Origin of the sequence: Paenibacillus sp. FSL W7-1287, from assembly GCF_038004245.1 — a bacterium.
Taxonomy (GTDB): Bacteria; Bacillota; Bacilli; order Paenibacillales; family Paenibacillaceae; genus Pristimantibacillus; species Pristimantibacillus camelliae.
In genome coordinates this window covers 916,200-965,000 of record NZ_JBBORD010000001.1, presented here as the reverse complement: position 1 = coordinate 965,000, position 48,801 = coordinate 916,200, and the positions used below count along the sequence as shown (strand labels likewise).

Here is a 48,801-nt window from a genome sequence, read left to right as displayed (position 1 = left end):
ATCCATCGCTCTAGCTTTATTCAATAACATCCGATACCTCTGCTCAGCGGCCATTTGCCTTAAAATCGCCCATTCGACTTCGTCATCTCCAACAGCAAACTGAAACATAATTTCTGTAGCCCGTTTATCTTCTAATGCTTGCTTAATTTCAGCTCGTAGCTTGTCCATTTCTCGCTGCTTCTCACGCGTAATTGAACGTGACTCCTCTACTTGTCCCGCTTCACGTTGCATCATATATCGTTTAAGCATTTGTTCCGCCTCCTTACTTACTACATATGTATGAGCAAGCAAAAGAATTAGAACTTACAATTGAAAAGGGTCCGCTAAGATATATTCTCAGCAGACCCTTAATTATTATTGTAGTAATATTTCGATAAAAATTTATAAGTTCGGACTTCAGGACCGAGAAGCTTGGACGCTAGTAGAAAATGAAGAGCGCAGCGTACGCTTTTGGTACATGAGCACTGGAATTTTCGCTAGCGTTCAAGATTTGACGTCGAATAAACTTCCACGAATCCACATCGTCATCAAGTTCATGCTTATTAAACTACATCTTCCAAGTTCAAAAAGCTTGGCTTTCAGGACCAAGAAGATGGGACGATACTAGAAACTAAGGAGCGCAGCGTACGCGTTTGGTACGTGAGCACCACAGGTTTCGGTAGCGTCACATATTCGATGTCGAGCTCACCACAATGTACGGCATCGTCATCAAAGTCAAGCTTTTTGAACCACCTTATAACAGCTCACGTCTTCCTTCCAGAGCCTTGGATAGCGTTACTTCATCTGCATACTCCAAATCGCCTCCTACAGGAAGACCGTGTGCGATGCGTGTCACCTTTATACCGAAAGGTTTCACAAGCCTCGAAATATACATCGCTGTTGCTTCACCCTCGATATTTGGATTGGTAGCGAGGATAAGCTCCTGCACCGTATCGTCTCCAAGCCGCTTTAATAACTCAGCAATCCGAATTTGGTCAGGACCTATCCCTTCCATAGGAGATATTGCGCCCTGTAACACATGATAGTATCCATCAAATTCCTTTGTTCGCTCCATGGCAATCAAATCCTTTGATTCTTGAACAACACATATCACTTCTGCATTTCTACTCTTGTCCTGACATACTCTGCACGGATCTGTATCCGTAATGTTACAGCATATCGAGCAATAAAAAAGATTACGCTTTACACTGACTAGCGCTTTAGCAAAGTCAATGACGTCATCTTCCTTCATTCGTAGCACATGGAAGGCAAGTCGTGCAGCCGTTTTCGGTCCAATCCCAGGTAAACGAGTAAAGGAATCAATAAGTTTAGCAATAGGTTCTGGGTAATGCACGTTGTAGGTACAGCTCCTTTCGAATAGCTAGAGCTATCCTATCTTTCCATGTATCATTATTAGAATAAGCCTGGAATTTTCATACCACCAGTGAATTTACCCATATCTGAGTTAGCAACCTCTTCAGCCTTAGTAAGTGCGTCATTAATAGCTGTTAGTACAAGATCTTGAAGCATCTCGATATCATCTGGATCTACTGCCTCTGGCTTAATGTCTACGCTCAGTACCTTTTTATGACCATTAACAGTAACAGTAACTACGCCACCTGCAGTACCTTCAAATGTTTTGTGTTCTAGCTCTTCCTGAGCTTTTAGCATTTGTGCCTGCATTTTTTTCACTTGCTTCATCATTTGATTCATATTATTCATACTATACACCTCATCCTTTATTCTTTTACGACGACAAGCTCTTCACCGAATAGCTTTACTGCTTCTTCGACCCATTCTGGCTGCTTGCTACCGCCTTGTTGTGTAGATATATTCTCAGGCTCTAGCTCCAGTGACTCGACGACTTTTTCTTCATTTCCATCGAGTGCAGCCTGCCAGTCCTTGAGCATAACAGTTACGATAGTATACGGCTGATTCATTACTTCAGCTGAAACTTGCTCGATAATTTCACGATGCGATGGTCGCTCTGTCATTTCACGATGCATATCGTTTCTAAAGGTTAAGAGCATCTGACCATCAACTGCGGCTACCAGCTCACTATCCTTCAACCAAGCCTGGACGGTAACCTTTCGTTCCTTTACGAGCATCATAATATCGCCCCACTTCATACGTGCAGCTTGCGTTTCTTGACTATTCAAAGAAGCGAGAAACGGATCAAGCTTGACCTTTGGGCGATTTGCGCCGCTAGCCGCAAAGTTTCTGCGGGCTGGTTGACGCTCATTACTTTGCGCTGATGGAGCTGATGCCGAAACGCCCTGCTTCATTAGCTTCGTTAATTGTGACTCTAAGCTTTGAATCTGTTGTCGCAGTGAAGCAATCTCCTGCGAGCTTGCTGTCGATGCTTGCTGCGTGCTAGAAGCTTGAGTTGAACAAAGCTTCAGCAGAGCCACTTCAAGCAAGGTTTGAGGCTGAGCTGCAGTTTTTAGCTCCTGCTGGTAATGATTGAGTATTTCAATCATACGGAACAGCTCCTCAGCTGTATAAGCGGAAGCCATAGCTTCAAACTGCTCAACTTCAACGATGCGCTCTGTTGCCGCTCGTCCGTTAGGCGCAAGCTTTAAGACAAGCAGATCGCGGAAATAGTAAATGAGATTTTCCATGCATTTGTCGGGACTTTTCCCTGCTTGCATGAGCTGTTCAACGAGAGAAAGCATTAAAGCAGCGTTTTTCTGTTGTATGGCTTCAGCAAGCTTATAAAATTGCTCTGCAGCGATACCGCCTGTAACGTCAACTGCTGCCTCAAGTGTAATCTGTCGATCGGAAAATGCAGCTGTTTGTTCAAGCAATCCAATCGCATCACGCATACCGCCTTCAGATAGCCGAGCGATATAGGCTAACGCTTCTTCAGTCGCTTGGATGCCTTCCTCTCTGCAAATCTCATCAAGTCTTGTGACCTGTTCTGCAGTAGATACCTGCCTAAAGTCAAAACGTTGACAGCGTGAAATAATCGTTGCTGGCAGCTTATGAGGCTCCGTGGTTGCCAATATAAAGATAACATGCGCTGGAGGCTCTTCCAATGTTTTTAGCAGCGCGTTGAACGCCTCTGCTGTTAGCATATGAACCTCGTCGATAATATACACTTTGTATCGCACTTCCGTCGGAGCATAGCGTACTTTTTCACGAATATCGCGAATTTCATCAATCCCGCGATTCGATGCAGCGTCAATTTCTACTACATCCATAATATGTCCTTCTGTAATGCCAATGCAAGTATCACATACATTACACGGCTCAACAGCGGGACCATGAACACAGTTAACCGCCTTGGCTAACACTTTAGCCGTCGTTGTTTTCCCTGTTCCTCGCGGGCCGTTAAACAAATACGCATGAGATACACGCTGTTCACGTATCGCATTTTGTAGCGTCTGTATAATATGCTGTTGTCCGACCATATCCTTGAACATCTGCGGACGCCAAGAACGATATAGAGCTATATGTGACACGTTATGATCTCCCTTGCAACTTGTTCAATAGCAAGTGCTATTGCGCCATCTTATTATACTACAATAGAAAGCTTTACAACATCTTAAACTGGATGAAAAACAAAAAACCTGGTAATGAACGAGATTTTACTCATTCATTACCAGGTCTTAGATGATCATTAATATCAATAGATAGAACCGTGCACCTATCGTCGATAGAAGCGATCCGAGTGACTTTCTTGCTACATAGCTCGAGCAAGGCACTCCTTCGGCACATGAACTAACTCACTTATGGCTGCTTCCTTCCGGACCTGACCAGGTTCATAAGCGTCCATTGCGAAGGACCCCGCCGTCAACACTACTTGCAAGCGTCAAACCTCACATCGACAACACCTAAGATAGGAATTCAACCTCGCTATAGCGGATTGCGAGTTACAGGGCACCGCTACCTCCCCATCTAGCACGGCAAGGAACAGTATATTACAAACTAGACAAAAGTGCAACCTTATCATACGGTTTAACACAAATTGGCTAAAGGTATGCGGATTGTAAGCAATCGAGTAGGAGGGGGCGGCTAGCCCCCGTCCTCTCACACCACCGTGCATACCGTTCGGTACACGGCGGTTCATGTCATATTCCGCAAGTGATTATATCTGTCCGTTAAACTTCTCAGTCCAAGAGATGACCAATATTGGTTGTCTAGTGACCGATGAAGAATCGGGCTACATGCAATTCTCCAGTATTTCTTCCTCGAATTTCCCCATTCGTGTGCCTTTTGTTTCGAAACGCCTAACGACAGCAGTTTTCTGACCTTTGTCTTCGGCTGCTTCCATTCTTTCCATATACACATTCGAAGCCTTCTTCTTATCCATTCGTCCAACGCTTGGAACACACTTTTCGTATCGGCTAATGCATAATAACCGCACCAGCCTGTAAGATATTGATTGAGTTCCTTTATTCGTAGTTCGATCGGGATCGGCTCACTCCGAGAGGTGATCGCTTTAATCTTTGCTTTCACTCGATCTAGTGATGGCTTTGCGATCTTTATTCGCGGATTTTTCTTCTCCCAGCTGAACGTGAACCCTAGAAACTTGCGCTTCCATGGACGGGCAACCGCACTTTTCTCTCGGTTAACCTTCAATTTCAGTTTTCCTTCGATGAATGCAGTAATGGAGCTCATCACTCGTTGTCCTGCCTTCCACGTTTTCACGTAGATGTTGCAGTCGTCGGCATATCTCACGAAACGGAGGTTCCTCTTTTCCAGTTCCTTATCCAGCTCGTCTAGGACGATATTCGATAATAACGGACTAAGTGGACCTCCTTGCGGGGCTCCTTCCGTTGTCGATTGAACGAGACCACCTTCCATTACTCCCGCTTGCAGATAGCCGCGAATAAGTTTCAGCACCATTTTGTCTGTCACTCGTTCCGCCAGCTTTGCCATTAAGCGGTCGTGATGGATTCGGTCGAAGAATTTCTCCATGTCAATGTCTACCACAATGCGGTATCCCTCTTCCATGTAGCTTCGTGCTTTCCTTACCGCATCATGCCCTCGCCGTTGTGGGCGAAATCCATAACTTTGCTCGGAAAACGTTGGGTCAAATACAGGCGTTAATACTTGGATGATTGCTTGCTGAATGAGGCGATCTGTCACCGTAGGTATGCCTAAGAGCCGAGTTCCACCGTTCGGTTTCGGGATTTCGACCCGACGGACTGGACTCGGTTCATAGGCTCCTTTCTTTATGCTTTCACGAATGGTTTGCCAATGTTGTACGAGGTGTCTGCGTAAATCTTTTACCGACATGCCATCTACGCCGTGGCTTCCTTTATTCGCTTCGACCCTCGCTAGCGCCGATAGCATATTTTCTCGTGACAGTATTTCTTCGATCATCCTTAGATACAACTCCCTTGCGTGAATGATTCTTTCTCTTTGTGCCGCTGATGAGCTCTGCCCTTCCGAGTACCCTCGCGTATTCACCGCTACTTTCCTCAGATAAGTCCTTTCGGATTGTCTGCTTTCATCGCCCATCCTCGAACGCCAAGATTCTTCATTCCTATTCCATGTTCGGTCCTTCCGCTAGCTGTTGCAACAGCCTGCGTACTATGACCTCTGCTGACTTCTGTACGTTCAGCTCGCCCTCGTGGGCAAGGTTACGAAGTTCACTTCGCATTCCGCACAGATCTCCCCAGGTAAGAACGCTATCTTCCTCTCCATCTATCTGCTTCATTTACTCTCGTACGCCTTCGGCAGTATGGACTTCAGTTTGTGCGGCAACTTCATCCAACGTACGCTAGCCTTGTATGAAGTTCGTGTCCCTCAGACCGGAGATTTGCCGCTGGCTTCCTTCAGATTCCATCTCGCGATGGACACCCTTGCCTTAAGCTATGGCTACTACTGCCTTCACCATTCGGGACTTGAACCCTAGAGATAGCGCCCATGCTGGGCACACCACAAAAAGCCTTTAGCACTTAATAGCACTAAAGGCTTCGATATGCCGCCTTGTTCAGGCACACAATTTACATACCGTATTTCTTTTTGAAACGATCTACACGGCCACCAGCGTCTAGGAACTTTTGCTTACCAGTGAAAAATGGATGACATGCGGAACAAACCTCAACTTTAATGTTCTGTTTAATAGAACCAGTCTCGAATGTGTTACCACAAGCGCAAGTTGCTGTAACGGTGTGGTATGTCGGATGAATACCTTGTTTCATCTCGTTCACCTCTTTCTGCCCTGGATCTCAGACGGACCAGAGTTATATGCACATAAAAAGATTTTAACAGATGGATGTTTCAATTGCAATGGAAAAGATATCGGCTAATTCTCCAAAAAATACCGATGTTTCACAGCTTACTTATTGGTAGATGAGTTGCTTGTCGTCGTTTTCGCAACAGGCTTTCTTACCGTAGCTGATGTCGTTCTTTTTACTGGCGCTGAATCTGTCTTTTTAAGACTTTCAATTGTAGCCCCATCAGAAGCTATGTCAAGCGACATCAGAAACTGCTCATTATTCTCTGAATTCTTCATTTTTTTGAGGAATTGATCTACAAATTCGAAGGAATCATTCATACTTTTACGAATAGCCCACACTTTATCAAGCTCTTCCTGCGTTAACAGCATCTCCTCACGTCTTGTTCCAGAACGACGGATATCAATTGCAGGAAAGATGCGGCGTTCAGCAAGCTTGCGATCGAGATGCAGCTCCATATTACCCGTACCTTTAAACTCCTCATAAATAATATCATCCATACGCGAGCCAGTCTCGATTAAGGCCGTCGCTAGAATCGTCAAGCTGCCACCCTCTTCCACATTACGTGCAGAGCCAAAGAAGCGCTTTGGACGGTGGAACGCAGCAGGATCGATCCCTCCACTTAATGTACGACCAGACGGCGGTACATGCAAGTTAAATGCACGTGCAAGCCTTGTAATGCTGTCGAGGAGGATGACAACATCCTTCTTATGCTCGACAAGACGAAGAGCACGCTCAAGCACAAGCTCAGCAACCTTGATATGATTTTCTGGAAGTTCATCGAAGGTAGAAGCTACAACTTCACCTTTAACAGAACGTTGCATATCCGTTACTTCTTCTGGTCGCTCATCAATGAGCAGTATGAACAACTCGATATCAGGATGGTTTGTAGAAATGCTGTTGGCAATTTCTTTTAAGAGTAGAGTTTTACCTGCCTTAGGAGGAGCTACGATGAGACCACGTTGGCCGAGGCCTACAGGGGCAAGCAAATCCATAATGCGCGTGGAAAGATTACTTTGCTTTGTTTCTAGCACCAGCTTTTTCTCAGGGTAGAGAGGCGTAAGTGCAGGGAAGTGTAACCGTTCTGCCGCAGTTTCAGGACTTTCTCCGTTTACTGCATTAACTTGAAGCAATCCATAATAACGCTCTGATTCTTTGGGTAATCTACATTTTCCTGAAACGAGATCCCCATTGCGCAGATCAAACTTTTTAATTTGAGAGGCTGAGATATAAATATCTTCTTTACTTGGCAAATAATTGATTGGACGCAGGAAGCCATAGCCGTCAGGCAGTACCTCCAATATCCCTTCCATAAATAAAAATCCGCTTTTTTCCGCTTGAGCTCTAAGAATCGCAAAGATTAATTCTTTTTTCTTCAATTGACCGTAATAAGGAATTTGATATTGCTTTGCAAGCTTATATAGCTCTGTTAATTTCATGTTCTCCAAATGTGCAATTTGAAGATCTGACATGCTCTCACCACTTTATAATAAAATATAAACCTTGCTAATATTTAAACAGCATTGCCCGAATCTATGAAAACTATTCGAGCAATACTGCTTCAAACTAGATTAATTGTTTTCTCGCCATACATCTGCACCAAGATTGCGCAGATTTTCAACAAGGTGATCATACCCGCGATCAATATACTCTACATTCGATATTTCGGTAACCTCATTCTCTACCGTTAACGCCGCTACAACAAGCGCAGCTCCAGCACGCAAGTCAGCGGCCTTCACTTTCGCTGCAGATAGCTTGCCGCCTTCAATAATCGCAGTACGACCTTCCACGCGCATGTTGGCACCCATTAAGATTAGCTCTGGGACATGCTTGAAGCGTGTACCGTAGACATAATCTGTAAGTAAACTTGTGCCTTTCGCACAAGCAAGCAACGATGTCATCGGCGACTGAAGATCCGTCGGAAAGCCAGGATAGACTAGCGCTTTAACATCTACTGCATTATAGGAAGGCTTACCTATAATACGAATAGCTTCATCGTACTCCTCTACTTCGACACCCATCTCTTCTAGCTTTGCTGTTAAAGCTTCAAGATGCTTCGGGATAACATTGTCGACCAATACATTACCTCTAGTTGCAGCAGCCATAATCATATAGGTCCCTGCTTGAATACGATCCGAAATAATAGAATGGCGGCAACCCTTCATCTCCGTTACCCCTTCAATTCGAATCGTTTCAGTGCCTGCACCTTTAATTTTAGCTCCCATAGCGGTCAGCAAAGTGGCTACATCAACAATTTCTGGCTCCTTCGCGGCGTTTTCAATAACCGTAACACCAGTGGCACGAGAAGCTGCCAGCATAATATTTATGGTCGCACCAACACTTGCAACGTCTAGATAGATTTTTGCACCTTTGAGCTCTTTTGCTTTAATATGCAGTGCGCCTTGTTCATTCGTAACAACTGCACCCAGTGCCTCAAATCCTTTAATATGCTGATCGATTGGACGTGGTTCAAAATTACAGCCACCCGGCATACCAATAGTCGCTTCACCGAAACGACCGAGCAATGCACCCATTAAATAATAAGAAGCACGCAGCTTTTTCACTTTACCGTTTGGCATTGGTTTAGATACTAAGTTGGCGGGGTTGATGCGAATTTCATCACGTTCACGCTGAACAATAGCACCTAACTCCTCTAAAATTTCACTATAAATCGCGACATCACTAATCTGAGGTAAATTATCAAGGATAACCTCTGTATCAGCTAATATTGCAGCTGGTAATAATGCAATCGCGCTGTTTTTTGCTCCGCTAATGGTTACTGTTCCATGTAGCGGTTTTCCACCGCGTATCATTAATTTCTCCATGAATCTAATGGTCCTCCCGTTTACCTGGAAGTCAACATAGTAAAAACCGCCATAAAGCGTGCTCCACGGTCAACTAGACGTATGAGGCGCGCGCTGACAATAGGCGGTTTTACATGTATCCCTTGTCCCTGTTTCTATTACACATATACCTATAATAAAACGAAAGTACGTTCCATTCATAAAATGTGTATCCTAGTAATTGTATTGTTTTAGTAGCTATTGTTGAATCTAATATGCGGACAACTTCCATTACTCCATTACATCATACAAAAACAAGTTGTCCGTAGATATTCAACGATATTATAGCATAGTGCGTCGCGATTTCCTACCGCTTGTAGTCCTAAAATAACGGAAGCATCGCTACAGGGTGTAGCGATGCTTCCGCTTAAAATCACTTCTTAATTTAAGAATTCAGCTTACTTCGCGTCTTGAGTTGATAATTCACTTCAATACGGAGCTCATCAATGTCAAATGGCTTAGTGAAATGCTTTACAGCTCCGAGTTCGGTCGCTTGATTGATCATATCCAGCTCTCCATACGCTGTCATCATAATAACAGTAATCGTTGGGTCAATCGCCTTGATATGCTTGAGAATTTCTAGACCGTCCATACCTGGAATCTTCATATCCAGCAACACAAGATCAGGCCGCTCGCTGCGAACAATTTCTAGTGCAACTTTACCATTGGATGCTTGGGTTGTATGGTAGCCTTCACTATTAAAAACTTCCATCAGCAGAAGTCTTATTCCATTTTGATCATCAACTATGAGTACTTTTTGCTTATCCAAACAAATTCTACCCCCTAACATCACATAGCACATATTACTTACTATCAACTAGTATATGAGTATTCGATATTAGGAGGTAGAATCCTTCTTTTTTGGTTAAGTTTAACTATGCTGTTTTATTAATTATTGTTGTTGTTTTAATGAAGCCTCCACGAAACCACTAAATAATGGCTGTGGACGATTCGGTCTTGAAGTGAACTCAGGATGGAATTGTACAGCAAGGAACCAAGGATGCTCCTTCACTTCCACCATCTCTACAAGGCGACCGTCAGGTGATGTCCCAGAGATGACAAGTCCCGCTTCCTCAAGTGCTTCTCTGTATTCATTATTAAACTCATAACGATGACGATGACGCTCGTACACTAGCTCGTCATTGTAGGCCACGTGCGCATTCGTTCCTTCAACTACTTTACATGGATAAAGTCCTAGGCGCATAGTACCACCCATGTCAGCAATATCTTTTTGATCTGGCAGCAAATCAATGACTGGATATGGTGTTGATGCATTAATTTCCGAGCTGTTGGCATTAACAAGACCAAGAACGTTGCGTGCATATTCGATTACCGCAACTTGCATACCTAGGCAAATACCAAAGAATGGTACTTTATTCTCGCGTGCATAACGGATAGCCGTAATTTTTCCTTCAATCCCACGATCGCCAAAGCCACCTGGAACAAGAATACCGTGAACACCTTGCAACGATTGTGCAACATTAGCTTCATTAACCTCTTCAGCATCTACCCAGCGAATCGTTACATCAGAATCATGCATAATGCCTGCATGGCGCAAAGCCTCAGCAATACTTAGATAAGCGTCATGAAGCGCAACGTATTTACCAACGATTGCAATTTCTACATTGTTTTTCAATGATTTAACACGTTCAACTAAGGCGGTCCATTCTGTCATATTAGCCTGTGGAGCATCGATTTTCAGGTGGTTCAATACAATTTGATCAAGCCCCTGTGCCTGAAGCATTAATGGCACCTCATATAGCGTCGATGCATCTAGACATTCAACAACCGCATTCGCATCGATATCGCAGAACAAACCGATTTTACGCTTCAAATCTTCAGCAAGCGGATATTCTGAACGACAAACGATAACATTTGGTTGAATACCAATGGAGCGAAGCTCTTTCACGCTATGCTGAGTCGGCTTCGTTTTCACTTCACCTGCTGCTTTAATATATGGAATCAGTGTGACATGGACGTACATGACATTGTCACGACCGATATCACTTTTAATTTGACGAATTGCTTCTAGGAAAGGCAAGCTCTCGATGTCACCTACAGTGCCGCCAATTTCTGTAATCACGACATCTGCACCAGTTTCTTTGCCAGCACGGAAGACACGCTCTTTAATTTCATTCGTAATGTGTGGAATAACCTGAACCGTTCCACCCAAATAATCACCACGACGTTCCTTAGTGATAACATTAGAATAGATTTTACCTGTCGTTACATTGCTGTTTTTTGATAAATTAATATCAATAAAGCGCTCATAGTGACCGAGATCTAGATCCGTTTCCGCACCATCATCTGTTACGAAAACTTCACCATGCTGGTATGGACTCATTGTTCCTGGATCAACGTTAATGTAAGGATCGAATTTTTGGATTGTAACCTTAAGTCCTCTGTTTTTAAGTAATCTTCCTAGGGAAGCTGCCGTAATCCCTTTACCTAATGATGAAACTACTCCGCCTGTAACAAAAATATATTTGGTCACTGTGATAATACCCTCCATGCTTTCATTATGTTTTAGCTTTCCCAAATGCAAAAAAATCAAGCCTTGCCCACAAAAAACAATGTGAAACACGGCTTATATATTACCTCTACAAACAAAAAAAGTGACACCCGTAGCACGGGGGCACTTTTCTCATTCTGGTATATAAATAATACATAGATATGTTAAGCTGTTTGTTTAGCCCATAGGATAGTTTACCTTCCCGTATAGGCTCGTGTCAAGCAATTCTGAAGGCTAGACACAAATTCGCAACGTTTGAATCAGCTTATAATAGGAAGCCCTGAAATTACTTATCCTCTTCCTCAAAATCTTCGAATTCTTCTTCCTCTTCTTCCTCTTCTTCAAGAGACATATCTTCGTCCTCTACTTCGTCAAGCTCAACATCTTCTTCGACTTCCTCATCCGATTCGCTGAACTCATCCTCTTCCTCATCATAGGAGTCAAAGCCGTCCTCTTCGGATTCGAATGCATCCTCTTCGATATACTCATCTTCTTCATCAAGATCATCGTCATCATTAATAATACGTGTACGTTTCGTATTTCCAACTGGATCTTCTGCACGCTCAACTGGATACCAGCGCTTTAAACCCCATATATTGTTACCAACACAAGCAAAACGTCCATCAATATTGATTTCTGTGTAAACCTGAGCAATAAATTGGTTAATATCCTCATCAGTAATACCACGCAGCTTCGCTACCTCCATGATGAGGTCTCGATAATAGTGTGGAGTATTCGCTACTTTTAATACCTCAAACGCTAAATCAACCAACGGCATCTCGCGAATACGCTCTGGGTCAATCTTCAATGTGATTCCGCTCATCTTAACACATCCTCTCTTGCTATCTGAATAAGTTGAATAGGTCCCTCTCAATTAACAATAGTCAAACTATAGTAAACATTATTTCCTTTAAAAATGCAAGTTGTAACATGGACGTGATATTTATTTTTTTTGGAGCGTATGTAAAGGCAAAAAAGCGACAGGATTTCTCCTGTCGCAATTGACTGTATCCTTCTGCCGATCCTCCAGCTTGGATCGGCAGAATAGATGAGCATAAAGCTCTTTCTATATGTTATGAGCCAGCATTAAAATTGACACGGTAATAAGCCTAAACTTTATAAAAAAAGGCGGATGCATAAACACCCTCATGTAGCTTCTCATACAATATTGAACATTGTTTATTGAGGAGGATGCTTTGCCATGAATTCAAAGAAGTATGACGATGCAATCATTCAGCTTCATACCTCCGCTACTCGAAAATTAGTGAATAACGGTATTCCATGGGGAGTTGATAAAATAAAAGCACCCCAGGCATGGACATTTTCCACAGGTAGAAACATAAAAATCGGCGTCATCGACACAGGCATAGATTACCACCACCCTGCCCTGCGAGGCTCTATATTACCTGGCATCAATTTAGTCGAGTCTAATCGGCCGCCCGTCGATGATAATGGTCATGGCACCCATATCGCAGGAACTATCGCTGCAGCTAATGCTGCTCACGGTATGATTGGTGTAGCTCCTCATGCACTAATCGCCCCGGTGAAGGCCTTTGACCAGTACGGGAGCGCATATGTATCTGATATCGTGCAGGCGATTGATTGGTGTGTGCGCAATAAGATGAACATCATCAACATGAGCTTTGGTATGCGCACAAAGAGCAGATCGATGTTAAATGCCGTTAATCGTGCGTATCAAAAAGGTGTCATTATCATCGCCTCCTCAGGAAACGACAGTAAACGCAAGTCTATCGATTATCCCGCACGTTACCTCCACACGGTTGCCGTCGGTGCGACCAATGCCAATCGCAAGGTAGCTCCATTTTCTAATCGTGGCGAATATATTGATATTTATGCACCTGGCGATCGAATCGTATCTGCTTGGCTTAATAATGAATATCATGAAATGAACGGAACAAGCATGGCTACGTCACATGTAAGCGGAGCTGTTGCACTATTACTCGAGTTATATCCACAGCTACGTCCAGGTGATATTAAAGCAGTACTCAAACGTTCCATGCAGCCATTAAAGTATACAAAATCCCGTAAAGCAGGCGAGCTTGACGTTATGAAGATGCTTAACGCTGCGAAAGAATTATATGGTTAACGAATGGAATATATAAAAACTGCCGAATCAATTCGACTGATTCGGCAGCTCTGTTCTAAGCTATTAGCTTTAAGCTTTACATATCGTCTTCAGCAGCATCCTCAGCTTGACGATGCATTTGCTCTGGGGCTGATACACCAATTAGCTTAAGTGCATTAACAAGCGTTACCTTTACTGCTTGCAGTAGCACTAAACGAGCATTCGTCACCTCTACATTGTCCGTTAAAACTTTCTCTGCACGATAATAGCTGTGGAAAATCGATGCAAGATCATATACATAACGAACGATTCGATGCGGTGCGAAGCTGCTAGCCGCTTCACTAATTTCCTGCGGGAACTCTCCAAGCTTACGAAGCAGCTCATATTCATGTGCAGATGTTAGCACATCTAGCTTTACAGATTGCAGCTCTGGTATCGCTACGTTTTGCTCTGCGGCTTGACGCAGCACACTGCAAATACGCGCATGCGCATATTGAACGTAGAATACTGGATTTTCATTGGAGGTTGCAACAGCAAGATCCATATCAAAATCAAGATGAGAGTCCATGCTGCGCGATGTGAAATTATAACGAATCGCATCAACGCCTACTTCGTCCATTAGATCCTGCATCGTTACTGCTTTACCCGTACGTTTCGACATCTTAACCTTTTCCCCGTTTTGGAACAAGCTAACCATTTGTGCAATGAGCACAGTAAGCTTCTCAGGATCGTTGCCTAATGCCGCCATCGCTGCCTTCATACGCGGGATATAACCATGATGGTCAGCCCCCCAAATATTAATCATGCGATCATAGCCACGGCTATACTTGTCGAGATGGTAGGCGATATCCGGAGTTAGGTAAGTGTAAGAGCCGTCATTCTTAATAAGCACGCGGTTCTTATCATCGCCGAACGTCGTTGTGTTCAGCCATGTTGCACCTTCCTCTTCATATACATGACCAGATTCCTTCAGCTGCTGAAGGGCTTCAGTCACCTTCCCATCCTCATATAACGATGTTTCACTGTACCAGATATCAAATTCAACGCGGAATCTTGCTAGGTCTCGCTTAATTTTATCTAGCTCTCGCTCCAAACCGTAGCCGCGATAGAAATCATATTTTTCCTTGCCTTCCAGCTGAAGCAGTGATTCACCCTTCTCCTCGACAAGCGCTTTTGCAAATCCGATAATATCATCACCGTGGTAGCCATCCTCAGGCATCACCGCGTCCTTACCTAATTGCTGTAGATATCTAGCCTCGATGGATAGTGCTAGATTCTCTATTTGCTTACCAGCATCATTAATATAGTATTCACGTGTAACCTCGTAGCCGGCAAAATCAAGCACGTTGCAAAGCGCATCACCAACAGCAGCTCCGCGCGCATGTCCTAGATGCAGATTACCAGTAGGATTGGCACTTACAAATTCGACCTCAACGCGCTGTCCACTACCATCACCCACACGACCGTAGCGCTCGCTTGCTGTTAATACTTCACCGATTACTTCATATAGATAGCGATTGTCCATCCGGAAATTAATAAAGCCTGGTCCAGCGATCTCAGCACTTTGAATAGACGCCGCTTCAAGATCCAAATGCTTAATAATCTCTTCTGCAATGACACGCGGATTTTTTTTAGCCAGCTTTGTTAGCTGCATAGCCGCATTTGTCGCTAAATCCCCATGCGCCTTATCCTTTGGAACCTCTAGCACAAACGCTGGCAGCTGATCAGCTTCTACCAATTCCGCCTTCACTACAGCATCGGCAATGGCTTCCTTTACCGTTGCATATAATCGATCTAATACATAAGTTGTCATATTGCTGTTGCCTCCTTCAATAATAAACGCAATTTAAACCTTCCAGTTGATTGTTCTCCAACATAAAGCTCATAATCCCATACTAAAGAAAATGGAAGCCGCTTAGGCAAACCTAAAACGATATGCTCCATTGCATCTTTAATGATGAGCTGATAGGTATAAGCTGCTGTCTCCAGATTGATCATCCCATTGCTGTAGAAGCCTTCTCGACGTTCATGTATTCGGTACACTTGCTCAGCGTCTACCGCGCCTTTTCGAGATACCTTTAATTCATTAGACTCATAGCGCAATAAATGTCTAACCTCTCCAGCATCCGTCTGCTCCGTGTACTTTATGTAAAACGCTTTATCCTTCAAATACCATTCACCAAGCATTTGCTGTGTGACGACTTCATTGTCCTGCTCACTTTCGAGCTGTATCCATATCTTTTGTTTATAGTTCATACCGAACGCTCCATATGCCTTACGTTATATCTTATTACTATAAACAGTAACGAAGCGAATTTCAATAATTACTGCGGTTAGCAGCAACTAAAATAAAAAGCTTGCCTGCACAGACATGCCAGCGGCAGTCTATACAGACAAGCTTTACTTTGTTACTTATTTTACGAGATCTTCAACAAATTTTGGCAGGATGAAGGCAGCCTTATGCAAGCGCGGGCTGTAATATTTTGTGTCCAGCTCCGGCAGTGCAGAAGTGTCCACCTCAAGTGGATCATACTTTTTACTTCCCATTGTAAAGGTCCATAGTCCGCTTGGATACGTTGGAATATTAGCTCCGTATACACGTACAATCGGGAATACTTCCTTCACATCACGATTTACTGTTTTAATAAGATCAGCTTTAAACCAAGGATTATCTGTTTGTGCAACGAAGATTCCATCTTCTTTTAACGCTTCATAGATTCCTTGATAGAAGCCGCGTGTGAACAGATTAGCTGCAGGTCCAACTGGCTCAGTTGAATCAACCATGATGACATCATACGTATTTTTATGATCATGAATATGCATAAAACCATCATTAACGATTACCTCAACGCGAGGATTGTCTAGCTCACCTGCAATCGTTGGCAAATACTTTTTGGAGTATTCAATAACTTTACCATCAATATCAACAAGCACCGCTTTTTTAACCTTTGGGTGCTTCATAATTTCACGAATAACACCACCATCACCACCGCCTACTACGAGCACATGCTCTGGATTCGGATGTGTGAACAAGATGGGATGAGCAACCATTTCATGGTATACGAACTCATCCTTAACTGTAGTCATAACCATACCGTCAAGAACAAGCATGGTCCCAAATTCTTCAGTTTCAATCATATCTAGCTGTTGGAATTCTGTTTGCTCATTAACATAAGTTTTCGTAATCTTCGCAGTAATACCGAAGCTTTCAGTTTGTTTCTCTGTATACCATAATTCCATGTCCAATACCCTCTTTCTCTCAGTGGTTCAAAAAGTAATTATAGAGTAACAGATCAAAAAATCAACATAAATTTGTAAATCTGAAGAAATAAATATTTATGCCTATATCCAGATACTGTGAATATCAAACAAGCTAACGCTCCATACTACTGATATAGCTAGTTATTGCCAGTTAACGAGGTGAGACAGATGTCTAATCAATCCAAGCAACCAAAGAGACCACGCTTTCCGCTATTAGCAGAGCGTTATCTTTTTCATATCATTCGTTTTAACCGCTGGCTGCGCAGAGGCATCATCGCGCTCGCTGTCGTGATGGGACTAACACTTGGCGGCTTGTATTACTTGAAGCAGCAGGATCTGCCTGCCTCCAGCATCAGCCAAGCAAGTCAGCTTGTTGATCGTAACGGTGAACTAATCAGCTATTTCCATACGGGAGTCAATCGGCGTGCAGTATCGCTCTCTGAGATGTCCCCCTATGTTATTCAAGCAACACTCGCCATAGAGGATCAACGCTTCTATTCGCATTTCGGATTCGATATTAAGGGGCTAGCTCGCGCGGTTATTGTTAATGTCAGTTCATTGTCGGCAAAGCAAGGAGCTAGCACGTTAACACAGCAGCTTGCTCGTAATCTGTATCTTACACATGAGAAAACATTCGAACGTAAAATAAAAGAAGCGATTTATACTGCGCAGCTTGAGATGAAATATTCCAAGGATGAAATTCTGGAGATGTATCTCAATCAAATTTACTATGGCCATGGCGCTTACGGCATTGAAGCGGCAGCCAGATATTTTTTTAACAAGCCTGCTAGTGAGCTTAATTTGGCAGAAAGTACGATGTTAGCTGGTATTCCCAAAGGCCCGACATACTATTCGCCGCTAAATGATATGCACAACGCTAAACGCAGACAATCGCTCATATTACAGGCGATGGTGGAAAATGGCTACATTAATGAAGAGCAAAAAGAGGAAGCCTATCTACAAGTTTTAAGCTTTACGGCAACTGAGGATGAAAACTTAGTTCATGAAACTGATGCTTCTTATTTTAAAGATTACGTCATTCAAACAGCGATTCACGAGCTTGGAATCGATGAGCAGCTGCTTTATGAGGGTGGAGTAACGATATATACGACGCTAGACAATGAGATGCAGCGCATTGCCGAGCAACAGATTATTAATGGATTGCCAGCAAGCAGCGAGCAGCAGGCTGCACTTGTGGCGATTGATCCGCGTAATGGGCATATTAAAGCGATGGTTGGTGGAAGAAGCTACGAAAACAATCAGTACAATCGAGCGATCGCTACAACTAGACAGCCAGGCTCTACGTTTAAGCCGTTTTTATATATTACGGCACTCAGGCAGCACGAGCTGACCGTTCGCTCAGCCTTCAAAAGTGAGCCTACCGTCTTTACTTACGATGATGGAAGGAAAACATATGAGCCGCAAAACTACGGTGATAAGTACGTCAATGACTATATTACTTTACGCAAGGCGATTGCGAGCTCTGATAATATATATGCGGTAAGCACGATGATGCAGGTCGGAATAGAAGCGGTCATCGAAACAACAAGAAAGCTTGGTATCCGCTCGCCACTAGAGGCAGTACCTTCACTTGCTCTAGGCACGTCTCCAATCAGTCCACTTGAGCTTGCATCAGCCTACGGTGTGTTTGCCAATCAAGGTGTATACAACAAGCCGATCTCTATTCTAAAGGTTGTCAATAAAAGTGGTAAGACGATATACGAGGCTAACTACGAGCCAACGGTTGCGATAAGTGAAGAGGAAGCCTTTTTAATGACCTCTTTATTAGAGGATGTTTTTGAGCCTGGAGGGACCGCACACCGCGTTCAGTCTATCCTTCATCGACCAGTCGCTGGAAAAAGCGGAACGACCCCAGTTGATGCATGGATGATTGGCTATACGCCAGAGCTGAGCACTGCTGTCTGGGTCGGATATGATAAGGATCGTTACTTAACGGTAGCAGAGTCTCATCGAGCTGCACCAATATTCGCGAATTTCATGGAGAACGCGCTACATTCGATTCCTCCAAAAATGTTTCCGATTCCAGAAAATATCGTTTCGGTATATATAGATGAAGAAACAGGATTATTAGCATCTGAGGCTTGTCCTTCGGACACATTAGAATACTTTCTTGCAGGCACAGAACCAACCCAATATTGCGAATCAGCTGATGAGGAGCTGACTAGCGATGAGGAAGCTGCTCCACAGCCTTCTATAGAAATGAATGAACACAAAAGCTACCGCAATTGGTGGGAACAAGTTAAAAAATGGTGGATGCGCTAATCAAAACTAAATGTTTGTCCAAATTTTGATTAAAATGTGAAAAGTATTTGAACATTGTGACGACTTTGTGATATATTAAGACTAAGTAAACCTTTACATCCTTACTAAGGAGTGTGATTGGTATGAATTCCAACACAAAATCAATGAATATACGTAACGTAATGACAGAACAACCTGATGCATCGAAGCTCGTCAAAATTATGACGATCATTGCCTGGCTCGTATTAGGCATTGGTGTTGTATTGTGTTTGGCTAATATTACAGAGTTTAATGATCGCAATTGGGGGCTAATGATCGGTATTGGTTTCCTAGTAGGCAGCGTTCACATTTACGTAATAGGCACTGCAATCGCCCTTGTGCACAAGCGTGCCTCACATCAAGCATCGCAAAGTGATATAAAATCCAACTAATTCATTTCGTAACCTTTAAATAAGGAAGCAACGCGTCTTCGGTAGTCGAGGATGCTTTGCTTCCTTATTTTTTTGGCCTTTTACCACTGTTTTACAAAGATAAGTATATGTTATGTCGATCAAGTGAAAGATCTTTGACGAATATAAGACGAATTATTTACGGAATCGCAAACCATAGAGTCTTTTTATCGATTATTTGTTATCTTAAGACGTAAGTTAAATAATTCAAGGAGTGAAACTTTCATGAGACCTGTTTTTCGAAAGCTGTCGGCTATGCTAAGTGTCACATTGTTACTAATCTTGACCGGATGTAGCAACGAAAAATACTTAGTACTAGATCCTAAAGGTCCAATCGCCTCAGCTCAAAAGGACTTGATCCTAATTACAGTGGCGATATGTACTGCGATTGCGATACCTGTTTTTATTATTACAGCAGTCATTGTGTGGCGGTACAGAGAACGCCCTAACAGCAAAGCTTCCTATAAGCCTAATTGGGAGCACAGCACTAAATTGGAGCTCACGTGGTGGGGTATTCCAATTATCGCAATCATCATTCTAGCAATTGTTACGGTTAACTATACGTATAAGCTAGAGCCATCAACAGCTATTCAATCGGATAAGGAGCCTATCGAAATTCAAGTCACTTCACTCGACTGGAAATGGTTGTTCACTTATCCTGAACAAGGTGTTGCAACGATTAACTATGTTCAAATGCCTGTCGATACACCCGTTCGTTTCAAGCTGACATCAGATATGGCAATGAACTCATTCTGGATTCCTAGTTTAGGTGGTCAATTATATACAATGAGCGGAATGGCCATGACACTACATCTTCTAGCAGATGAGGAAGGCAGCTATTACGGCTCAGGCGCCAACTTTACAGGTGAGCACTTTGCACAAATGACCTTCACTGCTAACGTAACCTCTCAAGAGGAATTCGATGCATGGGTTGAAGATGTGAAGGCTACTGAAGCTGCCCTAACGGAAGAAGACGTAGTTAAGCTGAAAGAGAAGGGTACACATGAGGTTGCTCAATTCTCCAGCTTCCCAGACAACGTATTCTATGACATTATGATGCAGTACGTTGAAGAAGGCGAAAAAGGTGCGCATGCACACCATGTTACAACATCCGAAGACGCTGAAGCTTCTGAGCATCAGCATCACTAATTGGAGATAAGGAAAGGAGCTCAAATTCGATGTTTGAAACGATTAAAGAGTTTGCATCGGAGTTTTTCGTCACGGGCGACCCAATGATTCTGGGTGCTCAAGTATCGATTGCTTTGGCGATGGTTGCCATCGTATTCGTACTGACGTACTTCAAAAAATGGCGTTGGCTATGGTCAGAATGGTTAACATCTGTCGATCATAAAAAGATTGGTATTATGTATATCATCTGTTCTATCCTGATGCTTTTCCGTGGTGGCGTTGACGCATTATTGATGCGTGTTCAGCTCGCAGCACCTGAGCTAGAGTTCTTGCACGCAGATCACTACAATCAGATCTTCACTACGCACGGCGTTATTATGATTCTATTTATGGCGATGCCATTAATGTTCGGTTTGTTCAATATTATCGTTCCATTGCAAATCGGTGCGCGCGACGTTGCGTTTCCATTCCTAAACTCATTCAGCTTCTGGATGTTCTTCGCAGGTGCAATGCTGTTCAACCTTTCCTTCGTTATTGGTGGTTCACCAGACGCTGGTTGGCTAGCATATCCACCATTATCTGAACTTACAGGTAGCCCTGGGGTAGGACAGGATTTCTATATTTGGGGTATTCAGATATCCGGTGTAGGTTCTCTAGCATCCGGTATCAACTTTGTCGTAACGATTCTTAAAATGCGTGCACCTGGCATGAAGCTAATGAAAATGCCAATGTTCTCTTGGTCTGTTCTTGCTTCATCCGTAACCATTATGTTCGCATTCCCAATTCTTACAGTTACATTATTCCTATTGTTCTTAGACCGCTATGTTGGCGCACACTTCTTTACAGTTGACGCCGGCGGTAACCCAATGATGTATCTTAACTTGATCTGGATGTGGGGTCACCCAGAGGTATATATTGTCGTCTTGCCTGCATTCGGTATTTTCTCAGAGGTTGTTGCAACCTTCTCGAAAAAGAAAATCTTTGGTTACAAGTCTATGGTATTCGCGCTAATGTCCATTAGCTTCTTCTCCTTCTTTACTTGGGCCCATCACTTCTTCACAATGGGTTCTGGAGCAAACGTTAATGCGTTCTTCGCGGTTACAACGATGATTATCGCAATCCCTACCGGGGTTAAAGTGTTTAACTGGCTGTTTACGATGTATCGCGGTAAGCTATCCTTCCCTACACCTATGATGTGGGCAGTCGCATTTATTCCGTGTTTCGTTGTGGGTGGTATGACAGGGGTTATGCTTTCCGTAGCACCTGCTGACTTCCAGTTCCATAACAGCTACTTCTTGATCGCTCACTTCCACCAAGTACTAATCGGTGGTGTAGTCTTCGGTTACTTTGCAGGTCTTTACTACTGGTGGCCAAAAATGTTCGGCTTCAAGCTGCATGAAGGCTTAGGCAAATGGGCATTCTGGTTCTGGAATATCGGTTTCTATGTGTGCTTCATGCCGCAATACGCACTTGGTCTAATGGGTATGACTCGTCGCTTTAATGAGTATAATTTCGATATGGGCTGGCAGCCGCTTAACGTTGTTTCAACGATCGGTGCTTTCCTAATGGGTATCGCATTTATCTTCCAAGTATGGCAAATCGCGCACAGCATTCGCTTTATGAAGAAAGAAAACACTGGCGACAACTGGGGCCAAGGACGTACACTTGAGTGGTCTATTCCTTCTCCTGCGCCATTCTACAACTTTGCACGTACTCCAAAAGTCGTTGCACAAGATGACTGGTGGGAAAAACAACAACGTCGTGAGAGAGGCGAAGCAGATCCAGCAGAAGTTATCGCTGCAGATAATGCACCTCTTGAACCGATTCATATGCCTAAAAACTCGGGCATCCCAATTATTATGTCCGGCTTCTGGTTCATCGCAGGTTTCGGCTTTGTATGGGACTGGACATGGATGGTTGTACTTGGTCTAGTCGGCGTTGCCGTATCTATGCTTGCACGTTCCTTCAATTACAACGATGACTACTATGTACAGGTTGATGAAATCGAACGTATTGAAGCCGCTGCTGCAAGGGGGGCTAATTAATGTCACAAGCAAATGCTCATTCACATGATCATGGTCATCACGATCAAGAGTCGCTAAAGCAGTTTGGCTTCTGGCTCTTCATGATTACTGACGTTATATTGTTCGCAACATTGTTTGCCACATTCGTTGTATTGCGCGGCAATACAGCAAGTGGACCAATTGGTGCCGAGCTTATCGAAATGAACGGGATTATTGTTTCTACGTTCATCCTATTAACAAGTAGCTTTACAAGTGGATTGGCGCTGCTATCCATGAATAAAGGAGATAAAAAAGGACTTATTCTATGGCTAGCTGTTTCCGCATTGCTCGGCTTATCCTTTATCTACCTTGAAGTAAATGAATTTATTCATCTCGTTCATGAGGGTGCTAACATCGGCACAAGTGCTTATTGGTCAGCATTCTTTACACTTGTAGGTACGCATGGTCTCCACGTATCTATTGGTATCGTATGGATGACGGCGATTATTTTCCAAATCGCAAAACGCGGCATTACACCGGTGACGAAGCGTAAGGTCAACATTATCAGCTTGTATTGGCACTTCTTGGATGCAGTGTGGATCTTCGTCTTTTCCATCGTCTACCTTATGGAGGTGATGTAGTATGGCATCTCAAAACCATTCTCATGAAGAAACAGGCCATACACATGGTTCACTAAAATCGTATATTATCGGTTTTGTGTTATCCATTGTTCTAACGATCATTCCGCTCGTTGCGGTCATGAACGATATGTTTAACAAGAGCACGACGATTGTTATTATTCTCGTAACCGCAGTGCTACAGTTTCTAGTACAGCTTCTATTCTTCATGCATATTCGCGAAGAGGATAAGCCGCGCTACAACTCTATTTCATTGATTTTTGCTATATTGCTTCTGTTGACAATCGTCATCGGATCAATCTGGATTATGACTTACAACCAGGTTGCTGTATAAGCGAACTCATTATAACAGATGGAGAATTCACTCCATTAAAAAGCTCCCCTACGTTAGTCAGGATTTTTCATATCCTGCTACATCAGGGGAGCTTTTTTCATATTACATATATTCAATGATATCGTCGTCTTAATCTGTTATGTACTTAACACCTCTAGCGAGTATTGGAACAAAGCATCCATCTCTATCGCTTGAATCATCGTTAGAAGCTGTTTAGCTTCATCATCAAGCGTTGAACTTAGCTTCACTAGCTCAATAAATTGCTCACTGCTCCAGCCTCCATTTTGAAAGGATTGCAATATCGTATTGCTGCGCAATTCATTAACCTGCCCTCGCCAATGCTGCTGGAGCCACTCGGATACACGCTGCTGAACCTGCTGCATAACGGGGTGACGGGAGGCTTGCCAGAACCAGTATCTCGCGTTAGAGTAGTCGGATTCCATTCGATGCATAATGCCGTGCCAGTAAGCTCCTGTCATATCGTGCTCGATCTGCTGAGCATAGGAATGAGATAGGCTTAAGCTTTCGTTGCGCAGATGAAGAGCAGCGATGATGGTTATTATTTCTGTACTGCTTCCCCATTCGTTTAGCGCTTCAATTCTTGGTTCCAATGAAGGATTCCACGTTTTGCTTGGGAAAAGCGATACTGGCTCTGTTCTTTGATCAAGTATTTCGATAATAGCGTTAATATCTGATTTCATCATGTTCGTCTCCCTTCATATTCATATCATCTATTTTGTAGAAGACTAGTAGCTAATCGTACATCACATACCCTGATTCAGGTTGATAGGGTGCGAATCCTGCCATGCTGCGTAGGCGGTAACGAATTGGATGGTTACTGCCAATCAGTATGCTGTTGCGTATGTCACGTTCTTCTGCAGCTTGCAGTGTAAAAGCATATGTATGCGGAAAGACAACCTGCAATGTGTTATAGATTGCATTGCTTCTAACATCAAGCTTCCCTTTATTTGTTACATTAATTAGTAATGTGCCTTGACGCTTAAGCTTCGCTCGTGCCATATCAAAAAACTGCACCGTTGACAAATGCTGAGGATTACCTTTGCTAGTAAAGGCATCTAATACAATACAATCAAAAAGGCGCTGCTCCTGCTCTAGCAGCAATCGTCCATCACCAATCAATATAGGACTCCCCTTCCAGCCAAAGTGCTGCTGACTTAGCTTCACTACCGTTTCACTGATCTCTGCAGTCACGCAGTTGCTGTCAGCGAAATAGCTCGATAAGGTACCAATACCATGACCAATAATAAAAATATCGTCGCCGCCGTTATTTTCTTTTGTACTGTTATGCTCTATCAGATGAATCAATGCTCGAGGATATTCAAAGAGGATACGGTCTGGCTGCTGTAAATCTATCGCCCCCTGCACCGCATCATCGGCAAATTGCAGCACACGAAAGCTTCCTATCTCGTCAAATAGCGTATTTGTTTCATATACAAGTACCCGTTCATCTGCTGCTCCGTGAGAAGCTAGTATATTCATGATAGCTTCCTTCCCTGTATGTACGTCTTATAAAGTTATTATAAATGAAGGCGTAAAAAGTACAACTTCGCGTTATACGAAAAAAAGAAGCAACTCTAGGGCAATAACTGCAGCTTTGAGTCACTTCATTATTTATATGGGAAATTTGAATGATATCTTCCCGATCTTATGCTTCCTCAACTACGATATGCTCTGGCACATTCAATACAAGCTGACTTCTAATCCCGGAATTGGCAAAGCGATTGCTTTCATATTCAAGCGGCTGTATAAACACATACAGCACCTCGCCTACCTGACTTGTTCGAAGCAGCTTCTGTTCGGTCAGCGGTACAGGCTTCTCTGCTTCATACCGTACAGTGCCAAGCAATGTGATATCCTGAAGTCCTGCTTGTTGCTCAAGCTCGTAGCTAAGTGAGCCTTTTATCACGATCTTTTCAATATGCTGCTCAGGGAGCTGGACACTTTCTTCAATAAAAGCATGTCTCTCCTTCACATGAAAGGCCTCATTGACTTCCCCTAACAGCCCACTCGACATTAGCGCAGCAAGCATGAGTGCTCCTGCACCAATACAGCCAACAAACCACACCGCCACCCAGTTATACTGAAGCTTATATTTCTTCAAAAAGCGTTCAGAGTGCACGACGATTAGCTCAATACCAAGCATAATAAAGACGACAGGCGCCAGCCACAGCAGCAGCTGATAAGCAGATGTAGTTTGCCATAGGGAAGCAGCAAAAGCTACACCAATACCAATCAAGGTTAATCCCATAGAATAGGTTCCTATTCTCCATATTCTATGATCATCTCTAGCCTTCTCCTGCAGTCCATTCGTCATGGATGTCACCACCTGTTCCATTAGTCCTCCCTCCTATAGCGCTCTTTGTTCGATGCATTGGTACCAAATAACAGCTTAATGCCAAGCAGTATTAGGATAAATGCAATGACGATCGTCGGAATCATATACTTAAACTCAACATATTGTCTCCACAGCTCATGAAATCTAGGTTGAATCACCTGCTGTGCGATTCGATCAAGTAAATAGTAAATACCTACGAGCAGCAACCCTGCACCAATCCAGCGTTGATATGGCATAAAGGTGGCTACAAACGGCTCATCCTGCAATCCATGCTCGCTTAGCTTTCTTAGCTGAACCATCACATCGAAGAATGCAAAGCACCATAGCAGTGGAAGTAAGAATAGAAACAATGTTAAGCGAAGCTGATCCATTACAAATATACTGATTAAAAATAATCCCATTAGCTGCAAGCCTCGTTGCTGCAAGCCTAGATATAAATGACCTGCACCAGGGAAAATCGATAGGATCATTGCAGTTGCTCGATTTTTCTTGCCGCTCGCTAGATGCTCTTCTACATGTGCGAACAATGACTGATCCTCAAGCAGCTCGCCTCTTTGCTTGCGAGCTAACAACGACATCGCGTCGAACATGCAGTAGATCCAAATAATCGGCAGTGCCAGCCACAGCACTAATATACTTGGTGTTCTAAGGACTGTAGCAATAAATAATACGACGCCAAAGCCACCAATAAACGTAATCATCAGTGTAATTCCGCGCTGCATCAACCCCATATACATATGTCCAAGACCCGGCAGTATAGACAGCATCATCATCTTTGTTTTTTCCTGCTGCTCTACTACGTGCAACGGATCTGGTTCGATTACGATTCCATTCTGAACGACAGCCTGTGGTTGAAATGCGCGATGCTTTCCATTGGCGATCGTAATGATCATATCGAGCATATTCAAGCAAGCGAATATAAAGGAAATAACTAAACCTACAACGAAATCATCGCCATAAACGTTACCACCGGTTATTAATAACAGAAACATGAACCCGAGTGGCCCAAAAAAGCCTCCCGCGTAAAATAAAAAACGGATGATGCGTCCAATATACAAATGTCCGACTCCGGGTATAAACGACAGTAAAAACGCAACTAACGGACTTTTTGCCTCCAACCTTTTCACTCTCCTATCTATTTATAGAATGTAGAATTATTCAAATCTACGTTCCTGTATTTGATGTAGCCATTGAGTCGCTTTATCAAGCCATCGCTCGGATTGCGGTATGAGGTTTTGATCCGACTGTTCAGTAAGTGGCTGCTCTATACCTTGCTCCAGCTGAACCATAGAGCTTGAGATGGCACCTATAACCCCAGTACCAACTAGTAGCACGGTTATAGATGCAGCGACCGCAACTTGAGCTAGCGGACGTTGAATCCATCTATGTTTCTTCGGTTTTTGTTCAGCCTCAATGGCAAATATGATATGCTCGGCAGCCTGTTCAGCCGAAGGGAGATATTGTGGCACCTCGACACTCGTCCAATGAATAAACCGTTCAAGACAAGCATCGCATAACTGAATTTCGAGCTCCACACGCTGACGATCCACCTGTGACAGCTTGTTTTGCACATACCCTTGCATTTCTAGATCTGTAATATGCAGTTTTTCTTCCTTCATTCAAAGTCCTCCCTTCGCCAATGCCGTTTTAGCCATAATCTCGCGCGGTATAATCTTGATTCGACTGATTTCTTCTCAAGTTGAAGCTCACTTGCTATTTCCTCATATGATTTCTCATCAATATAAAACGAATGAATGACATCCTTATAATGCTCCGGCATGCGGTCCAGCTCTTCCTGAATGAAAACCTTGCGCTCCTGCAGCATGATGGCTTGCTCCGTAGAGAGTGTAGTAGAATCCGCTTGCTGTGCATGCTCTTCTATCCATTGCTCATCCTGTGCGACCGTCACCTTCTGCCGTGCGAGCTTTCGACGCATATCAATCGCGCGATTTACCGTTATGCGCGTGATCCAAGTCTTTAGCCCTTGATTACGGTATTCGGGGAGAGCGCGATAAATTTGAACGAACACTTCCTGTGTTACGTCTTCTGCATCCTGATGATGATGGAGCACCGCATAGGCTGTTCGATATACATGCTCGTAATATGCTTTTACAAAATCCTTATAGGCTGCAGCACCACCTGTATAGATTTTGTTGATCCATTCCTGCTCAGTAATCTCGCTCTCCCTCCTCTCCACATGAATAGACGAATCTCAACACAGTGACCACTGCGCATTTTGTAAAAAAATAAAAAAATCTTCTCGTGCTCTAAGCAGCTGCGTGATACAGCTTCTTTTCACACAAGAAGATTAACGATTAACATTAGTCAGCGAGTAACGTTTTTAGCTCCTCTGGGGAATGCTCCCACCATTCCAGATTATGCTCCATTAGCAGCTTGCGGAGTGCTGCTTTTTCGATAGGTCCAATATTATCAAGCATATAGCGACGCTTAATCGCAGCATCCAATCGATTCACATGATCGGCAAGAATTTTCCATCCACGTCTTGCTTCACTATCAATCAGCATCTCACAGGAGGTAGCACCAGCATAATAGGCGCCTTCCTCTGATCGTTCAACAGCTACCCAAACAACCCAGCATGGACGACCGTTCGGTGTATCTTCTTTATTCGGAGTAAATTTAATACCACGTTCGATTTTGCTTTTAGCATGCATCGCTCCTACATCTAAATAAGCGACACCTTCATCAATGATGACACACGCTACATCGCTAAGATCGATAGAACCAGCACCAAAACCTCTATGTTTCTTATTGCTCACAACGTTGAGCGTTAATGATCTTTTTTCCTTTTTCTCTGGTTGTGCGGATTGATTTGTATCCTCTGTCACTTTGCTCACACCCTTCCAATAGAAGTCTTTATTTCAATAAAAGCTTTGAGACCTCGTTACTATAATCGTTCAAAAGATTGGCTCCCAATGAATGCTATGATCGACGTCGAATATGCTATGAAACACTACATCGTCATCAAAGCCAAGCTTTTTGACCTCATCTCATACAATAATTCTATTTTAGCTAATATTATTGGAAAAGCCAACATATACATGCTATAGATGCTTGTCAACGGGAGGGAATCGTAGGATGTCTGAAAAGCCATACAAACTACTACTACTTGGCTTACTTATCGTCGTATTCTTGTTTGCTACTTGGCCGTATCAATTTCAGCATGCATGGCAATCAGGTTATACGTATGCAGGATCGCCTGCAGCAATGAATGTAATGACCTCAAGCGCAATCATGAATGATTCAAAAGAGAACAAGCCTCTCACTTCACTGCCTATTAATAGTGATGTTGGCAATATCGCGCCACAACCAGCACTAAGCGATCGTATTGTTAATTATCACATTCAGGTTAACTTGAATGAGGAGCTAAACGTGCTAGAAGGAGATCAAGTGATCACATGGCGTAACCCTGGTAAGCAGCAGGTTCAGGATCTGTATCTGCATTTGTACGCCAATGCATTTAAGTCTCCCCAAACGACCTTTATGCAAGAATCTGGAGGAAAGCTTCGTTCAGACCAAGCTACAGCGAACAGTGAAGGCTATATTAACCTGACAAGCCTCGAATCAATGGAAGGAGAAAGCCTGCTTCCCCGTCTAAAATTTGTATCGCCTGATGACGGTAATCATGAAGACTATACGGTCGCTACATTCCGATTACTTGAACCAGTTGCACCTGGAGAAGATGTAACCTTACGACTCAAATTCGAGGTAAAGCTTCCTGAAGTATTTGCTCGCATGGGCTATGCCGGTGAATTCATTATGGCTGGACAATGGTTTCCGAAGGTAGCGGTGTATGAGACTGAAAACTCCTCAGGTAAGCGAGAAGGCTGGAATGTTCACCAGTACCATGGTAACTCAGAGTTTTACAGTAATTTCGGTGTATATAGCGTCAAAATTCACGTGCCTGAGCATTATGTCGTTGCAGGTACCGGCATGCAGACGAAGGTAACAAAACTTGGACAAGGCAGAAAAATGGTTTCCTTTTATGCCGAGGATGTGCATGATTTCGCCTTTTCAGCATCGCCTGACTTTATTACACATGAAGCATCCTACTCCGGTGCCGGAATACCTGGAGTTAAATTAAAGCTCTATGTAGATAAGGAGCATGATGCGCTGTCCGAGCGCTATCTCCATGCAGCCAAGTCAGCACTTTCGTATTTCGGTAAAAATTACGGCACATATCCATACAGCACCTTATCTATTGTCGTACCGCCAAAAGGTGCTTCTGGAGCAGGTGGTATGGAATACCCTACACTCGTAACGGCTCTCGCAGCAGACAACGAAAACCCTGGATATGAGCTGGAACGCACGGTCATTCATGAGATTGCACATCAGTACTGGTATGGCATCATCGCTAATAATGAATTTGAAGAAGCGTGGCTTGATGAAGCCTTTGCCTCATATACAGAGGAAAAAGTGATGGAGTACGTATATGGTGTAAAATCAGACCACCGCATTGAAGCAAGCTATATTACAGCGCCTGCACCTTTAAAGCTTGATGCTTGGTCATATGACAATCATTCGCATTATGCTGAAAATGTATATTTGCGTGGTAAGCTCCTCTTGCTTGACTTAGAGCAGCTATTGGGGAGCGAGCTAATGACCAAAGTTATGCGCAGCTATTTCCAGTCGTATCAGTTCAAGCACCCTACTACCGCTCAGTTTCAGGAAGTGCTGGAGCAAGTCACGAAGCGATCGTGGCAAAGCTATTTTGATTCTTACGTGTACGCTAATGAAACGAATGACCTCGTCATAACAAAAATAGACAAGCGTAAATTTCAAGAAATGAATAAGGACATCTATGAATACACCATTTTGCTCAGTCAAAACAGTGCAGTAAAGCGAATTGTGCCTATTGAACTTGTATATGAGAATGGTGCAATCGTGCGGAAAGAATGGGAGATCGGTGATGAAGCGAATTTACATTTCGTAGAACGATCTGAGGTACCGTTATCCTGGATCAAGCTTGATCCAGACCAAAGCAATAAACTCGATACGAAGCTTAACAACAACTTTATGCGTGCAGAGCTGCCTGAACCAGAGCGAAAAGCTGTAGCTATTACAGCAACCTCGCTGCTTGATTCACTGCTGCGTTTGTTGAGCTGGTAGAGGAGGAATATGAATATGTCGCAAAGGCTACACCAAGGCTGGAGTGTGACGAAACGTCATGTCAATATTATACTGCTATACTTTATTTATCAGGCGATTTGGGGTTTCGTTCTATACCGAATCATCGATCATATCGTCTCCCCTCTCCTGCTTCGTTATCCTAAAATAACGAACAGCTCAGAAGCCATGCAGCTGTTTTGGATTGAAACAGAGTTTAATCTCATGAAAACAGATATGATCGTTCCTTATATATGGAGCTTAGCTGGACTGCTGCTGCTTCGCATGATGATTACACCTATTATTCAAAGCGGCATGTATTACAGTTTGTTCGAAATGAGCCAAGGTGCTGAACGAACTGCCTTTCGTAAAGGAATAGCTGCAACGTGGAAACCGATGATGCTTGTGTACTGGCTAAAAAGCATTGCGATCCTCGCACCACTGCTCTACTTACTTCGTCCCTTACTATTCATACAGGATCCACAAGCCGCGTTTACCTCCTTACTAGATCAGCCTGGCTGGCTATGGATTGGCTTTATATTATGGGCTGCAATGATCAGTCTCTTATCGTATATGATTACACTCGGTATTGGAGCAAAGCTTTCACCAGTGCAGGCACTGTTAAGTACGATTAAGCACACCGCGCGTGTACTAATCATCGGTATCACCTTGACTTGCTGCTACCTTCTTATTAGCTTGCCAATCCATACCTTATCAATTGTGTGGGTGACCTTTATCAGCTTCGTCTTGTATCAATTGCTGCCGCTCGTTCGAGTAGTCTTTAAGGTGTGGACGATCTCCGCTCAATATAACGCGATGGGCAATGATCTATCTCAATAACGAATTCAGAAAAAAATTAGGACTAATCTATATGATTAGTCCTAATTTTTTTGTCCGCATTCCAAGCCGAACTCGCAATATTCTAATTTACAGGTTATGTAGTCTCACTCTACAAATACTTATGCAAAAAAAACTGAAAGTGCTCGAATGTCGACAGCATAGAGTGTTGCTTTCGAGCACTTTCAGTCTGTTCATTATAATGGTTTCCCTTTATCATCCAAAGGCTGCGTAAATACGGTTTAGTTCGGCTCTTTCTTGCGGGCTAAGCTTCTGAGCTTCTTCAATCTCGTAGCAACCAAATGTATCATACAGCCTCGAGGACGGATCGACTTCTACATACGTGCACCATGGTAGCCAGTGATAATGGCTCTGAAGGGTCTGGCTCGTAAAATTACCGCTTTCATGTCCTATGCCAGGCATAATGTAACCGACACTTCCGTCTACATCATTGGACTGGCGAGTATTATTGTGAATAAATTGAGCAAAGTCAAGGTAATGCTCATCCCCGGTAATGATATACAGTCTATAATACGTGTACGAGCAGGCTGCCATATACACGTCGGCTCCTCCACCGACCGTAATAATACTTTGACCGCTGATCGAATACTGATTGAATGGATGCTTCGGCCAAGGGGTACGGACTGGGAAGGTCCAAGCATAGGTCCATGTTTCTGTATAATCGGCAGCACCGATCGCCGCCTCGAGCCATTTCTCCTCACCAGTTAGATCGTATAGCGCTAAAAACCCGAACAGCGCGTAGATACCGGCCTCCTTATCCTGAATATCCGCATTGTCGCATGTTCCGCCTCGGTATTCTAAGTTAAGGTAATTTTGAACGAAAGCCCATTCCCCTGCTCGAATCGCAGCATTCTTGTAGCGCTCTTCGCCGGTAACTAGATAAAACTGAACTAAGAAACGAATAACACTAGGAGTGTTAGACTTCGAATCCATACGAATCGTATTGTCAGTATTATAAGCGCGGTAGAAGCTTCCATCTTCGTTCTGAATATTCGTCAGCCAGTCAGCGGTTTTTCGGCAGAAATCTAGCCATGATGCTCGCTCATCCCCCTTCTTCCGCATGTATAGGTATGCGTCCAGAATCGCCTCAATTCCGTCTGCTAGCATCCGAATATAGTGTGGGTATGGCTCAAATCCCTCAATATTAGGGTTATAGCACATCTGCGGAAGGCCGGAATCCGTCATCGCTACCCGAGTCCAAAAGTCTATGATGTTAACCCCTTTTTCGAACGACTCCGATTGATTTTCCTTGTCACCGTAACGCAGCAGCTGGTAACCGATGCCGGGCTGCTGTCCAACGAATCCGAACTGAAAGGATACACATGAGATATCCATGTCGGGCAGCTGGCAAGCAAAGGGTAGCCCATAGGAGTCTCCATACTTTCGAGTGTAGTGAGTTAGTAGCTTCATACAGTTATGAAAATGCTGCTCATTATCTACCTCAAATAATTTGTCTCGCAACCTGCTATAGGCCGTACGCCAAGTATCCTTCATCATCGATTGGAAGCTGTTGTAATGATTGAATTGAATAGCAACGGAATAATGCTGTTCAAACCCTACTTCTACCGGATGATTGATACGCTGGAACGTTTTAGATTGCTTCTGGTAATCGAGACCGGAGTATATCGCATTTCTTCTAGGCATCTGCCCATCACAGGCTGGATATACATAATCGATAGACAGGCCATCGATCTGTGTCTCTAACTCCTTGCGTACCGCAAAGCCATAATACATATAGTTCAATGTTTTACTCTCTGGCTTGCTCATACCGAGCGCTCCGATCGTGCACCGCGGGTCTGTATTATTCTCGGCCCGAAGAATATCTGTGGATTGCATCGTAACGTCTGCTGCCCAGCGTGATAAAGTAGCCGTCTCGCCTGATTGAATATTCTGCATCGCGAACAATGGCAAAGCCATGCTAGTCTCCATGCGCCAATAATATTCACAATCGAGGTCTTTGCCCATCGCATAATCTGGAGCAAATTCATTCTGCTTATACCAAACGCCTGGAGCAAAACAATTATAATCACGCGTAACATCCGATTCCGCCATAACGAAGGAAACCTTACTTGAGAAACCGAGGTCGTCTCCCGCCTTCAGCACCTTGACGCTGCGGCTTACTTTGAAGCCATCTCCAGCAGTCTCATAACGGTCTGCAAAAGAAAATGAGGACCCCGAAGGTACTGTCAATATTCCTTCGGCCAAAATATGATTACCTTCTGTTGTAATATGGCTGTAAGCCTGATCATAAAACTCGCTGATCGCAAACGCCGTCTTGACAGTAACAAACATCGGGCGCTTGTTGTAATAAAGAAGCTTGCCCTTTTTTTGAACCTCCATGCCACCTTGATCAAATATTAAGGCATAATCTCCGCTAACTAGCTTCATCGTATAACCCCCTATTAGAATGGTTATCTCAAATTCAACGTTACTTTTACTAGCTTGTGGTGTACTACCATCATTGCCCAATATTTGTGTAACATTTAACGTGTTTTCGATAAGCGAATAACATTCCATGAAAGCTTTTTAGCTATAGCCTTCACCCTGCCATTCTCCAAACGCGTATCAGCATTAAGCGATGGTTTGATAACATCTGGATGATCATAACAATTACCAGCTTCCAAATCATTCGTGTACATCTCGATGTGTTCAGCAAGCTCATAGCCCTCAAAGGCTCGAAGATCGAGATTTACCTCGATGTCATCAGCAATAGCACGGTTGATCATAAAGATACAAAGCTCCTCCTTCTCCTCATGCATAACTGCCGCTGCTTCAATAGCCTGCACATTTTCGTAGGCATGGCACTGAACAGAGCCAGTTAAAGCAAACTGCTCCGTGTTGAAAGTCGGCCCGTCAACAGCAGGCATTAGTGATATTCCGCCACGAGTCAGCTTGTTCATTTGAGCATAAGGATAGTAGGATGCATTCTTCCATACATGTGAGCCATTAAAGGATAGTGCATCACGGATTCCACCTGTCATGCATCCAATCTTTATTCGGTCTGCATGACGCAGAAACGTCATCATTACAGAGGACATTGCCAATGCTTTTAGCATTTGATTCGAACCAAAATCTCGATCGTTATAATCCTCTGGATCGAACTTTTTAAAGCTATTCTCTCTTGGTGCGAATTGAAAGTAGCTTTTCGTAACATCCTGCCACCCTCTACGTCCAAAGAGCACCTCCCCCTGCTTGCCAAAATTCGCGCCGTACTCATCGAAGGAGATGTACATTTTCTTAGGCGTTCTCAGCTTAGTTTGCAGGTAGTCACAAACTGCAATTGTCGTCCGAATATAATCCTCGAACACTGAGGATATATTGAGAAAGTTAGCGATATCCCCTTCTGGCGCTGTATGGTAATGATGCAGAGAAATATAATCAACCGATTCATAGCACTGCTCGAGTGCAGCCATCTCCCACTCAGGGAAATGACGGTGATGGTCCGACGTTCCTGCGAAGACCGTTTCAGCCTCATTATCAATCCACTTGACGAGCTTAGCTATCTCATGCGTACGTATGCCAAACCCCACAGGATCCTTCTCCCATGAACCGATCTGCCAATGTCCGTCCATTTCGTTGCCTAGATACCATGTACGGATTGGATAAGGTTCAAGCTGACCGTGCTTTTTGCGAAGCTCTGACCAATATGTACCGCCTGCAACGCGTGAGTATTCAACAAGATGCGCTGCGCTCTTCATGTCCTCTGTTCCAAGATTGATCGTATACATGGGGTCAGTCTCAACCTGCATCGCCCATTTCATATATTCGTCATGTCCTATTGTATTAGGTTCTATCTGAAACCATGCTAGGTCGAGCTGCGCCTTGCGTTCCTCGAGCGGGCCGATCGAATTTTTCCAATCCCAGCCCGAGACCCAGTTGCCGCCTGGAAATCTCAATGCAGGAAGGTCCAATTCCTTCACAGCATCGATAATATCACGGCGAAAACCCATCTCGTCAGCTGTCGGGTGCTTAGGGTTATAGATTCCACCATACACCCAGCTACCGATAGGCTCTAGGAACGCTCCAAAAAGACGCTTATCAACAGATCCGATCCGATACTCGGGATGAACGGTAACGTTTGCTTTCTTCATTCTTTGATCCTCCTCTTACTTTAATGTGTACGCCTATGCTTTAATGGCTCCTACAAGCATCCCTTTCACAAAGTGCTTCTGCAGCAATGGAAATACGCACATAATGGGCAGCATCGATACGATAACCGCTGCCATCTTTAGACCTTCTGAGAATTGTTTATCTGTCTGTACATTCGATATATTTAATTGCTGACTAATTTGAGAATCGATAACGATTGACCTTAAGGCCAGCTGCAAAACAGTGAGGTCACCCTTGCGAATAAAGATCATCGCATTAAACCATTCATTCCAGCGGTCAACGGCATAGAATAGCGTCATTGTCGCGATAATGGGTAAGGATAAAGGCAAAATAATTTTGAATAGAATACGCCATTCTCCTGCCCCGTCGAGCTTAGCAGACTCCATTAACGAAATCGGGATTGTCGTGAAATTATTCATCATAATGATGAGATAGAACGAATTAATGCCATAAACTAGCACGACCGACCAGATTGTATTGATTAGTGATAATTCCTTCATGAGTAAGTACATCGGGATGATTCCACCAGAAAACAGCATCGTTAGCACGACAAAATAAATAAAAAACCTCTTGAAGGGAAACGAAGGTCGGCTAAGTCCATAAGCCATACTCGTCGTTAAAAACATATTGAGTGGCAAGCCTAACGTAAGGAGCAGCAGCGTTGTACGGTAGCCAGTCCATATCCGCCCGTCCTCGAACAAGGATTTGTAGTTTTCAAACGTAAACGACTTCGGAAACAACAGAATGGAAGACTTCAAATACTCCTGTTGGGTCACGAATGAGACGGCAACCACATTGAGAAACGGCAGGATGATCGCGACAGCAAAGCCTGTAAGCAGAATCGCTAACAATACATCCAGCATCTCAATTCTATTGTTCAATTTACTGCTGCTCGGCTTATGCGCCTGTGTCTGCTCAGACCTAATCTCTGTCATTGTTCACTTTCCTTTCTCTCGGTAGATCACTTTTATCTCTGTACTTTCACTTTCTTTTTCATAGATGGAAAGAGTCCTTCTGCCCCTAACCACTTACACACGCGGTCTGCAAACAGCAGAAGTGCAAAGTTTATAACTGATCGAAATAAACTGACTGCACTAGAGAAAGAAAAATCTGCGGCTGATTGGAAGGTGATGCGATAAATATACATATCCAAAATTTCGCCTGCCTTTGCTGTAGCTGCATTGCTAATATTAAAGATCTGATCGAAGCCCGAGTTCATTAGATTGCCTACGGTTAAAATCAGCATAACAACGATCGTGCTTTGGATCCCTGGAAGTGTAATATAGCGCATGATTTGCAGACGGGTCGCACCGTCAAGCTGTGCTGATTCATATTGCTCCGTATCAATGCCTGTAATCGCTGCCAAATAAATAATCATCGTCCAACCCGCTGATTTCCAGTTATCGGTGATATATAACAGCGGCCTAAAGATTTGAGTATTGCCAAGAAAGTTTACCGGATCTCCGCCTAATAAACGGATGATCCCATTAACCAGGCCCTGCATATCTAGTGAGTTTATAAGGACGCTGGAAACGATAATCCATGACAAAAAGTGGGGAAAGGTATAGACCGTCTGAATTGCTTTCTTGTACCTATTCATACGAAGTTCATTCAATAGAAGAGCTAATAGAATAGGAAAAGGAAACTGAAAAAGGATACGCCCAAGATTAATCCATAGCGTTCTCCAGACAGATTCTAGAAACGCAGGATCTCTAAATACATAGGTGAAATTCTCTAGTCCAATCCATGGGCTACCAAATATGCCAAGATTCGCTTTGTAGGTTTTGAACGCTAGTGACAAGCCGTACATCGGAACGTAGGCAAAGATCAGAAACCATATGACACCGGGAAGTATGAGGAAATAAATTTCCTTCGACTTCAGAACGCGACTAATCAAGGATGAATCATTCTTTACTACATGCGTATTTTCCATATTTAGCCCCTCTGAAATAAATTTTAATTCATTGGTAGAAACGCATTAGCAAGCATTCGCCAACTGCAGCAAACGTAATGTTTGCTACAGTTGGCGTAGTATTGGCATTATAGCTGACGTGCTTAGCAGCTAGTTCCCTAGTGTGGAATTAAGCTCATCAAGCACCGGCTGGATAATGGACATCTTAGAATCTACCCATTTTCTCCAATTCTCTTCTATATCCCCCGATTGCGTCACGATATTAGCATATTCGGTGTAATAGTCCATCTGAGCTCTTCTAAAGCTTGGAGAATCGTAGGCGAATAGCTCCCAATCGACTTTGGCGAATGAATCAGGCGTAGCAACTTGCGTTCTCTCCGTATACAGCTGCTTGGATAAGTCTCTTAACGACTTAGTCGTGTTCGGGTTGTCGAAGGCAAAGTCATCGAAAAGTATGGTGCTGCCTAGCAGATAACCCATCGATGGATACTTACCCGTAGCGCCGCCAAGCGGCTTGCCTTCCTTAGCTTGATCATAGAGTGATTTCACAGTTGTTCCATCACTTTCATACGCCCAGTCAACGTTTTCTATTCCCATATTAAGAATGGTATTTCCCTCTAATGTTGCATTGTAATCAAGAATATCCATATAGCGCTCGAATACTTCATCCTTAATATTCGGGCTGAATATGATGGCACCCCAGTAGTTGATCAGATCATATTGATGGTAATTGCCATCATCACCAAGAACAGTCGCCATCTGGATATTGTCATATGGATCCGTGCCTATATTTGCTTGAAAATCATCATAGAATTGCTGAAGTGCAGAGGTTGGAGCCTGGAAGAATGTAGCACCAGCAATGCCTTGCACGTTAAAGAAGGAGCCGTGCTCTTCATTCTTAACCGTATAGAAATCTTGGCTCATTAATCCTGAACGATAGGCTTCAGAGAATAGTTTTAGACCTTTAAGCGTGTCTTCTGATGCTCCACCCCATTTGTAGGTTCCGTCAGTGTCCTTGTAGAACTTGTTAAAATGGGTGCTGTTTCTTGCAACGAATAGATCTACAGCATGTGTCGTGTTCTCAGCAATAGGAATAAGCTTGTTCCCAGCATTTCCAGGGTCTTGTTCTTTAATGAGCTGAGCGAATTCCATAACTTCAGATGTCGTATAGGTAGTTTTGATTGGGAAGCCTACTGCTTCTGCCCAATCTTTACGAAGGAACAAGGATGGATGGTTCGGTAGAGGATCGCCAGGAAGATTGTTCATAAATCGTGCTCTCGGTATAAAGTAAGTGCCGCCAAAGGTCTGTTCCATTTGAGGGCCAATCGATGTTTTATCAAAAACAGCTGCTACGTTAGGCCAACGGGTCTTCCAGTCATCAGGAAACCTTTTGATCAGACCCTGTTCAACAAAGGAGGCAGCGTCAGCATGATTGTAGTTATATACAGCTACATCAGGCATATCTCCCGAGTTAATCCAGATACGAAGACGCTCACTCCAGTTATCCCAGTTTAATGCGGCTACATCCATTTCATAGTTGAATTTTTCAGAATAATACTGAGCTAAAGGATCTCCCTTCGTATAATCGAAGCCTTCTATTCCCTGTACTGAGGCATACGAGAACTTAACCTTTTTAGAGAGATCAGTTTGAGGCTTCCAGTTGCCATCATTATCTCCCTCACTGGCTTGTGGTGCGGGTGTAGAATTACTTTCACTGCTAGGCGTTACGCTTGGAGAATTGCTTTCATTTTTTGTGTTGTCACTGCATGCTGTAAAAACAAACATCATCATGGCCGTAATCAATACTAAACTTAAAGATTTGGCTAGTTTGTTCACGCTAGAGACACCCTTTCTTTTAACTTATTTATTATAACTTTTGCTCTTTGGATCAGAGCTCATGGTTATAACTTCGAGTAGGGTAAACTTACAGCAGCATTCTTTTGTACCTAGCGAAATTCAAAGTATTTCACTTAATTTAAAGCGCTTACATATTGATTCATGAGGATATAATAAATTATCAATTTATCCAAAACAATGACCTATTCTCTTGGATAATTGATCTATTCTTAGATTTTGAGAATTGAAAAATCAATGAATAGATCAATCGTCAACATTCGATATTATATTGTATCCGATTCGACATTATATGTGTGCTGCGCTACGTAAATGGTTTGGTTACAATTGCTGTTGTTCGGCGCTCCGAACATGGTTTGGTTACAATTGCTGTTGTTCCCAGATTTCAGCGCTCCACAAATGGTGAGGCTGCAATTGCTGTTCCCCTCTGATTTCTAGAAGGATAATTAAATTGTAGAAATCAGAGGGCAAAGGCAACCGCTTCGCTTTTAAGCTCTCACCATTTGCTCCGCTGGAGCGGTTGTGGGCGGTTGCTTTGATGCAATTAACTCTCCATTTACTTCGCTAGGGCAGTTGTGGGAGCCGTCCCTTGATGTGATCTACGCACCTTTTACTCCGCTGGGTTGATGTGTGGGTGTCGCTTTGACGTTATCACCGCACCATTTACTTCGCGTGGCATATTCCATCCTTCATAACAAAGAGGCTGTATCAAGGGTCTAATCCCTTGATACAGCCTCTATTTATCCAATCTTACCTTTATTATTCGATTACCCATTTACCATCAGGTAACGCATTAAGAGTCTATCTTTACGCTACAGATCTGCTAGTCGATAGCCTGCTCCTCTTACTGTAACGATATACTTTGGGTCGACTGCGCTATCCTCTAATTTCTTACGCAGGCTTTTGATGTGTACATCCACTACATTGCTGCCTGCATAGAACTGAAGTCCCCATATGATTTCGAGCAGCATTTCCCTAGTTTGAACGGAGCCGTCAGAGTTTAAGAAGTGCAGCAGCAGATCATATTCGGTTTTCGTCAGATCAATACGCTCATCTTCCCTCATGACGATCATGCGCTTCAAATCAATCTTCAAATCCTTATAGATATGAAGATCGTTGAAATGTGCATGACGCAGCTGGTTCTCTAGAAGATCATTGATGTGCTCGATTATTCCATCTACTGCGGATGGCCATAGCAATGTTTCCACTCCATCTAGCTCTTCATTAGCAAGATCACCGGCACGCTCATCACGCAAAGCAACAAGTGGGATTGGATAGCTTCTAGCAATGCGCAGCAGGGTCTGTTCACGCTGCTGCTCTGAATCGCTATGTTCGTCTTCCAATGGCAGTGTGTCATACACAATAAGCTCGGGCTTTAGTGCGGATAGCAAGCCTTCGTTGAACTCATGCAATGAAAATACATCAAAGCAAGCACTTGAGAGAGAAACGTACAAGCTCTCCAAGCGTTCCGGATAAGGGCTTATGATCATAACACGCTTCGTTAAGCTGCAAAGTTTTTTTGCTCCTGAGCTTGTCGCCGAAACTATTGCTTGTTCGTGCATTGCTCACACAACCCTTCCATTACAATATGGGGATGCTGAATGCTGTATCGGGTTTGCTCAGCAACCTGGTCGAGCCATGTCTGAGGAATGTCAACGAGCACCTCTTCTACCTTTCCACAGGATGTACATACAATATGCTGATGCTCCTCCGTACGAGCATCATATCGACTAACCGATTCGCCAAGCTTCAGCTCCTGAATAAGGTGTACCTCCGTCAAATAGCGTAACGAGTTATAAACTGTACCATAGGCAAAATTAAAGCCTTTCGCACGTAAACGTTCTATAATATCGGCTGCTGTCGGATGGTCATGTGATTCCTGAACAACCTCAAGAATCGCTCGACGCTGTACTGTTAAATTAATTTTTTGTGCCATAGCAATGCCGCCTTTCACAATATTAGATTTAGTATAAATCTAATATTAACTCCAGTCAATCTACAACAACTAATCCTCAGCGTTTCGACACCATTTCCCAGGAAATAGCACAAAGACTGCCTCTTTCTCTATATTAGATGAAAAGGGACAGTTTTCGTACAGGTTACAATATTGGACTAAGCAGCCTGGAAATAGACTCCTTGAATCGATTAAACCAAGGTCTATTCTCATATTCCTCTAGCGTTAGCAGATGCGAAACCTCCACATCCTCGTAGAAGATGCTCTCAAGTCTAGCTGCTACCTCTTTATTATAAATGAACGCATTCATCTCGAAATTCAGCTTAAAGCTTCGGATATCAAGGTTTGCTGTACCTACAGATGCCACTTTACGATCAACCACTAACGTTTTCGCATGTAGGAAGCCCGCTTTATACAAATGAACCTTTACCCCACAGGACAGTAATTCTCCAAGATATGATTGTGTTGCCCAAAACACAAAAAAGTGGTCAGGCTTACTTGGCAGCATCAGATGAACGTCCTTGCCTGATAATGCGGCTGTTCTTAGCGCGTTTAGCAAGCTGCTATCAGGGACGAAGTAAGGTGTTTGCAGCAAAACAGTCTCCTTTGCTGAGTAGATCATTTTAATGTAAGAATTTTTAATCTCCTGAAATTCGGAGTCAGGTCCGCTCGCAACAACCTGAATGCCAATCGGCTCACTGCATTCCATTGGCTGTTCTGGAAAGTACTTGGAATGATAGGCAAGGCTTAAATTCGATGCAATGTTCCAATCGATCATAAACTGTGCCTGCATCTGAAGAACAGCTTCACCTTGAATACGTAAATGCGTATCTCTCCATTTACCAAAATGCTTATTCAGTCCCAAATACTCATCGCCTATATTAAACCCGCCGATATAACCAATCTCTCCATCGATTACAACAAGCTTACGATGATTACGATAGTTAATTTTTATGTTAAGGTATGGGATCCGTGAAGGGAAAAATGCCGCCTCAAGCCCACCTGCCTCACGAAATTCCTTGAAAAACTTTTTTGGCAAATTCGAGCTCCCAATGTGATCATACAGGAAATGAACCTTGATTCCCTCTTTTGCCTTCGCCGTTAGTGCGCGCATCAATCTGCGACCAAGCTCATCATCACGAACGATATAATAGACGAGATGAATATGGTGCTTCGCACGACTTATATCTTCTATTAATGCATCGAATTTCTCATGGCCATCCGTATAGATATCGACCTGATTATGTGTCGTAAACAATGAAAATGCTGTCGACAAATTCATTGTAATTAGGTCAGTATATTCCTCCACCTCGGACCCGGCGAGATCAATTTCTCCACAATTAATGCGCCGATGCTGCTCTTTAATCATATCATTGATCATGCTCGGGTTAATGCCTAAAAGCTTTGTCAGCTTACGTTTTTTGAATTTCTGTCCGAGAATAAGATAAAGTACAAATCCAACAACCGGAATGAAAAATAATACCATAATCCAAGCCCATGTCGAGCTAATATTACGCCTTTCAAGAAAAATAATGGTTATAGCAAGAAATATATTAAGAATCATAACGATTAAATAAATCTGTTGCCATATAAGCATTCCCTATTCTCCTTCAACTAACGTACTTTTAATACTAGTTCAAAAAGTTCAGCCTTTAGTGCTACCTCGTGCCCATAGATGTCATCTCGAGCATTTCTATTAACGCTTGACTGGGCTTACTTGATAATACTCTTCTAATGTTAAGTCTTCTTCATCAATATGCTTAGCGAGCTCCACGCCAACATAGCGCAAATGCCAAGGCTCATATTTATAGCCTGTAATCTCCTGCTTGCCTTCTGGATAACGAATAATAAAACCATAGGCTGCTGCGTTGTTCTCGAGCCATATCGCTTCTGCTGTTCCTCCAAAGCAGTCCTGTGCTGCGCATTTGCCATCACTGCTCGTTACATCAATGGCTAAGCCTGTTTCATGCTCGCTAGTTCCTGGCTCCGCACTATAGGTTTTTGCCTTCTCATAACCATCCCGTTCTACATACCGGTTAAATAACGCCGTTTGTGTGCTGTGAGAGCGGTAAGCAGACACACCTGCTAGATAGATACCATCCACTTCTGCTGCTTCAAACATATGCTCAAGTGCCTCCGCCGCTTCCTGACGAAGCATGCGTTTTTCAATCTTCTCCTCGAATATAAAGCGAACATCCGGATAGACGAGATCATCAGGCTCATAATTATCTGGCAGCTTATAGTCTGGATTAACAATAACGCTAACACTTTTTGCATCTGTATCGGGCTCAATGTTAGGTGTAGCCGTTGGTGTACTCTCCTGGTCTGGATCAGGCGAATGTGACGGCTCTTCCACAACCTCACCGGAATTTTCTGGGTTATTTGTTAAGTTTTCATCAATATCTGAAACATTATCTGTTGTTTCTTCGTTTACATTAGTATCACTTGGTTGACTTACACTAATATCAGGTGCTTTTTGTTCTTCTTTTTGGTTAACAAATGTAACAATTAATACAATAAGTAGTGCGAGGGATAAAACAAGTAATAATAGTCTTCCTAATTTCATTCTAGAATTTCCTCCTTAAAGATGACCGTAAAGCTGAGCACGAGAAAGAAAAGTGAGGTGTTTTATAATAATAAAGAACACTCTGACTGATATGTGAGCAATTTACAGTTTTTTAGATTTTGACATTGAAACTTAATATTAGCATAATAGATAAGTAATTATATCATCTATGTAGCTTTCATGAATATATAAAGAGATACGAAGGGTAGGATGTACAGTGTTAAACGATAGCTACAAACGCCTTTTTAGTATGCAACCGATCTTGTTTTTTTCGTTCATTATGCTGCTAAAAAGTGCCTTAGCCTGGATGGTTATATTTGAGAATGGAATGTCCTGGACATTATTGCTTAAAGAGCTGCCATTCGCATTAATCATCTTCTGTTTTATCGAGGTATTCGCAAAAAAACGCAAAATTCTTTATTACTTGCTAGCGAACCTTCTAATGACAACCATTCTTTTTGCCGTCATTATGTATTACAAGTATTACGGAGTCATTGTAACATACTTTGCTCTAGCTCAAGTAAATCAAGTTACCGCAGTTAAAAATAGTGTGTTTTCCTTAATGGACCCTTATTTCTTGCTTATCTTTGTAGACGTTGTAATATTAGCCGCTCTACTTATTAAGAAGAAAGGCGATATCGATTGGAAAATGAAGGTCAACAGACCTAGCAGCAGAAAAGTTGCCTTAGCTGTTCTTACCGTTTCATTAATTGTGTGCCTGTTCAATATTGTACCGAACCGTGCAAGCATGAATGAAATTGTAAAAGCTGAGCAAATGGGTATTCTAAATTATGAAGCCTATATGATATTCTCCAGCAAAGAAACAGAATATGTCGAGCCTAATGAGATCTCGCAGCAAAAAATTAACGATATTAAAAAAATTATCCCTGTGGAGCAGCCTTTTCAATTTGGAACAGCTGCAGGTAAAAACGTCATTATGATCCAAATGGAATCATTCCAAAATTTCTTAGTCAATCTTTCTGTAGACGGTCAGGAGATTACACCGAATTTTAATAAGCTGGTTAATGAGCACTTTTACTTTAATAAGTTCTATCAGCAAGTAGGTCAAGGTAACACGTCTGATGCAGAGTATGTCGTCAACACATCACTCTACATTCCACCGCGCGGCGCTGCTACACAAATGTATGCTGATCGCGAGCTGCCTAGCTTACCAAAGCTGCTGGAAGAACACCAATATGACACTGCTACCTTCCATACCAACGTCGTTGAATTTTGGAATCGTGGCGAGCTGTATGAGTCACTAGGCTTTAATAATTATTATGATACCGAGTACTTTGGTGAAGAGGATACTGTATTCTTCGGTGCCTCTGACGATGTATTATACCGTAAAACACTTGATAAATTAGTGGAGATGGACGCAGCTGAAAATCCATTTTACGCTCATGTTATCTCTATGACAGCTCATCATCCTTACACATTGCCTGAGGATAAGCAATATATCACCTTGCCAGAACGCTTCCAAAAAACATTGGTTGGTGATTATCTAGTCGCTCAGCATTATGCAGATCAAGCACTTGGTGCTTTTATTGACGACATGAAGGAAAAAGGACTTTGGGACAACAGTCTAATTGTGCTTTATGGTGATCATCTTGGCTTACCGATTTATTCATTGAACTCAAATGAGCTAGCATTAATGGAAGAGATGTACGGTCGGGAGTATACGTACACCGATATGATTAATATTCCACTAGTTATCATTAATGAAGGAGTTACTGAGCCAAAGGTATTTGAGCAAACAGCTGGTCAGGTCGATATTACGCCTACTATTGCTAACCTGCTAGGTATTAGTATGGAAAATCAATTGCATTTTGGACAGGACATCTTCAATCAATATGAAAATCTACTGCCACAGCGCTATTATTTACCTACAGGCTCCTTCCTTACTAGCGAAGAGCTATTCCTATCAGGCAGCGGATACTCTGACGGCAAGCATTTCTCGTTATCTGGTACAAGTACAGAAAGCGGTACGGCAACGGAAGACGAGTTCCAACGCGCATTAGAGCTGCTGCAGCTGTCAGACAGCTACGTTAATAGCCTTCCTCTTAAAGACGGAGAAAAGGCTTCTAGCAAGTAGGAATTGTTGAATTACAACATTGCATGAGTGCTCCTCATGCAAAACAGCATATAAAAATGGGTGGTCTGCCATTTCAGCGTAAGCTGATGTAGTAGACCACCCATTTTATTTCATTGAGCGTATTTTTTTATTATCGATAAGGACGGTGGAGCTCATGATACAGCTCCTCCTCCGTCATAAACTCCACAATATCCTCATGCTTTGTCAGCATCGCATAGCCTAGCATTAGCTTAGTCATAGCTGCCTCTGGAGCCATTCCACTTAGTAATACGGCACCTGCCTCGAACAGCTTAGCTGTCGAAGCATAGTGGACATCCTCTGCACGTTTAGCGGGGGTGAGAAATACATCAATCCCCTCGTTAAGGCATCTTCGGATAAAGACAGGCAATGAATACGGTCCGCTATCTAACGAGCAGGCTGTTGCAGAATGGTATAAATCATGCACGATCGCCTTTGGCTTCATGCTTCCCCATTGATACAGCTCATAGTTCAGTCCCGGATACGGCTTAATATACACAATCTGATCAGCAAGCTCCGTAATCCCCTCTATGCTTTGCGTCCAGCGATTAGATACTGGCATAAGCTGCTGCATCGCTGGATTGCGTGTATCTTCGGTCCATAACAGCTTTCCTTGCTTTAGCTGGCCGAGTGTAAGCTCATAAGGGCTGCGATACTGATCAGTAAAAGCTTCACACTGCATAAGACGAGTAGCTAAGTATAGCTGACTTTCTCCGCGATCATTCTCGTATACGACAAAAACACCAGGAGGAGCCTCTGTTTCAATCCATTGTACAGCCTCAGTAAAATTACGGAGGCCGTTAGCTCGCTCATCCTCAAGCGGGTAATTGCTTGCGATCAGCACAATGGGGATGTTCGTTTGGGCAAGCAAGTAACCGAGCATTGCAGCTGAGTAAGCTAGTGTATCTGAGCCATGCGTAACAATAATGCCTTTGTACTGCTCCTGTGGAATTTGCTTAATTTGCTCAGCAAGGCTAAGCCATTGCTGAGCAATTAAATTTTCACTTAATATATTGAGTGGCTGTATCGTATCAAATGTTGTCTGCAGGTCGTACTGCTCCTTAAATTGATCAATAATCATATAGGAACCAGAAGCACTTACATCAACTGCGCTTCCTTGCCTTGTACTTCCTATTGTTCCTCCTGTAAATACAACCATAATTTCATTCATGTTCGCTAATCCTCTACTTTCTACTAACAAATGGCCACCAATTGTATTTCCCGAACAGCTTAACAGCTACAGGTATAAACAATGGTAGCATAATTAGAGCATATAGGAAAAGTCCGCACAGCACGAGTGTTGCAATTTGAAGCAAGCTCATTACACCTGAAGGAAGCATCGCCGCAAACGTTCCGCCAAGTATAATGGCTGCGGACATAATAACGGAGCCCATGCTCTTCATCGCTTCATGAATTGCCACGGTAGGCTGCATATGAGCATTTTCCTTAAAGCGATCCATTAGGAAGATACTGTAGTCTACACCAAGAGCGATCAGCATAACAAAGCCGAAGAATGGAACGGCCCAGCTTACGCCAGATAGACCTGCAATATCTACGAAAATCAATTCTGTAATCGCAAGTGACGTGCTGTACGTAATTAATAAGGAAGCAACGACATAGATCGGAATGACGACAGAACGGAATAATAGCAATAAGATAATAAAAATACCGATCAGCATAAGTGTTACCGTTTTTGAATAATCTGCGCTGCTCATTTGCATCAGGTCATTATTCATACTCGTAACGCCTCCGAGCTGTACATCAGCTCCTTCATGTACAGTGCCAGCCAATTGATCCTTCACGACGATGGACAAGCCGTCGATGATCTCAATCGAAGAAATCGCGTAAGGGTTATCCTCCATAATGACATCAAACGTAATGAGCTTTCGATCATCGGACATATATTGATCAAGTACAGCAGCAAAGGCTTCGTCTGTAATAGCTTCCTCAGGCATATACCAGCCAGCAAGCTGCTTATCTGGTGACTCGACAAGCCCCTTCAAATAATTCTCTGCAGAGCCAAAGCCATCCGTTACCTGCTCAAGTCCATCCACGCTTAAGGCTAGCCCCTCGGTTAGCTGTACCAGCTGCTCTTGAATGCTTACAAAGCCTTCCTGCAGCTCCGCTCCACCTACCGCTATTCCATCTAGACCTTCAGCCAGCTGTGGTGCTTGAGCGCTGCCTTGAGCTGTGCCCGCTGCGAGCTGATCAAGTCCTTGTCGCAACGCACTCATTCCACCAGCAACCTGCTTCATGCCTTCAGAGAAA

General features: G+C 43.2%; 43 protein-coding genes and 1 other RNA gene (2 of these 44 running past the window's edge). 10 read left to right on the top strand and 34 right to left on the bottom strand.

Features of this window, described 5'->3' with window-relative positions:
• The 13 genes from NSQ99_RS04425 to rpoE all read right to left on the bottom strand — a co-directional run.
• On the bottom strand, positions 1-249 hold the 5' portion of the coding sequence (locus tag NSQ99_RS04425; protein ID WP_340835323.1) for a hypothetical protein. 36 nt of this gene lie to the left of the window's left edge; only the first 249 of its 285 coding nucleotides appear in the window; its start codon is at positions 247-249; its stop codon lies off the left edge, out of view.
• Positions 250-733: 484 nt separating this feature from the next.
• Entirely contained in the window at positions 734-1,333 is a 600-nt protein-coding gene (gene recR, locus NSQ99_RS04420) for a recombination mediator RecR (protein ID WP_251670584.1), read from the bottom strand.
• Positions 1,334-1,392: 59 nt separating this feature from the next.
• Positions 1,393-1,701 (bottom strand): YbaB/EbfC family nucleoid-associated protein, encoded by a 309-nt coding sequence (locus tag NSQ99_RS04415; protein ID WP_251670586.1) that lies wholly within the window; start codon positions 1,699-1,701, stop codon positions 1,393-1,395.
• 17 nt (positions 1,702-1,718) lie between these two features.
• Positions 1,719-3,443, bottom strand: a complete 1,725-nt coding sequence (dnaX, locus tag NSQ99_RS04410) for a DNA polymerase III subunit gamma/tau (RefSeq protein ID WP_251670593.1) — start codon at positions 3,441-3,443, stop codon at positions 1,719-1,721.
• 177 nt (positions 3,444-3,620) lie between these two features.
• Positions 3,621-3,888, bottom strand: an RNA gene (gene ffs / locus NSQ99_RS04405) — signal recognition particle sRNA large type.
• Between the two features lie 159 nt (positions 3,889-4,047).
• Positions 4,048-5,310 carry a group II intron reverse transcriptase/maturase gene (gene ltrA / locus NSQ99_RS04400; RefSeq protein WP_340835320.1) on the bottom strand — a complete coding sequence of 421 codons (1,263 nt, stop codon included), beginning with the start codon at positions 5,308-5,310 and terminating at the stop codon, positions 4,048-4,050.
• 163 nt (positions 5,311-5,473) lie between these two features.
• Entirely contained in the window at positions 5,474-5,647 is a 174-nt protein-coding gene (locus tag NSQ99_RS04395) for a hypothetical protein (protein ID WP_251671621.1), read from the bottom strand.
• A gap of 289 nt (positions 5,648-5,936) precedes the next feature.
• The gene (rpmE, locus tag NSQ99_RS04390) at positions 5,937-6,134 is read right to left on the bottom strand and encodes a 50S ribosomal protein L31 (protein WP_251670594.1); all 198 of its coding nucleotides are present in this window, start codon (positions 6,132-6,134) and stop codon (positions 5,937-5,939) included.
• A gap of 137 nt (positions 6,135-6,271) precedes the next feature.
• Positions 6,272-7,642: a transcription termination factor Rho gene (gene rho, locus NSQ99_RS04385; RefSeq protein WP_340835318.1), complete on the bottom strand. Its 1,371-nt coding sequence runs from the start codon at positions 7,640-7,642 to the stop codon at positions 6,272-6,274.
• A gap of 99 nt (positions 7,643-7,741) precedes the next feature.
• A complete protein-coding gene (locus NSQ99_RS04380; RefSeq protein WP_251670597.1) occupies positions 7,742-8,995 on the bottom strand; it encodes a UDP-N-acetylglucosamine 1-carboxyvinyltransferase in 1,254 nt (417 codons plus the stop codon).
• A 403-nt stretch (positions 8,996-9,398) separates the two neighbouring features.
• The gene (locus NSQ99_RS04375) at positions 9,399-9,782 is read right to left on the bottom strand and encodes a response regulator (RefSeq protein ID WP_285855806.1); all 384 of its coding nucleotides are present in this window, start codon (positions 9,780-9,782) and stop codon (positions 9,399-9,401) included.
• Between the two features lie 123 nt (positions 9,783-9,905).
• Entirely contained in the window at positions 9,906-11,507 is a 1,602-nt protein-coding gene (locus NSQ99_RS04370) for a CTP synthase (RefSeq protein WP_251670600.1), read from the bottom strand.
• A 304-nt stretch (positions 11,508-11,811) separates the two neighbouring features.
• Positions 11,812-12,348 carry a DNA-directed RNA polymerase subunit delta gene (gene rpoE, locus NSQ99_RS04365; RefSeq protein WP_251670602.1) on the bottom strand — a complete coding sequence of 179 codons (537 nt, stop codon included), beginning with the start codon at positions 12,346-12,348 and terminating at the stop codon, positions 11,812-11,814.
• Positions 12,349-12,726: 378 nt separating this feature from the next.
• Here rpoE and NSQ99_RS04360 point away from each other — a divergent pair, with 378 nt between their 5' ends.
• A complete protein-coding gene (locus tag NSQ99_RS04360; RefSeq protein ID WP_251670603.1) occupies positions 12,727-13,632 on the top strand; it encodes a S8 family peptidase in 906 nt (301 codons plus the stop codon).
• 76 nt (positions 13,633-13,708) lie between these two features.
• On the opposite strand, the gene argS is transcribed toward NSQ99_RS04360, so the two are convergent.
• The 3 genes from argS to speE all read right to left on the bottom strand — a co-directional run bounded on the left by argS (position 13,709) and on the right by speE (position 16,851).
• Positions 13,709-15,424: an arginine--tRNA ligase gene (gene argS / locus NSQ99_RS04355; protein ID WP_251670605.1), complete on the bottom strand. Its 1,716-nt coding sequence runs from the start codon at positions 15,422-15,424 to the stop codon at positions 13,709-13,711.
• The gene (locus tag NSQ99_RS04350) at positions 15,421-15,867 is read right to left on the bottom strand and encodes a DUF1934 domain-containing protein (protein ID WP_340835316.1); all 447 of its coding nucleotides are present in this window, start codon (positions 15,865-15,867) and stop codon (positions 15,421-15,423) included. The genes argS and NSQ99_RS04350 overlap by 4 nt, the downstream gene beginning before the upstream one ends.
• Before the next feature lie 156 nt (positions 15,868-16,023).
• On the bottom strand, positions 16,024-16,851 hold the full coding sequence (gene speE / locus NSQ99_RS04345) for a polyamine aminopropyltransferase (RefSeq protein WP_340835315.1): 828 nt from the start codon (positions 16,849-16,851) through the stop codon (positions 16,024-16,026).
• A 189-nt stretch (positions 16,852-17,040) separates the two neighbouring features.
• Here speE and NSQ99_RS04340 point away from each other — a divergent pair, with 189 nt between their 5' ends.
• From NSQ99_RS04340 to cyoD, 6 genes are all read left to right on the top strand, one after another.
• A complete protein-coding gene (locus tag NSQ99_RS04340; RefSeq protein ID WP_340835314.1) occupies positions 17,041-19,155 on the top strand; it encodes a transglycosylase domain-containing protein in 2,115 nt (704 codons plus the stop codon).
• 122 nt (positions 19,156-19,277) lie between these two features.
• Complete coding sequence (locus NSQ99_RS04335; protein ID WP_340835313.1) at positions 19,278-19,565, top strand: hypothetical protein; 288 nt, start codon at positions 19,278-19,280, stop codon at positions 19,563-19,565.
• Between the two features lie 243 nt (positions 19,566-19,808).
• The gene (gene cyoA / locus NSQ99_RS04330; protein ID WP_340835311.1) at positions 19,809-20,732 is read left to right on the top strand and encodes a ubiquinol oxidase subunit II; all 924 of its coding nucleotides are present in this window, start codon (positions 19,809-19,811) and stop codon (positions 20,730-20,732) included.
• A gap of 29 nt (positions 20,733-20,761) precedes the next feature.
• Positions 20,762-22,756, top strand: a complete 1,995-nt coding sequence (locus NSQ99_RS04325; protein ID WP_340835310.1) for a cbb3-type cytochrome c oxidase subunit I — start codon at positions 20,762-20,764, stop codon at positions 22,754-22,756.
• Positions 22,756-23,355, top strand: coding sequence for a cytochrome (ubi)quinol oxidase subunit III (locus NSQ99_RS04320; protein WP_340835308.1), 600 nt, complete (start codon positions 22,756-22,758; stop codon positions 23,353-23,355). Before NSQ99_RS04325 ends, NSQ99_RS04320 begins: the two co-directional genes overlap by 1 nt.
• 1 nt (position 23,356) lies before the next feature.
• Entirely contained in the window at positions 23,357-23,686 is a 330-nt protein-coding gene (gene cyoD / locus NSQ99_RS04315) for a cytochrome o ubiquinol oxidase subunit IV (protein ID WP_251670617.1), read from the top strand.
• Positions 23,687-23,823: 137 nt separating this feature from the next.
• Here cyoD and NSQ99_RS04310 read toward each other — a convergent pair whose 3' ends face one another.
• From NSQ99_RS04310 to NSQ99_RS04280, 7 genes are all read right to left on the bottom strand, one after another.
• Entirely contained in the window at positions 23,824-24,390 is a 567-nt protein-coding gene (locus tag NSQ99_RS04310) for a hypothetical protein (RefSeq protein ID WP_340835305.1), read from the bottom strand.
• Between the two features lie 49 nt (positions 24,391-24,439).
• The gene (locus NSQ99_RS04305; RefSeq protein WP_340835303.1) at positions 24,440-25,186 is read right to left on the bottom strand and encodes a spermidine synthase; all 747 of its coding nucleotides are present in this window, start codon (positions 25,184-25,186) and stop codon (positions 24,440-24,442) included.
• Positions 25,187-25,352: 166 nt separating this feature from the next.
• Entirely contained in the window at positions 25,353-26,042 is a 690-nt protein-coding gene (locus NSQ99_RS04300; RefSeq protein WP_340835302.1) for a hypothetical protein, read from the bottom strand.
• Entirely contained in the window at positions 26,042-27,160 is a 1,119-nt protein-coding gene (locus NSQ99_RS04295) for a hypothetical protein (RefSeq protein WP_340835300.1), read from the bottom strand. The genes NSQ99_RS04300 and NSQ99_RS04295 overlap by 1 nt, the downstream gene beginning before the upstream one ends.
• Before the next feature lie 36 nt (positions 27,161-27,196).
• The gene (locus NSQ99_RS04290) at positions 27,197-27,661 is read right to left on the bottom strand and encodes a hypothetical protein (RefSeq protein ID WP_340835299.1); all 465 of its coding nucleotides are present in this window, start codon (positions 27,659-27,661) and stop codon (positions 27,197-27,199) included.
• Complete coding sequence (locus NSQ99_RS04285; RefSeq protein WP_340835296.1) at positions 27,658-28,239, bottom strand: RNA polymerase sigma factor; 582 nt, start codon at positions 28,237-28,239, stop codon at positions 27,658-27,660. Before NSQ99_RS04285 ends, NSQ99_RS04290 begins: the two co-directional genes overlap by 4 nt.
• 124 nt (positions 28,240-28,363) lie before the next feature.
• Complete coding sequence (locus tag NSQ99_RS04280; protein WP_340835295.1) at positions 28,364-28,888, bottom strand: YwhD family protein; 525 nt, start codon at positions 28,886-28,888, stop codon at positions 28,364-28,366.
• Between the two features lie 250 nt (positions 28,889-29,138).
• Here NSQ99_RS04280 and NSQ99_RS04275 point away from each other — a divergent pair, with 250 nt between their 5' ends.
• Entirely contained in the window at positions 29,139-31,169 is a 2,031-nt protein-coding gene (locus NSQ99_RS04275) for a M1 family metallopeptidase (protein ID WP_340835293.1), read from the top strand.
• A 15-nt stretch (positions 31,170-31,184) separates the two neighbouring features.
• Positions 31,185-32,006, top strand: coding sequence for a hypothetical protein (locus NSQ99_RS04270; protein WP_340835292.1), 822 nt, complete (start codon positions 31,185-31,187; stop codon positions 32,004-32,006).
• A gap of 213 nt (positions 32,007-32,219) precedes the next feature.
• Here the strand turns inward: NSQ99_RS04270 and NSQ99_RS04265 are convergent, their stop codons facing one another.
• The 9 genes from NSQ99_RS04265 to NSQ99_RS04225 all read right to left on the bottom strand — a co-directional run bounded on the left by NSQ99_RS04265 (position 32,220) and on the right by NSQ99_RS04225 (position 44,420).
• Complete coding sequence (locus tag NSQ99_RS04265) at positions 32,220-34,412, bottom strand: hypothetical protein (RefSeq protein WP_340835290.1); 2,193 nt, start codon at positions 34,410-34,412, stop codon at positions 32,220-32,222.
• Positions 34,413-34,507: 95 nt separating this feature from the next.
• A complete protein-coding gene (locus NSQ99_RS04260) occupies positions 34,508-36,115 on the bottom strand; it encodes an alpha-L-arabinofuranosidase C-terminal domain-containing protein (protein WP_340835289.1) in 1,608 nt (535 codons plus the stop codon).
• 33 nt (positions 36,116-36,148) lie between these two features.
• Positions 36,149-37,069 carry a carbohydrate ABC transporter permease gene (locus tag NSQ99_RS04255; RefSeq protein WP_251670630.1) on the bottom strand — a complete coding sequence of 307 codons (921 nt, stop codon included), beginning with the start codon at positions 37,067-37,069 and terminating at the stop codon, positions 36,149-36,151.
• Between the two features lie 32 nt (positions 37,070-37,101).
• Positions 37,102-38,067: an ABC transporter permease gene (locus NSQ99_RS04250; protein WP_251670632.1), complete on the bottom strand. Its 966-nt coding sequence runs from the start codon at positions 38,065-38,067 to the stop codon at positions 37,102-37,104.
• Between the two features lie 129 nt (positions 38,068-38,196).
• The gene (locus tag NSQ99_RS04245; RefSeq protein WP_340835287.1) at positions 38,197-39,882 is read right to left on the bottom strand and encodes an ABC transporter substrate-binding protein; all 1,686 of its coding nucleotides are present in this window, start codon (positions 39,880-39,882) and stop codon (positions 38,197-38,199) included.
• An 830-nt stretch (positions 39,883-40,712) separates the two neighbouring features.
• Positions 40,713-41,462 carry a response regulator transcription factor gene (locus NSQ99_RS04240; RefSeq protein WP_340835286.1) on the bottom strand — a complete coding sequence of 250 codons (750 nt, stop codon included), beginning with the start codon at positions 41,460-41,462 and terminating at the stop codon, positions 40,713-40,715.
• Positions 41,444-41,836 (bottom strand): Fur family transcriptional regulator, encoded by a 393-nt coding sequence (locus NSQ99_RS04235; protein WP_251670639.1) that lies wholly within the window; start codon positions 41,834-41,836, stop codon positions 41,444-41,446. Before NSQ99_RS04235 ends, NSQ99_RS04240 begins: the two co-directional genes overlap by 19 nt.
• Before the next feature lie 163 nt (positions 41,837-41,999).
• Positions 42,000-43,451, bottom strand: coding sequence for a cardiolipin synthase (gene cls, locus NSQ99_RS04230; RefSeq protein ID WP_251670641.1), 1,452 nt, complete (start codon positions 43,449-43,451; stop codon positions 42,000-42,002).
• A 99-nt stretch (positions 43,452-43,550) separates the two neighbouring features.
• Positions 43,551-44,420 (bottom strand): M15 family metallopeptidase, encoded by an 870-nt coding sequence (locus NSQ99_RS04225; RefSeq protein WP_340835283.1) that lies wholly within the window; start codon positions 44,418-44,420, stop codon positions 43,551-43,553.
• A 250-nt stretch (positions 44,421-44,670) separates the two neighbouring features.
• Between NSQ99_RS04225 and NSQ99_RS04220 the strand changes: the two genes are divergently transcribed.
• On the top strand, positions 44,671-46,515 hold the full coding sequence (locus NSQ99_RS04220; RefSeq protein WP_445670479.1) for an LTA synthase family protein: 1,845 nt from the start codon (positions 44,671-44,673) through the stop codon (positions 46,513-46,515).
• 130 nt (positions 46,516-46,645) lie between these two features.
• On the opposite strand, the gene NSQ99_RS04215 is transcribed toward NSQ99_RS04220, so the two are convergent.
• Positions 46,646-47,704 carry an asparaginase gene (locus NSQ99_RS04215; RefSeq protein WP_340835280.1) on the bottom strand — a complete coding sequence of 353 codons (1,059 nt, stop codon included), beginning with the start codon at positions 47,702-47,704 and terminating at the stop codon, positions 46,646-46,648.
• Between the two features lie 13 nt (positions 47,705-47,717).
• Positions 47,718-48,801: the 3' portion of an MMPL family transporter gene (locus NSQ99_RS04210; protein WP_340835278.1), read on the bottom strand. The gene runs 2,039 nt beyond the window's last position; 1,084 of the gene's 3,123 nt are visible here — the last part of the coding sequence; the start codon falls outside the window, past its right edge; it ends in the stop codon at positions 47,718-47,720.

What these genes read in the sequence shown, in the direction of transcription:
- NSQ99_RS04415 (WP_251670586.1), bottom strand. Translation starts at nt 1,701, where the DNA reads ATGAATAATATGAATCAAATGATGAAGCAAGTGAAAAAAATGCAGGCA.
- ltrA (WP_340835320.1), bottom strand. Translation starts at nt 5,310, where the DNA reads ATGATCGAAGAAATACTGTCACGAGAAAATATGCTATCGGCGCTAGCG.
- NSQ99_RS04395 (WP_251671621.1), bottom strand. Translation starts at nt 5,647, where the DNA reads ATGAAGCAGATAGATGGAGAGGAAGATAGCGTTCTTACCTGGGGAGAT.
- rpmE (WP_251670594.1), bottom strand. Translation starts at nt 6,134, where the DNA reads ATGAAACAAGGTATTCATCCGACATACCACACCGTTACAGCAACTTGC.
- rho (WP_340835318.1), bottom strand. Translation starts at nt 7,642, where the DNA reads ATGTCAGATCTTCAAATTGCACATTTGGAGAACATGAAATTAACAGAG.
- NSQ99_RS04380 (WP_251670597.1), bottom strand. Translation starts at nt 8,995, where the DNA reads ATGGAGAAATTAATGATACGCGGTGGAAAACCGCTACATGGAACAGTA.
- rpoE (WP_251670602.1), bottom strand. Translation starts at nt 12,348, where the DNA reads ATGAGCGGAATCACATTGAAGATTGACCCAGAGCGTATTCGCGAGATG.
- NSQ99_RS04360 (WP_251670603.1), top strand. Translation starts at nt 12,727, where the DNA reads ATGAATTCAAAGAAGTATGACGATGCAATCATTCAGCTTCATACCTCC.
- argS (WP_251670605.1), bottom strand. Translation starts at nt 15,424, where the DNA reads ATGACAACTTATGTATTAGATCGATTATATGCAACGGTAAAGGAAGCC.
- NSQ99_RS04350 (WP_340835316.1), bottom strand. Translation starts at nt 15,867, where the DNA reads ATGAACTATAAACAAAAGATATGGATACAGCTCGAAAGTGAGCAGGAC.
- speE (WP_340835315.1), bottom strand. Translation starts at nt 16,851, where the DNA reads ATGGAATTATGGTATACAGAGAAACAAACTGAAAGCTTCGGTATTACT.
- NSQ99_RS04340 (WP_340835314.1), top strand. Translation starts at nt 17,041, where the DNA reads ATGTCTAATCAATCCAAGCAACCAAAGAGACCACGCTTTCCGCTATTA.
- NSQ99_RS04335 (WP_340835313.1), top strand. Translation starts at nt 19,278, where the DNA reads ATGAATTCCAACACAAAATCAATGAATATACGTAACGTAATGACAGAA.
- cyoA (WP_340835311.1), top strand. Translation starts at nt 19,809, where the DNA reads ATGAGACCTGTTTTTCGAAAGCTGTCGGCTATGCTAAGTGTCACATTG.
- NSQ99_RS04325 (WP_340835310.1), top strand. Translation starts at nt 20,762, where the DNA reads ATGTTTGAAACGATTAAAGAGTTTGCATCGGAGTTTTTCGTCACGGGC.
- NSQ99_RS04320 (WP_340835308.1), top strand. Translation starts at nt 22,756, where the DNA reads ATGTCACAAGCAAATGCTCATTCACATGATCATGGTCATCACGATCAA.
- cyoD (WP_251670617.1), top strand. Translation starts at nt 23,357, where the DNA reads ATGGCATCTCAAAACCATTCTCATGAAGAAACAGGCCATACACATGGT.
- NSQ99_RS04310 (WP_340835305.1), bottom strand. Translation starts at nt 24,390, where the DNA reads ATGATGAAATCAGATATTAACGCTATTATCGAAATACTTGATCAAAGA.
- NSQ99_RS04305 (WP_340835303.1), bottom strand. Translation starts at nt 25,186, where the DNA reads ATGAATATACTAGCTTCTCACGGAGCAGCAGATGAACGGGTACTTGTA.
- NSQ99_RS04300 (WP_340835302.1), bottom strand. Translation starts at nt 26,042, where the DNA reads ATGGAACAGGTGGTGACATCCATGACGAATGGACTGCAGGAGAAGGCT.
- NSQ99_RS04290 (WP_340835299.1), bottom strand. Translation starts at nt 27,661, where the DNA reads ATGAAGGAAGAAAAACTGCATATTACAGATCTAGAAATGCAAGGGTAT.
- NSQ99_RS04275 (WP_340835293.1), top strand. Translation starts at nt 29,139, where the DNA reads ATGTCTGAAAAGCCATACAAACTACTACTACTTGGCTTACTTATCGTC.
- NSQ99_RS04270 (WP_340835292.1), top strand. Translation starts at nt 31,185, where the DNA reads ATGTCGCAAAGGCTACACCAAGGCTGGAGTGTGACGAAACGTCATGTC.
- NSQ99_RS04265 (WP_340835290.1), bottom strand. Translation starts at nt 34,412, where the DNA reads ATGAAGCTAGTTAGCGGAGATTATGCCTTAATATTTGATCAAGGTGGC.
- NSQ99_RS04260 (WP_340835289.1), bottom strand. Translation starts at nt 36,115, where the DNA reads ATGAAGAAAGCAAACGTTACCGTTCATCCCGAGTATCGGATCGGATCT.
- NSQ99_RS04255 (WP_251670630.1), bottom strand. Translation starts at nt 37,069, where the DNA reads ATGACAGAGATTAGGTCTGAGCAGACACAGGCGCATAAGCCGAGCAGC.
- NSQ99_RS04250 (WP_251670632.1), bottom strand. Translation starts at nt 38,067, where the DNA reads ATGGAAAATACGCATGTAGTAAAGAATGATTCATCCTTGATTAGTCGC.
- NSQ99_RS04240 (WP_340835286.1), bottom strand. Translation starts at nt 41,462, where the DNA reads ATGCACGAACAAGCAATAGTTTCGGCGACAAGCTCAGGAGCAAAAAAA.
- NSQ99_RS04235 (WP_251670639.1), bottom strand. Translation starts at nt 41,836, where the DNA reads ATGGCACAAAAAATTAATTTAACAGTACAGCGTCGAGCGATTCTTGAG.
- cls (WP_251670641.1), bottom strand. Translation starts at nt 43,451, where the DNA reads ATGCTTATATGGCAACAGATTTATTTAATCGTTATGATTCTTAATATA.
- NSQ99_RS04225 (WP_340835283.1), bottom strand. Translation starts at nt 44,420, where the DNA reads ATGAAATTAGGAAGACTATTATTACTTGTTTTATCCCTCGCACTACTT.
- NSQ99_RS04220 (WP_445670479.1), top strand. Translation starts at nt 44,671, where the DNA reads ATGCAACCGATCTTGTTTTTTTCGTTCATTATGCTGCTAAAAAGTGCC.
- NSQ99_RS04215 (WP_340835280.1), bottom strand. Translation starts at nt 47,704, where the DNA reads ATGAATGAAATTATGGTTGTATTTACAGGAGGAACAATAGGAAGTACA.